Source organism: Psychrobacillus sp. Z3-81 (assembly GCF_056620325.1).
The window spans coordinates 1-57,431 of the sequence record NZ_JBWQPU010000008.1; the positions used below are offsets into that span (position 1 = coordinate 1).

Here is a 57,431-nt window from a genome sequence, read left to right on the forward strand (position 1 = left end):
AAGATGGCAAAAGAAATGAGACAGCTAAGTGGGAGATCAACTGTCCCTAAAAGCCCGATTGGTTCAACTAATGATTGATGGGGATGAAAGAAAACCCCCATCAATCAAAGTTTCACTTTATAGTAGAATAACTTCTTCTGTGTTAGAATTTCATCTGATATGAAAAAAATAGAGAAGAAAGAATAAATTTGAATGTACGTAAGAATAAAGGTTTGGGAGAAAAGTTAAGTCTATTTCATTTAATAAGCTTTCTGTTGGAAACAGGAAGAACATTAAATATAGTAATCATAAATTCTTTGCGAGCTACAGGAGATGCTAGTTTCCCAGTAGCAATGGGTGCGTTGTCCATGGTTATGATGAGTCTACCTTTAGGCTATTTCTTTGTCTTCGTGCTGTATATGGGTCTTATAGGGATATGGGCTCGCGGAATTATCATGTTCTTCCGGTGGAGGAGCAGAAAGTGGGAACGATACTCATTAATTGAAAATCAAACCGAAAAAATAGGTCAAATAGAGAGCCGGACGCTATAAGTCTAGGCTCTTTTTTCTATTTCCAATACTAGGGCATTATGTTTAAATTAAATCATAGACAAGCAGGGGGTGAAAGGATGAATGAATCTCCTAATTTACCATTTATGCAGATATTAATGGAAGGAATTCAGGATATGGTATTTGTTGTCCAAATGGATGACGATAACCAATTTCGCTATCAATTTATGAATAGTGCTGTTCTCTCCCGTTTTCATTCACAAGTAAATCCTATCAATAAAACCTTTCGTGAATTATTCTCACAAGAACTTTCCGAGGAATTAGAAAGACAATATAAAAAAGCCTTTATACAAAAAGAAATAATTTCATTTCAGTCTGTTATTTATGATTCAAAGGGCAAAAAGCATCAATATACAGAAACAAGATTGACACCTATTATAGAACAAGATGGAAGCTGTAGGTATGTAGTCGGAATAGCGAAGGATATTACAGAAGAAAAAAAGACACATAAACTGTTGGAGGAAAAACATCTTCAACAACTTTCCTTGTATGAGAATAATCCGGATGCCATTTTTACTATAGATTTAGCTGGTTTTATTCAGAATGTAAATGAGATGGCAAGTCAGCTATCTGGTTATATGAAGAAAAATCTGCTCGGTTCTTTCTTTTTTAATTACATAGACAAAGAAGATAGAGAGGATGCATATTCGTTTTTCAAGGATACCTTTCATAAACCAACCAAGAGCTTTCGATTTAATTTTGTGAATTCCAGGAATGAAAAAATTGGGTCACTTATACAATTTGTGCCTATTAAAAGTTCCAATAGAATACTTGGCTTTTTTGTGATGGTAAAAGATATGCGTGAAATGGACAAGCTAGCAGACCAATACATCGAAGTAGAGAAGAACTTTCGAGTAATAGCAGAAAATGTTCAAGAGGTAATTGTGTTAATGAACGACCAAAAGGAATGTCTATATATCTCTCCATCTAGTAAAAAAATGTTAGATTTGACTGAAGATGAAATAAGAAATAGGTATCTCCCTATTAATGTTCATCCTCAGTATAAAGAGAAGGTAGAAACTGAATTTGCATCCTCCATTAAAGATGGGAAGCCATATAGCATGCAGCTACAGTTGAAACATAGGGACAAAGGGTGGATTTGGACTGAATTGACAGGAACTCCTGTGTTCAATGAGCAACATATATTTCGACATATGGTCCTTGTAATCCGTGACATCACCTCTCAAAAGAAAAATGAAGATCAGTTGCAGTATTTTGCCTATCATGACTCGTTGACAGGTCTAGCAAATAGAAGATACTTGCAGGATAAATTAACGGAAATGATTGGAAGAAAAGAAAAAGAGGGAATCAATTATGCTGTCATCTTGTTAGATATCGATGACTTTAAATCTATTAATGATACATATGGGCATGAGGCTGGTGATTCTGTCATCTTAGAATTTGGGAAAAGACTTAAAGAAATCGCACCAGAACGAGGACTAGTTGCAAGACTTGGCGGCGATGAATTTATTATATGTGTTGAGCAAATGGAGAGAGCGGAGCTAGAGGATTTAGTGGAACAGATTGTGAGTTCCATCGGTGCTCCTTGGGAAATAGGTGGAGACACACATACGATCACTACGAGCATAGGCATTGCCGTAGCAGAGGAAGAAAATCTTTCGTCCACCGAGATATTAAAAATGGCAGACGAGGCTATGTACGAAGCTAAAAATGCAGGGAAAAATGTGTATCAAATTTATTATGCATAATAAATATGCTATATGGAGGCATTCCGCTCGAACGAATAGTAACAAACAAAGGGGGTGTCCTATAAGTGAAAGCTTATGGGACACCCCTTCCTTCTTTAATAGATATCTACTATGTATTATTCCTCCTGTGGCGATCGTATCAAAGTGCCACCATCCTCGTTGCGAAAGTGCCGTCTCAGAATGACTTTTCAGACGACCCCATTGTCTGTAAAGCTGTGGTTTGTTGAATTAGATCTCACTTTACTTAAAGACTTAGAGAGTCAGCTCTTCGAGAAAGAGGTTAAATCGGTGAAAGCTCTGTATCTCTAATTTGAAGCTTACTTAGCTGTTCCAAAGCTTTTTGAAGTATTGGAATATCTTGAACTAATGCTATTCGTACATGTCCTTCACCAGCAGAACCGAATACAGTCCCAGGAACCAGAACAACACCTGCTTGTTTAATTACCTCGAAAGCAAAATCTTTATCGTTTAGAGAGTAAGGATACTTAGCCCAAACGAACATGCCGCCTTCTGAAGGTGCAACTGTCCAGCCTAAGTCTCTCAAGCCGGTCATCAGCACATGATGCCTAGCTGCAAAGGTTTCTCTTAGTTTATCGGTAATAGCCTCTGCATTATTCAATGCAACAATCCCAGCTTCTTGTATAGGTGCGTATATACCGAAATCTAGGTTAGATTTCAGCTGCTTCATAATACTGATCATTTCTGCATTCCCGGCAATATAAGCGATTCTTGCGCCTGCTAAACTAAAGCTTTTAGAAAGGGAGTTAATCTCCATCCCTACTTCCATTGCTCCCGGCGTAGAGAGAAAGCTGAAAGGGCCGTCTCCGTTAAAATAAAATTCAGAGTATGCCGCATCATGTAACACAATAATATTATATGTCTTTGCAAAGGCTACTACTTGCTCAAAAAACTCTCGATTCGGCATTGCAGGAACCGGATTTCCCGGAAGATTTAAGATCAAAAGCTTTGCTTTCAAGGCGATCTCTTCTGGGATAGCCGCTAGGTCTGGTAAATAACCATTTTCTTCAACTAGATTCATAAAATAAGGAGTGGCTCCGGCTAGCTTTATCCCAGCATCGTACGCTACATAGCCGGGGTTGGTAGTGAGAATAATGTCTCCTTCATCACAAAAGGCTATTGGAAGATGTACTAAGCCTTCCTGTGAGCCCATCGTTTGAACGATTTCTGTTTGTGGATTAAGTTCAATTTGATAGCATCGTTTATAGTAATTGGCAACTGCCTCATAAAATCTACTTGTTCCAGATAGTGTGTAGCCATAGGATGTTTCTAAATAGCTCTGTTCGGAAAGCACCTTTCTTATTTCCTCTGTGGGTGGTATATCTGGACTTCCTAAGCTTAAATCATATATATCATATCCAGCAGCTTTTTTCCTGGCAGCTGCAGCTTTTAAATCTCCAAAGATAGCAGGCTCAAATCGACTCATTTTAAGGGAAGGCTTAATAATCAACCTAGTCACTCCTATTCCAACCGAATTTTTATGTACCATATTAGCATAAAAACTATCAATTTTGTGATAAATATATTAAAAGAATAAAAAAATGACCTGCCATCTACTTTATATTGGCAGGTCATCATATTATTGGGTGGCTAGAGGGTCCTCTTTTTCAATTTTCTTCTTTGTTTCTTCTTTTAAGACTCCATCTCTCATGACAAATACTTTGTCGCAAAAGTCGATGAGTCGAGTATCATGCGTAACGACAATAGTTGTAGTTTGGTTATTTTCTGTTTCTTTTTTTAGTAGCTTCATAACCTCATATGCTCTTTCCGAATCAAGAGAGGCTGTTGGCTCATCCGCTAACAGGATGGAAGGCTTGCTATATAATGCCTTTGCAATGGCCACCCTTTGACGCTCTCCCCCGGATAAATCAGAAGGGTACTTCTTTCTTAGCTCAGTAATTCCAAGGTTATCGTAAAGCTTTTTTAATTCGCTCTTATTCATATTCTCATTCTTCACACGATCTAAAAGCTTCATCTGGTTATCAACAGTAAGGAATGGAACCAAGTTGGAGGCTTGTAGAATAAAGCCGATTTCCTTAAGCCGAATTTTCGACCGCTTCTTTTCATTTAACTGTGATAAGTTATGACCGTTTATAATGATTTCCCCCTCCGAAGGAGTTTGAAGCCCTCCTGCTATGGTGAGAAAGGTACTCTTGCCAGAACCAGAGGGCCCAATTACGGCAATGAGCTCCCCTTTATTTGCGGTAAAATGAGTCTCCTTCAATGCCTCTACTTTTTTGTGACCGGTGCCAAAGGTTTTTTGGACACCCTCTAATTTTAAAATTGCCATGCTGTTAACCTCCTATCGCTTTTAAGGGATCTACTTTCACAATGGTTAATACAGAAAATACAGCTCCAAGAATTGCAACAATAACTAATACCACTCCATATAAGATCATTGTTCCGAAGTCAAAAGAAACTGGGACTTCGTTTGGAAGGAATTTTCCTGTCAAAATAGTTAAGCCAAACCCAATTGTCACTCCGATGAAGGCTAGTAAAAACGTTTGTGCTATGACAGAGATGGATAGGTAAGTATTCGATATCCCTTGTGCCTTCATAACACCGAACATACTAATTTTTTGTACGGTAAGTACGTACAAAAAGATGGCAACAATAATGGAGGAAATCGCAAATAAAAAGTAAATCATAAAATTCAAAGTGAGAGACTGTTCTGTATAACCGGGAAGACTTTCGATAAAGCTTTCAATCTCGATAATTTTTAATTCCTCATTAGGGGTAGAAACAGTCGAGAAGCTTTCATCTGACACAACAATGCCATTAATCATATCCTTGTTTGCATCAGCTCCTTCACCAAACTTAACCTTTTGCAGCGTAACTAAATCTGTATACAAAACAGGTGCAGCATTGAAACGAGAGCTGTCTGTAAAACCGACTATGGTTAATACTTCGTCCGAGGTTGCTAACTCTAATTCATCACCAATAGAAAATCCTTCATCCTTTAAGGAGTCACTTGCTATTACTTCGTTCTCCTTAGTGAACTCTTCTCCATCTGTAACGTTAGGCATAATAAATTCTTCCTTGTCTATTCCGAAAATAGCTACATTCTGTTTGGAATCCCCATTGGAGGCAATGGCGTTTATCTGCCCGAGCACAGCTAATTCATTTGCTTCTACATTAGCTGTTTCTTCTTTGGAGAAAGAGGATTGCGGTAGACTCTTATCGGATTCTTCTGTAAGAATAATAGCGGTGGCATTCCATTTATCCACGGCTTCTCGATTCAAATTTGCTAAACCGGTGGCTAGACCGGACAAGAAAAAGACTAAGTAGGCTACTAGCATTAGGACTCCAATAATTAAAATAAATCGTAACTTGTTCTTCTTGATTTCATTCCATGCTAAAAACATAAAGGCTCACATCCATATAATTTATTTAAAGCTGAATGGCAGTTTGATACAGCTCATCAGCAGTAAAAGCCACATTATTCGTATCTGTTGAAATGCTATTGATGACTTGAACAAGCTCTGTGATTTTTCCTTCTATCTCATCTATATAGGTATTATTTTCTTCTATAGAGCTGAAAATTTGATTGAATCTTTTATTTGTTTCTTTTGAGCTTTCTAGCCCGACTTCTACACTCCTCTTCATAAAAGTAATAGTGGTTCCGGCATCATTGGTTAGTTTTGTGGAATTATGAACTAAGTTGGTAATTTGACTAACAGAGCTTTTAGACTGTTCTGCTAGCTTTCTTACCTCTTGGGCTACTACAGCAAAGCCTTTTCCATGTTCACCTGCCCTAGCAGCCTCTATAGAAGCGTTTAAGGCTAATAGATTTGTTTGCTCTGCTATTTGCTTTACAAGGCTAATAATTTGAGAAATCTCCTGAGAGGATTGCTGAAGGTCGCCAATCATATCAACCATCGAATCAGTGTTGGATGAAACTGCCTCCATTTGAAGCTGTAAGTGTTCAATTAACTTAGTACCGTCAGTGGCATCAGCCTGAATTCCTTTACCTCTTAAAAGATTTTGTTTAACTGTTTCTCTAATGGTAGAAGCATTTATCTCTACTTGCTTGATAGTAGTCGTTGTTTCTTCTGTAAGGCTTGCAAGGTTTTCGCATATAGCAGAGATATTGCTTTTCAGCTCTGCTTTTACTAGATCATATTGCTGCTTCCTAAGCTTTTCATTTTCCTTTTCGTATTCTTCTAATACTATTTGCATTTCAAAGTTAATGAGCTTGGAGACAGTTTGGATTGTCTTCTCCTTCAAACGAAAGCTGGTAACTTCTTTGTTAATTAAAGAAATAATTATATGTTGGATTTGGTGGAAGGTTCCCATATACCACTTAGGCTCTAGCCCAATTTTAAAATGCATTTGGGCAATCTTTCTTTTTTTCTCAATAGTTTGTTCTGTGACATTTCCACTAAACATGTCAATCATATAGGCACCGACAGTTTGTTTTAAACGCTCAATTTTGGTTCTTTCCTCAATGATTCTTTTTAAAGAGGGGACAGCTAATACTCTTTCGTAGAAAACAGACACAATGTCGTCGATACCCTTTTCCACATATGGCTGAAACGTTTGAATGTAGTGGAAATCCTCTTTCGTTAGACCAATCAGGCTCATTTGTAATTGGAGCTCAGGATATTTGCTAAGTTCAATAACCGGTTCCTTATCATTCTTGTTTGTTTGCAGTTCGTTTTCTTCTTGCATCCATCTTCTGAATAAAAGCGACACTTTCCATTCCCCTTTTGTTAAAAAATTTATATTCTTCTTTATATTATTAGCATGGTGTAGAATTATTGTCAAATGTTTGTATAAAGTTAAAATAGATTGTTTGTATATCCTTTTAGGGAAGGCAAGGGAGCGGTAAATAAAATGGTGAATATACAGCCAGGGGAGAGGGCTTGGATATCAAGGATAAAGGAAAGAAAGAGTAATTTTACATATTGGATTAATAAGTGCTACAAGAAATATTCGGGTAAAAAGTTAAGTTATATGTAGTAGTTATACTTGAATAAGTCAGTTTTTCTTTCTATAATTGTCAAATAGTTGTATAATGTTTTGGAGAATGATTCATTTTGGAATATACACCTAGTTGGTGCTGAAAGGATGGGCATTTATGCAAGCGGGCTCAAGTGGCAATTATAATATACAGCAGGTGTCTAACGTTACAGGCTTGTCCAAGCAGGTAATACGGAAATGGGAAGAACGCTATAATCTTGTTCATCCTAAGAGGCTGGAAAATGGTTATAGAATATATAGCGAAGAAGATATCCGAAAGCTTTTAAAGGTAAAGGCTTTATCAGAACAGGGCTATTCGCTGAAGCAAGCTGCCATGCTTGTGGAGGAGGAACCTCCTGAAAGGGACGTGCAAGCTGAAACTGTTTCTGCTAAGTCGTTGCCAGACTTTAATGACTATGTTCTTCGTCTTCTAGAAAAGGGAACTACCTGCAATGAAATAGAATTAAATTATATTCTGCAACAGGCTTATCATCGATATGGCTTAGAGGATTTTTTAGCTCAGGTAGTACAGCCATTTCTCATCGAAGTGGGAAATAGGTGGGAAAAGGATGAATGGGATGAATACCAAGAGGCTGTATCCAGTATGGTGGTCCGGGATTATTTAGTGCAGATTAGACGCAATTTTAAATATCGAGATGATGCTCCCATAGTGATTGGTAGCTGCCTACCACATGAGGAGCATGAGGTTCCCATTCATATCCTATTGCTACAATTTATGATGAAGGGCTGGAAATCGATTCTAATTGGAGCGTCTCCTGCTCCTGGTTCTATAGAATCGATGGTAGAAAAAATCAAGCCTCAGCTTGTCCTTCTATCTGCAACTACTACTATTCCATTCGAAAGGAATCCCAAGCTGTTAGCTGGTTTGGATCAGTTTGCAGAACAGCACCCGCATATTGAATTTTATATTGGTGGGGCTGGAGCCATACAATACTTTGCTTGTAAGAATTTGAAGCATATCCGTTTGGCCAACTCTATGGAGGAAGTATTAGAGAATAGAAAGAAATATTTATGAGCTAAGGGCCGTTCTGAAAAGTCATTTTTAGAGGGACCTTTGCGACTCCTGCGGGAGCAAGGTGGTAGGCAAGACAGTACGACAACACGCGTAAGGGTTGGGTGCTGGCTTATTTTAGGGAGGGAAAACTAAGAACGTTACTTCGTGTGACAACGTTTTCCTGACCAACATCCTGTTGGCAAAAGCGTCAAATGGAAAAGAGAACCTGAGTCTCCAGAATAGATTAGCACTTATGATAGCATCGTAAGTGCTAATTTTTATTTATCGCAACTACTTTTTATTATCTATGGTATTACATCTCTAGATCAATTGAATACTGACTTACGGAGAATGAGTAATCCGGTTATTTCCTCTATGTATGTTAAAGCGGCTATTGATACCTGTACAGTTCTTAGTGGGGGTAAAAAGATAGTAGAATATTAGAAAAAATGTGGTATGATTAAATTAGTAACAGGTGCTAATAACAGGTATGAAAATAGGGGGATTCATGATGAAGGATCTTATTCAGTTAAAGGATAAAAATATAGTGGTGATGGGTGTAGCAAACGAGCGCAGCCTTGCATGGGGAGTCGCGAAATCTCTTGTTGGGGTTGGGGCAAACGTTATTTTTACATACCGTAAAGAAAGATCTCTGGGAAAAATAGAAAAGCTAGTGAAGGATCACGAGCTTGGAGATGTCTTAGTGGTTGAGTGTGATGTGAATAGTGATGAAAGTATGAAAGCTGCCTTTGAAAAAATTGGGGCAGAAGTTGGGGTCATCCACGGAGTTGTTCATTCTGTTGCCTTTGCCCATGCAGAGGATTTAAAGGGAGACTTTGTACAAACGAGCAGAGAAGGCTATGCGTTTGCTCAAGATACAAGTGCTTATTCTTTAATAGCAACAGCACGAGAGGCGGCACCGTTCATGACAGAGGGTGGCTCCATTGTTACAATGAGCTACCTTGGAGCAGAAAGAGTACTAGAAGGCTATAATGTAATGGGAGTGGCTAAAGCCGCATTAGAATCAGCGGTAAAATATTTAGCTTTTGACTTGGGTAAGCAGAATATCCGAGTGAATGCTATTTCTGCTGGTGCTGTTAGAACATTGGCTGCTAAAGGAGTTCCTTCGTTTAATACAATTCTGAAGAAGATTGAAGAAACCTCTCCATTAAAAAGAAATGTTACACAAGAAGAAGTTGGAGACATGACAGTTGGTCTGCTCGGACATTTATCACGAGGAGTCACTGGAGAAATTGTGTATGTAGATTCTGGATATCATATTATGGGTTAAAGTATTGGCTGTCCTCTATTGCTTAGAGGATGGCTTTTTCTATTTAAGAGAGCTATTTCTTGGAATTATGATAAAAAAAGTTTTAGGAGTACGGAGGAGGGTATTTGAACAACAAATGATTCTGTAGGAGGTATATATAGTGGACAAGCATGTAAATGAAAATAGCAAAAATGAACAGTTAGAGAAATTTAGAGTCGTTGATAAGGATCAGGCGATGACAACGAACCAAGGATTGAAGGTTTCAGAGGATGAATTCTCCTTGAAGGCTGGGGAGCGAGGTCCAACCTTGATGGAGGATTTTCATTTTCGTGAAAAAATGACGCACTTCGACCATGAGCGTATACCTGAGAGAATCGTTCATGCAAGAGGCTTTGCAGCTCATGGAGTATTCGAGGTTTATGAGTCGATGAAGCCATATACGAAAGCAAAGTTCTTGCAAAATCCAGGTTCTAAAACGCCAGTTTTCGTTAGATTTTCCACGGTAGCTGGATCTAGAGGCTCAGGAGAGCTGGCACGCGATGCTCGTGGCTTTGCAACAAAGTTTTACACGGAGGAAGGGAACTATGACTTAGTAGGAAATAACATACCGGTTTTCTTTATACAAGACGCTATCAAGTTTCCAGATTTAATTCATGCCCTTAAACCAGAGCCGCATAACGAAATACCACAGGCTGCATCCGCGCATGATACATTCTGGGATTTTGTGGCCAATAATCAGGAAACAGCGCATATGATTATGTGGGCGATGTCAGACCGTGCAATCCCTCGTAGCTTCCGTATGATGGAGGGCTTTGGTGTGAACACCTTCCGTTTTGTAAATGAAGAAGGAAAGTCTCACTTTGTGAAATTCCATTGGAAGCCTCTCTTAGGAACACATTCTGTTGTTTGGGATGAAGCACAGAAGATAAACGGAAAGGATCCTGACTTCCATAGACGAGATCTATATGAATCGATTGAGAATGGAGACTTTCCAGAATATGAATTAGGTGTACAGCTAATCGCAGAAGAGGACGAGTTCGCATTTGATTTCGATCTTCTAGACCCTACGAAAATATGGCCGGAGGAAGATGTGCCGGTGAAAATTATTGGGAAAATGACATTAAATCGAAATGTGGACAATGTGTTCGCAGAAACGGAGCAAGTAGCATTTCATCCAGGGCACGTAGTACCTGGTATTGATTTTACTAACGATCCGCTACTGCAAGGTAGATTGTTCTCTTACACAGATACACAGCTTCTCCGTCTTGGGGGCCCTAACTTCCATGAAATCCCGATTAACCGTCCGGTTTGTCCTTTCCATAACAACCAAAGAGACGGATTTGGTAGACAGACGATTAATGTAGGACGAGTAAGCTACCATAAAAACTCCCTAGCAGGGAATACGCCTACACCAGTAAGTGCTGAAGAGGGCGGTTACACACACTACCAAGAAAAAATAGATGCTCGCAAGGTAAGGGCAAGAAGCGAAAGCTTTAAAGATCATTTCTCCCAAGCGACTTTGTTCTGGAATAGTATGAGTAAGCCGGAGAAAGAGCATATCATAGAGGCATTTAGCTTCGAGCTAGGAAAGTGTAAGGAAAAGTCTATAAGAGTTCAAGTAATTGAAATGATTGCAAATATAGACTTTGATCTTGCTAGTAAGGTGGCAGAAAATTTAGGTCTTGTGGTACAAGGCACTGTTGAAAAATCCAATACGAAAACCTCTCCAGCATTAAGTCAGTTAAATACTGTGATGAAGCCAGATACTAGAAAAATAGCAGTCTTAGTAGGGGATGGATTCGATGAAGGGTTATTGGAGGTATTAGACGGACTCAAAGCAAAAGGAACAATGCCAGAGGTAGTAAGTGATCATGCTGGTACAGTTAAAGGTGTGGGTGGCTCTACACTAGAAGTTGACCATACTTTCCTTACGGCAGATTCTGTGTTGTTTGATGCTGTCTATATCGTTAGTGATAAGGGAATGACCCCGATGTTTAAGAAGCAAGCCATGCTATTCATTCAAGAGGCGTATACTCACTACAAGCCGATAGGCTCCTCCTTTAGCGGAGATCAAGTCATAACAGATCTTCATTTAGATGGACAAGTGGGTGTATTTACGAGCGAAAAAGGAATTACCTTTGTAGATACTTTTATCCAAGCGATAGCGAAGCACCGCTTCTGGGATAGAGCGGTATAGAAAGAAATAGATTGCTAAACAAAGAGATAGGAATAGGGTGTCCAAAGTTATTACTTTTGGGCACCCTTTTGGGTTAGGCGAGGTGTTCAAGTATATTCATTTTAACAATGGGAGAATAATGAATAAGGAATGGGGGTAATCATGTGCGATATGTAATTATTGGTGGGGATGCAGCAGGAATGAGTGCGGCAATGGAAATTGTCCGTAATGATCCTACGGCGGAAATTACTACACTTGAAAGAGGCCAAATCTATTCTTATGGACAGTGTGGTCTACCATACGTAGTAGGTGGTCTTATTCCAGATACCGGGGACTTAATTGCCAGAACGGTAGAAACTTTTCGAGAGAAATATGGAATAGATGCAAGGGTTAGACATAAGGTGACAGGCGTAAATCCTGATAAGAAGACCGTTGAAGGGACAAATTTACTTACAGGAGAGAGCTTTGAATACTCTTATGATCGATTGTTAATTGCAACAGGGGCAAGGCCAGTAATTCCCCATTGGAGTGGCTACCAGCTTGAGGGTGTACATACGATTAAAACAATCCCGAGTGCGGAAGCCATTATAAAGGATTTAGAATTAGTAAAGCAGGTTACCATTATTGGTGGTGGATATGTAGGATTAGAAATGGCAGAGAACTTTGTGAGCGCAGGGAAAAAGGTCCGCATTATACAGCGTGGAGACCAGCTTGCGGATATCTTTGATTCTGATATGGCAGAGTTTGTTTATCAAGAGGCTATCAAGAATAAAATAGAGGTTATATTAGAGGAAGAAGTAGAAGCCTTTCAAGGAAATAAAAGAGTGGAAAAGGTAGTAACGGACAAAGGGGAATACGATACAGACATGGTGCTGGTAGCCGTTGGAGTAAAGCCTAACACAGGCTTTTTAAAGGATACAGGCATTACGCTACATTCGAATGGAGCAATTATTGTTAATCCATTCTTGGAAACAAATATTACCGATATATTTGCTGCTGGAGACTGTGCTACTCATTACCACAGAATCAAGCATTTAAATGACTATATACCACTAGGCACTACCGCTAATAAGCAAGGAAGACTAGCAGGGTTGAATATGATAGGAGTAAGTAAGGAGTTTAAGGGAGTGCTTGGTACATCCATTATGAAATTTTGTGATTTAAACCTGGGAAGAACGGGATTATCTGAAAAAGAGGCAGAACGAATAGGTATTGCTTACGAAGTGTATACCTTACAAGCAAATGACATAGCTGGTTATTATCCTGGGAAGGAATTGATGCAAATCAAGCTACTCTGTCAGAAGGAATCTAAGCTCCTACTGGGAGGGCAAATCATTGGCGGTAATGGTGTTGATAAAAGGACAGACGTGCTAGCAATGGCTTTATTTCATGAAATGTCCTTGTACGATTTAGTTGATATGGACCTTTCTTATTCTCCGCCTTTCAATGGTGTTTGGGACCCCCTTCAGCAATTGGCTAGAAAGGAATCAAAAAATTTAAGTATTGACTAAATTTAACATAATGGCATATACTATAAAAAATTTAATTGGACATAATCAGCAAGGAAAAGGACAAGAATCATTTCTTCGCTTTCTGGAAAGAGAACAGGGTCATCGGCTGAAAGCCCTTCAGAAATAAGAGTGATTTACCACCTTGGAGCTATTACGGGAAAATGATAACCGTAATCGGGAAACCGTTATCTTATTTGAGTGCAGCTACTTTACGCTGCGAAATTAGGGTGGAACCACGACCACATTCGTCCCTTATATGGGATGGGTGTGGTCTTTTTTTATGTAAATATGAAATGCAACGATAAGGATATGAGTAAATCATACTTTTCTTTACAGAGACCAGGGACACAGGCTGAAATCCCTGAGGAAAGTAGACTAACTTACCACCTTGGAGCAGTTGCAGGGAAAGCTTACTGGCGATTATCTGTAACCGGGAAACCGTTATCTTACTTGAGTGCAGCCTTCATTATGCTGCAAAATTAGGGTGGAACCACGACCACATTCGTCCCTTGTACGGGATGAGTGTGGTCTTTTATTATTCATAAATCGGGAGGAATTAACAATGTCAGTAAAAGCAGAGGAAAGGCTAAGTCATCAAAAGCTAGGCCAACAATTAGAATTATTTATGTCTATGGAAGAGGCACCAGGAATGCCGTTTTATCTTCCAAATGGGATGGTTTTGCGAAATCAATTAGAGAGTTTTTGGAAAGAAAAGCATAGGAAAGCGGGCTACCAGGAGATAAAAACACCGATTATGATGAAACAGGAGTTGTGGGAGAAATCAGGGCATTGGGATCATTACCATAAAAATATGTACTTTTCAGATGTGGATGACCAAAAGTATGCGATCAAACCTATGAATTGCCCTGGTGCAGTGCTGATTTTTAACAGTAAGCGAAGAGGTTATCGTGAGTTGCCACTTCGTTATGCAGAGCTTGGTCTGGTTCACCGCCATGAGCTGTCCGGGTCATTGAATGGATTGCTGAGAGTCCGTGCTTTTACTCAGGATGATGCACATCTCTTTGTACTAGAGAGTCAAATAGAAGAGGAAATCGCAAAGGTACTAGAGTTAGTGGATGAGTTCTATTCAGCATTTGGTTTTAGCTACAAAGTTGAGTTGTCTACACGACCTGAAGATTACATGGGATCATTAGATAATTGGAATCAAGCAGAGCAGGCATTAGAAAACGTTTTGCAACAACGACATGTGGAGTATCAAGTAAATGAAGGAGATGGAGCCTTTTATGGACCGAAGATTGACTTTCATATCTACGACTCGGTGGGAAGAAGCTGGCAATGTGGAACAATACAGCTAGATTTTCAAATGCCAGAAAAGTTTGACTGTAAGTACGTAGATGAGCATAATGAATTAAAACAGCCAATCATGATTCATAGGGCAATTTACGGCTCTATTGAACGGTTCATGGCGATTCTTTTAGAGCATTATCAAGGAAGCTTTCCACTTTGGCTCGCTCCTGTACAGGTAAAACTACTACCGATTTCAGACCACCAAATCAACTATGCTAGAGAGATTAAGCAGCAGCTGGAGGATAAAGGTTATCGTGTAGAAATGGATGATCGTGTAGAAAAAATTGGACTGAAAATAAGGGAGGCAGCTCTTCAAAAGCACCCGTATATGCTGATTATTGGGGACCAAGAAGTAGAAAAGAATGTGGTTTCTGTGCGAAAGCATAAGGAGGGGAGTATAGGAGAGATGGGGTTACATGAATTTCTTCTACTTTTAAAGGATGAATTATAGGTAAAAAGATAGGGAGCTTATGAAACACAAGCTCCCTTACCTCAATAACGTACCCAGCTAAGTCCTATAGTTCCTTCTCCGGCATGAACGCCGACACAAGCGCTTAGGGGTATGACAATTACGTTTAGCTCTGGAAGCTCAGCTTGCAATTCTTCTTTCCAAGCTTGAGCATCTTTTAAGTTGTTGCAGTTAATCACAGCCACCTCAGGTACTTTGGCTATTTCCATGTCTTTTCTAAGTAGATCCGTTACATAGTTTTTCGCTCGTTTGGTTGAACGGACCTTTTCCTTCATGACAACCTTTCCGTTATCAAAGGAGATGACAAGCTTGATATTTAGTAGATTACTTAGAAAAGCAGCTGTTCCTGAAACACGACCACTTTTATGGAGCTGTGAAAGGCTGGATGGAATAAAGGAAAGCTCTGAGTTACGTGTCATACCCTCCAATGTAGAGAGCACTTCCTCCATAGAGCTTCCCTTTTCTATCATGCTTTGACCAGTCTCTAGCATTTTCACCATAGGATAAGAGCCTATCTTCGAATCTATAGCATATACCGGGAAGTTTGCTAGTTTAGATGCTGTTTGGGAACTATGAAATGTTCCTGATAGATCACTAGATACGTGAATTGCTATTGCGCAATCATAGCCTTGTGCCTTTAAATCCTCGTAAAGCTTCACCATCTCTCCGATGGGTGGCTGGGAGGTTTTAGGGTGAACTTTGGCAGTTCTCAATTTATGATAAAACTCATCACTAGTAAGGTCGATTGTTTCGCGATAAGCTTTTTCTTCAAAAATAATATTTAAGGGTAAGACATGAATTTGGTGTTTAGTGATGAACTCTTCGTCTAATAATGCTGCAGTATCAGTGATCCAAGCAATTTTTTTGGCATTAGTTGTCATTATGTCACCTCGGTGTAGAATAGTCTTATCCGCAATGTATAACAGAAATGTTCGAAGTCATAGTGTTACTTGTCATGTTTTGTCGAAATTTCGGAGTCTGAAACATAATTTGAACATAATTTGAACAAATTTTGGAGGGATTGACCATGAAGATACGGTTATTAGAAGTGCAAGATGCAGCGACATATTGGGAATTAAGGCTGGAAGCACTACAACAGAATCCGGAAGCATTTGGAAGCAGCTATGAGGAGGCTATTCAGCAAAAAGAACCAATTGAGAGAGTAAAAGTTAAATTTCAGACCGAAGGTAACTATAATTTCGGGGCATTTATAGATGATAGGCTAATAGGCAATGTGACGCTTGTTCAAGAATCCTTCCAGAAGATGAAGCATCGAGCCAATATATTTGCTATGTATGTAACGCCTTCCGCCCGTGGAACGGGTGCAGGAAAGGCTCTTTTGTTAAGAGCGATAGAGCATGCGAAGGAGAATGAAGAAATTGAACAAATTAATTTATCAGTCGTCACAAGCAATGAAATAGCAAAGAATCTCTATAAAAGTCTAGGATTTGAGGTTTTTGGAGAAGAAAAAAGAGCGCTGAAGGTAGGAAATCAATATTACGATGAACAGCATATGGTGTTGAGAATCAGATAACCTAAGTGGCGAGGATGCTTGCAAAATGACTAGAGACAGAATCATAAATTTGTGATTCTGTTTTTTACATAGGAATGATTTTGTGTATTTTGCAACCAATCTTGTTCTACATTCGACTTTAATACATAACAGAAAGGGGAGTAGAAATGGATGTAGTAAAATTAGTACATAAAGCAAAGAAGGGAAATGACGAAGCATTCGAAGAGTTGATTAGTTCGGTTCGTGAAAAGCTGTACAGAACAGCTTATTCTTATGTGAAAAATGAACAGGATGCTTTAGATGTCTATCAGGAAACGATCTATACAGCCTATATTTCTATTAAAAAATTGAAGAAGGCAGAAAGCTTTTCAAGCTGGATTACGAAAATGATTGTTTTTAAGTCCATTGATTTTATTCGAAAAGAATCTCGACATTTTACAACAGAGGATGAGGAGATGTTTGCTCGATTAATTGCGCCAGAGAAAAACGATGCAATCACAACTTCAATGGATGTTTCAGAAGCCCTCAAAACTTTAAATCCATCAGCGAAGACCATTATATTGTTGAGATATTATCATTATTTATCTATTAAGGAAATTGCCGAGATCATGAATTACCCTGAAGGAACTGTTAAATCTCACTTAAATAGAGCTAAGAAAGAGCTTAGACCCATTTTAAAGGAGGACTATATGCTATGAGCGGTCAAACTAACGAAAATATCATCATCCCTATAGATCAGTTAAAGGCAAGAGAAAAAAAGGCAATGTTGCAGGCGAAGAAAAAAAGAAAGACACGAAATACCATTAAGCGTTCCTTCTTAGTGGCATGTGGTCTATGTCTTTCGCTGCTTGGCTCAGGCTTCGTCTCTACAGGTATGGCGGAAGCTTTGAACAATATTCCACTCATCGGCTCTATTTACAAAGATTTTAGAGATATTGCCTCGGAAAAGGTGGAACGAGATAATTTAGCTACCTTGATTAATAAAAGTGACAGTCAAAACGGGATAACGATGACAGTAAAAGAGGCAGCCTATGACGGTTCTCGCCTAATGGTCTCTGTCATCTATACAGGGGATAAGGAGCTTGATATGAGTGGAGTAAATAGCTTTGGATATGTCACGATCAATGGCCAGCCTGTTCAAGTAGCAAGTGGGCAAGGAGGACAAGATGATATAGACTCACATACCGTTATTGAGCATCGTCAATTGACGTTTGCTAACTATGACCAATATGGTGATGAAATAGAAGTAACAGTTCATGGTGAGGATTTATTTGGATATGAGACTAATTTAGAAGTATCCTTTGACCTCCAAAAAGTATCTGCAGAGGTTTCTGCTTTTTATCCAGAGGTATCTGCTACGACAGATGATGGACTATATACGTTGAAAACTGAAAAGGTGATATTTACACCTCTAGCTACAAGGATAGATTTGAGTGCAGATTATCCGTTGGAGTTGAATGAAAATGATAAATGGCCAGCATTTGAATATTATGTGCAGGATTCAGAAGGGCGAAGATATGACGGTCTGACTTTACAGCAGGGCATGGTTCCAGGAAACTATGGTCATCAAATCGTTCTTACATTGCCGCCTTTTGATGTAATCCCAACTTCATTGACTTTTGTTCCCCTGCGTACGAATAAGGAAGGGGAAAGAGAGGAAATGACAGAATTAAAACTAGTAGTACCGTTACTGGAAAATGAATAATCACTGAATAGTCTAAGGTGATAAAATGAACGTATATTTTAAGTATACGTTCATTTTGTCTATTCTTTTTCAATTTTAGTTTGTTTTTTTCTCCAACTGATAAAGAAAATGATCAGCATAGCTGTTGCGGCTCCACTGGTATCCAGCAATACATCCTGCATACTAGCAGTTCTCCCTGGAGTCATAGATTGACGGAATTCATCTGCTATGGCCAAAAAGAATAAGATGATGATAGTGATTCCTTTGCGATATTTCCATTTAGGTAAAGCATAATATACAGCCAAGCTGAGAATACCGAAGAAAACAAAGTGAGTCCCTTTTCGAATTAAAAATTCTACAAAGGCATAATAGCCTCTTTCTTCTATAGATACTTGAGTACCCCAATAGGGAATGGAGAAATGAGAAAGAAATCCAGCAAGCGGCTTATCTGGAAGCCCTTTTTGCAAAAGCATCTCCAAAGACTGCTGCTCAGCCGATTGACCAGAAGAAATAAAAACAATGATTAATAAACAGATAAGTGGTATTAGTCTTTTCATATATCTAATAATACAGCTTTGTTTCGCATAAATGTAGGGATAAATAAGTATCGGTATGTATCTCTAGTGTGAGCAACCAGTTTCTTCATGCGCAAGTAAATAAAAGGCAATCGCAAGTTATCTGGGTCAAACGGGAAGTGAATCGCTGGATATTAAAAATATTTCCTTTTTATTTCCACTAAACAATTCCTCCACCACAAACGAATATCTGAATAATTTAAATATTTTTTATCTAGTACCTTGCATAATACAATAGCGTTATGCTATTGTATATTAAACAGTACCGTGTAAAAAAGGAGAGTTGAAGATGAGTGTAGAGTTATACTTGCAACAGTTAGAAAAAGCGTTATCTAGACTTAACGCCCCTGAAAGGAACCGTGTAATGAGAGATTTTCATCATTATTTTTTCGCAGGTAGAAAAGAGGGGAAAAATGACCAAGAAATAATGGATTCATTAGGTCCTGCAGAGTATATTGCTGAAGAATTGTTGAAGGCATATAGCGAGGAAGAAATGATTCAGCCTGAAGCATCTCCTCTTCATATACACATGACGATTAATGAACATGATCTGACGAATAAAATCACTTCAGCTGTTGAAAAAGTAACAATGGCAGCTTTGGAACGAGCATTCCGATGGAGCTGACATAAAAGGAGATGTTCTCTGTATCTGGAACATCTCCTTTAACTTTTGTTATTTAAGGAGAATCAAATCTCCAAGTGATAAGCATTCAAACTGTCTATTAATACTCAGCTTGTACAGTTTTCCATTATGATTTTTACTAATTCCTTTGGTCGGAGATCGTAATTAGAAATGTCTGAAATAGATATCCACATTGGTTCATAGGTTCCTTTATCTAATGTCGGATTTAGATATTCTTCTCCCTTACCAGTCCCAAATTCTCCTGCTTTCATAGTGGCAAGGAAATAATATTGAAAGCCGTTATAGGGAAAGGTATGTAAGAGGCTATCGATTTCCACAGTAACCCCAAGCTCCTCTTGTGTCTCACGAATAGCTGCTTCTTCTGGCGTTTCATTCTCCTCTATTCCTCCTCCTGGGAAGACATAGTACACTTTTCCGGACCTTGTTCTTTTAATTACTGCAACTTTTCCATCTTGCAATATGATCGTACCGCTTCGATCTCGCATTACTCTCCACCTTTTTTCCCTATAGTATAGCAATAAAAGACTCAATAAAACATATGTTAGGGTTGAGCCTGGTGGCATGGCTTCTGAACAACAGGATGTTGGTCAGGAAAAGCTATCAAACGATGTGACGTTTTTGTTTTCCTTCCTTTACGAGACCTCGAAACAATTGGATTTTGGTATGAGGTACTTCTCTTATGCTGCTATCGTTGAAAAAAATGCTGATTCTCAAGGAGTCACAAGCTGTCACTCCAACCAACTCGTTCTATCAAGGTCATCCTTGGCTTTTTGGTGAAAGTCCAATAAATGAAGAACATGGATATTGGATGTAAAGAATTCTTTACATAACTAGAGTAGTCTCCTATAATTATATGTAAAGATATATTTACATCCCGGAGGTTCAAATGACCAAGGTTATCAATCATATTAAGAAAATTCGAATGCAAAAAGGTATAACACAAGTGAAAATGGCAGAAGATCTCCAAATTACAAGACAAACTATTACAGCTATCGAAAATCACAAATATAATCCAAGCTTAGAGCTTGCTCTAAAGCTTGTGAAATACTTTGAAGTGGATATAGGGGAATTATTTTACTTGGAGGAGAAAGAATGAAAAAAACAGTCTATGGATTTATCGTTGCTTGTATAATTGGGGGAGCATTACTTGGAAGCTACTACACGGGAGAATCTCAACTGCTTATTCCTATTTCCATTGGTGCACTTGTAGGGTTTTTAATATTTGTCCTATACTCAAACCGAAAAACTAGAAATATACCAGAGGCTGATGAGAGGACTGTGCATCTATTGCAAAAGTATTTTACTTGGGTGCTGTATGCCCTTCTGCTTGGAAGTGGAGTCGTCTTATTAGTCTTATATATAATGGAAATTAAAGCGATAGCAGTAGAAATTCTTATCGTATATATGATGCTTCTCTATTTTGTAGTAGCTATGGGAGCTGTCATCACTAAAAGGGTGTAATGAAATTATTTTAAAGGAAGGTAATATACATGATAAATGTGTTATTTGTATGCCTAGGGAACATTTGTCGTTCTCCAATGGCTGAAGCTGTTTTAAAGGACATGATTCAAAAGGAAGGTTTGCTAGATTCAATATCTGTTGACTCCGCAGCCACTAGCGCTTGGCACATTGGCGATCCGCCGCATAAGGGGACGACTTCAAAGCTGATGGAGTATAATATCTCTACCAAAGGGTTGAAGGGACGTCAGCTTCAAGCAGAGGACTTTGAACAATTCGATTATATAGTTGGAATGGATAAAAGCAATATTCGGGATATACGTCAAATGCTCGGGCAGCCGGATCATCCCAAAATTCTTCGTTTTTTAGATTTGACTCATCATAAAAAAGATGTTCCGGATCCGTATTACACAGGTGATTTTCAGGAAACGTATGATTTAGTTGTGGAGGGTTGTAAAGCATTATTAGATAAAATAAAAAGAGAACATTTATAAGGTGGGGATTTTGTGATTGAGTACAGCTATTTTCAAGGTTTGCCAGATTCGGAAACGCTAAAAGGTATTCTAGCTCTTCATAAACATGTATTTGATGCATCCGAGCTACCTGTTCAAAAGCTTCAAGCTAAGGACCAGCTACTAGTCTTTGTAGCGAAGTCTGGAGAGGAAGTAGTAGGCTTTAAAATAGGCTATCCGTACTCAAGGGATATATTCTACAGTTGGTTAGGCGGGGTTCATACTGCTTACCGTGGACAAGGTATTGCAAAAGAATTGATGGCCCGACAGCATGAATTAATTAAAGAACTGGGGTATCAAAAGGTGAGAACTATTTCACGAAACGTGCGTAGAGAAATGCTACTATTAAATATTAAGACAGGATTTGATGTAGTTGAAACCTTTGTGAGTGACAAAGGCAAGCATAAAATCGTTTTGGAAAAAGCGCTTTAATTGTCTATGAAATAATGGAAGTTACTGTATTTACTTTGCCTCCACCTATACCTGTAATGTATAATAGCACAGTATGAAAACAATGAACCAAAACTTAGTCGAAAGAGAGTGGGACTTTTATGGGTCGTAAATGGAATAATATTAAGGAAAAGAAAGCCTCTAAAGACGCAAATACTAGTCGTATCTATGCAAAATTTGGGCGTGAAATATATGTAGCTGCAAAGCAAGGAGAACCTGATCCAGTTTCCAACCAAGCGTTAAAGGTTGTATTAGAAAGAGCAAAGACTTACAGTGTGCCACGTCACATTATCGATAAAGCAATTGAAAAAGCGAAGGGCGGAACAGAAGAGAATTACGACGAGCTACGCTATGAGGGCTTTGGTCCAAGTGGTTCCATGGTAATCGTAGACGCTCTTACCAATAACGTAAATCGTACGGCATCTGATGTTCGTGCTGCCTTTGGGAAAAATGGCGGTAACATGGGAGTAAGTGGATCTGTTTCTTATATGTTTGATGCTACTGCAGTAATCGGGTTAGAGGGTAAAACTGCGGATGAAGTATTAGAGATTTTGATGGAAGCAGACGTAGATGCTCGTGACATCCTAGAGGAAGATGATTCTGTCATTGTATATGCAGAGCCAGATCAATTCCATCTTGTACAGGAAGCACTAAGAGGAGCAGGAGTGGAAGACTTTACAGTAGCAGAACTCACAATGCTTGCTCAAAACGATATTACGTTAGATGAAGCTGCTCAAGCACAGTTTGAAAAAATGATTGATGCCTTGGAAGATTTAGAGGACGTACAACAGGTATATCATAACGTTGATCTAGGAGAATAAGTTTTAGAAACCTCGGGTAATTTATCCGAGGTTTTTTGTGTTTTATTAGGTTAAATTTGCTATAATGATATGATATTTAGTCTGAATATTTAGATATAAAGTTAGGGGGAAAAGGATGTTCAAAAAAATAGCTGGTTCATTTGCAATATGGATCATTGCTTTTGGGGCGTTGGTAACGATATTGCTTTTGCCAACAGAAACGCAGTTTGAAGTCGGTCAAGGAGGAAGTTTTCAAGGAGCGACGTACGACTATAGCATAGAGGCACATATACATAACTTTCAAATGTTGTGGAATCATCTTCGTGAACAAGGGGGGCTTGGACTAGATCAATATAATCGGCCCATAATAGGCAATTTGATGGAGTTATTCGGAAGAAGTATGAAAATAGTGCTGCCAGCTATCATTCTTGGTTTCTTTTTAGGTATCGCCAAAGGTGTTATTGATTTTCGGTTAAGGGGGTCAAAGGGAAAGGTATTCGGACATTCCTCTACAATAGGGCTATTATCTATCCCGGATTTTTCAATGATTGTACTTATTCAAGTTGGACTACTTACATTGATGAGCAAAGGCTGGCTTTTTCATATCGACCTATTTGGCTATGAGAAGCCCGAAAATGTCTTGATGAATATACTCTTTCTAACTATTTATCCAACAATCTATATTTCCAATATCACTTATCAAGCGCTAGCTTCAGAAGAGGGGGCAGATTACATCCGAACTGCTAGATCGAAGGGAATAAATAAGCTAGCTATTTTATATAAACATATACTGAAGAATAGTATTCCGCGAATTTTATCGCATTTTAATACGATGATTCTTTATATATTATCAAATCTTTTCTTAATAGAGGTTTTTACACAATATAAAGGAGCAGCTTACTATATGTATGAAACGCTAGGAAGCTCGACTAGTTTTTTTGTAGGAACAATCTTTTCTGCGGAGATCATTTCTTTAATTGGCTTTGTATTTTTATTTACGGTCATTATGCTGATTGCCAATATGGTTACTAGTATCTCAAAGGCTTTCTTAATAACAAAGAAGGGGGAGGCCTTTGAATGAATAAAACACTTTTGGCTGGTATTTGTATGACGCTAGTCCTTGCAATCGTAGTTATTTTTGGACCTTTTTTCCCAAAGGTAGATCCTAACTTAGAAGCTACTGTGGTATATCGTGATGCTGAAGGAAAGCTGATGGCTCCTCCTTACCCACCATCATCTGATTTTTTATTAGGGTCGGATAGGAAGGGGCAGGATTTGTATTCAAAAATTATTATAGGAGCAAGGGAAACCTTTTTAATACTTGGTGTAATCCTATTGATTAGAATTGTTGTATCTTTGTTATTAGCAGTGTTTTCGTTTTATATAAAACCTATAAGGCGATTCATGTTTTTTTGGAATGCACTTTTCTCTTTTATTCCACCTATATTTTTCATTCTTATTCTATTAGCAGTACCTGCGATTATGTTTTCTGGGACGAGATCACTTTGGGCTATACTAATCATTTCCTTGCTTGATGTAGGTAGGCTTTCTAAGATTTTTTACGATTTATTAAGAGACGAAACTCAAAAGCTTTACATAGAAGCAGCTATCGCGAGCGGCTGCAGCAAGTGGAAGCTATTTAAAAATCATTATTGGAAAGTGATGCAGACAGAGTTATTTATTACGACCTCTGGAGAAGCTGCGAAGGTCATGTTCCTTTTGGCACAGCTTGGGGTTATAGGGGTTTTTATCAATCAAGAATTTATGTCTCAGCTGACAAGAGGACTGTATCAAGCAGTGAACACCTCTCTTTACTGGCCAGTTCTTCTCGAATCTATTAGAGGTGATATATATACATATCATTGGATTCCATTCTCCGTATTAGGGGTAATCACCTTTACGATGATTGCTTTTTATTTACTTGGAGAAGGTCTTCGCAAACGGCAAAACAGCAAATTGAGAAGGTCCGTAACCTAAGAAACCAGCCTAAAGGGCTGGTTTTTATTTTACAATTGATTTTTGCTTACGACGATATTGCCACTGCTGAAACTGGAAACGCATAAAACAACCGATACAAAAGCCCATGAGAGCAATGGATGCTGCAAGCCCTACCATAGTGGTTGCTGCATTAAATAAGAGAGTCCAGTTCAGTAAATCACTAATACAGCCTATTATTAAGAAACTAACAGCCAACCATTGGTTAAAGCGGAGCTGTCCGTAGTCCTCTTGAATATATTGAGACATTGGCTTTCTTAAGAAAAACCTTTTTATAAGAAACAAAATAGGATGGAATCTAAATAGTAAACTAGATAGATTGGCTAGTAAAGGAATGAAAAGAATCCATGCTGATTGTGTAATTAAGGCAATCACGACAGCTAATACAATGGTCCACTGATTAGCTATCACTAATGGTTTTGCTATTGTTTTCAATTGGAAAACCTACTTTTCTTATTGGTTATTATGTATTATATTACACTATTTCATAGAGTATGCCAAAAAGAACGGTTTAAAAAACAGGAGCACGAGTGCTCCTGTTTTATACTAATAGAGTGGCTGACTGGATGCTCCTAAATTGGCATCTTCTTCTGGTCTTTTTTTCTGAATAAACCAGATAAGGGTTACTACAACCAAACCAATGAGACTGCTCAGTATCTCCGGAACAATTAAGAGAAGTCCTGCTAGAAACAGCACAATTCTTTCCCACATCTTTGAATTTTTAATTAGAAATCCAATTAGAGAGCTACTTACAGCAGCCATTCCTAATAATGCGCCTAGCACAGAAATGACCATGGAAACAGGTTCAACATCTACCATTACGAGAATGGGGTTATAAACAAAGACATATGGAACGATGAAGGCGGCGACCGCCAATTTCACTGCATTCATTCCTGTCTTAAAAGGATTTGCACCGGCTATACCTGCACCAGCATATGCGGCTAAACAAACTGGAGGAGTAATATCAGCAGCAATACCAAAATAGAACACAAACATATGGGCAGCTATCGGTGCAACACCAAATTCGTTAATTAATATAGGAGCAGCAATTGTTGCCGTCACTACATAGTTAGCTGTAGTTGGCAGCCCCATACCTAATACTAAACAAGCAATCATCGTAAAGAATAAAGCTAGGATTAAATGGCCGTTAGATAGAGAGATAACTCCAGCAGCAAACTTCCCGCCTAGTCCTGTCATACTTACTACCCCTGCAATGATACCTGCTGTTGCCACCGCGGCTATTACAGGTACAGCAACTCTCGTTCCTTGTTCAAGCACATATAAAACTTTTTTGAAAGACATTCTGGTTTCTTTTCGAATGAAGCTAATCAGAAAAGCGGAAAGTATACCAAAGAGAGCAGCACGCTGTGGTGTGAACCCTATCATTATCGTCACTATAATTACAACTAACGGAAGCAGCATGAACCAATTTTTCTTCAAAAGCTTCGGAAAGGATGGTAGCTGTGATTTTGGCAGTCCATGAATTTTTAACTTTTTAGCCTCAAAATGAGTGCCTATAAAGATACCTGTAAAATATAAAATAGCTGGGATAATGGCAGCTAGCATAATGACGCCATAAGAAACCCCTAAGTATTCCATCATGATAAAGGCTGCAGCACCCATCATTGGAGGCATTAGTTGCCCTCCCGTAGAAGCCGCGGCTTCAGTTGCTCCTGCAAACTCAGGCTTGAATCCTGCTTTTTTCATCATTGGAATCGTAAAGGACCCTGTGGCTACTGTATTTCCAACTGAGCTTCCAGAAACTGTGCCCTGAAGAGCGCTTGCCACGACAGCTGTTTTTGCCGTTCCTCCGGTAAAACGCCCGGTCAAGGAGAAGGCCAAATCATTAAAGAATTTCCCGATATTCGTTTGTACTAGCATGACACCGAAAAACAAAAAGAGGAATATAAACTTTGCAGATATTTGGACAGGTGTTCCGAAAATACCTCTCTCCTGAAACCAAAGATTATTAGTGGTTCGATCAATGGAAAAGCCAGGGTGAGATAAAATTTGTGTAGGGATATACTTACCAAATACAGCGTAAAGAATCGCTACACTAGCTACGATTACTATCGGAAGTCCAACAGTTCTTCTAGTAGCTTCTAGTACGAGTAGAATTCCTAAAATAGAAATGATTGTATCAAAGGTGCTATAACCTGAAATTCTACTTTGTAGGATAGACTCGTAGAAAAATATTTTGTGATAGGCAACGTACATGGCAGTAAAAGCTAGTAAAATATCATACCAAGGAACTCTCTTCTGAGTCTTTAACATTCCTTTTTTGAAAGGATACAGTAGGAAGATAACACCCACTGCTGTGCCGACATGAACAGCCCCTTGAATCTGTGATGGCAATATCCCAAAGTAGGCAGTATATAAGTGAAAAACGGTAAGAGCGATACCTAAAAAAGCTACTACATATGCCCATCTGCCGAGGGATGTTCGAAATTGATTTTCTTTATCATATTTCTCTAGTATTTCCTGTGCATCAATCGGTTTTTGCTCATTCATTTTTTCACCTCTGTAATTCCTATTTTATGTCTTCAAAGCTAGTAATCTCCGTTGTTTCTCTCGTAACTATTTGGATTACCTCTGGATAAATATGTCCTATAAAAGCAGCATTAGATACTCCATGACCATCAAACGGTCCACTTCCTTCAACAGCTTGTATAGCTGGTACGTGAACAGTCATTCCTAGATCCATGTTGCCATCTCGAATGCTTGATAGGTTCTCTACAGAAGCACTTGTTTCTGTATTTGTTAAGTTAAAATTATCTATATACTTATTCCAAATACTTGTCATCTCACCGCCTAGAGGATAATAAGTTCCTCCTTGGCTTCCTGTCCCTAGGATAAACTCACTTTTCTCTTCCTCTACAGAAACCTCTGCTACAGGATTATCCACGGTAAGTCCTTGTTCTTCATAGTATCTTTTTGCCCCAGGGTGAATAGGCAATCCATCAGAGCCCCTTAGAGCATTTTCAAGAATCATTTCCCTTGCTTGGGCATGTGTATTTTCGCTTGCCTTTTCAATCATTACTTTTGTTATTTCGTAGCCTAGTTCCTCGCTTATCGTGTTGGTATTCGCCATTAATATTGCATAAGCAGTAACAGTATTAATGTCAGACTCTAAAAATTCATAAGTATCCTTAGGAATAACATGCTTCTTATAATTACTATGCTCTTCGATGTATGCTATCGCCTCATTGGACAGGTCAAGCATAACAATATCTCCTACGGATGCTTGTAAATTCTCGATGCTTGCCGCCGGAAGTCCCAATATTCCTATTGATACATCGATGTTTCCATCCTGTACTCCATCTGCAGCATCCCCAAAACCTTCTTTATAAGCCTTGTAATCACCCTCTTTAATTCCGTATGCCTCTAAGATTAATGTAGAAATTGCATTCGTTTCACTTGCTGGTGGTCCAATAGCTATATTTGTCCCTCCGCCGCTACAAGCTGCTAAGAAAATCACAGCGATCAAAAGATATACCCAGCTTACAAATTTCCTCTTTTTCCCCTTTTGCACATAAACATCCCCTTTTTTGTATTCCTCTATTTGTTAGCGCTTACATTTTAGAATATTTAAAATAAAACAAAAATAGAGGTTATCAATATTATACTTTTTCTGTTAATTATTACAATGTTAATAGAGATATTTCTGATAATTTTTTTGTGGAGAAGCAGGAAATCCAGAAATATTTAACCATTCCTGGTTAACTGTTCATTTCTTTATTTGTTTAATTGAATTAGTAAGTTGCATAAAAGTATAAAAGTAATCTATACGTCGCTTTAACATACAGACTAGTAAAAGTATTCGAAACTTAACAATAAGTAAGTGATTTTTTATAGAAATTCCTGTACAATTATACATATTTTGAGGAGGTTAGAGGAATGAAGCAATTAGACGCTTACGAAATTATTTCGTATATTCAGCATGCAAAAAAATCCACTCAGGTTAAGGTTTACATAAAGGGAAAGGGCATTGACAAGCTTTCTTTTGGGGAAAATACTAAGGTTTTCGGAGAAGGAAGCTCTTTCATTCTTTTTGGTGAATGGGCAGAGATTGAGCCTACACTCAACACATTTAAAGATCAAATTGAAGATGTGGTAGTTGAAAATGCAAGCAGAAACTCCGCTATTCCATTGTTGGATTTAAAAGGGATTAATGCTCGAATTGAACCGGGTGCAATAATACGTGACCAAGTGAGCATTGGAGACAATGCTGTTATTATGCTTGGCGCTGTCATCAATATTGGAGCTGTCATTGGAAAGGGAACGATGATCGATATGGGAGCGATTCTTGGTGGTCGTGCTACAGTAGGAGACAACTGTCATATTGGAGCAGGAGCAGTGCTTGCAGGCGTTATTGAGCCACCTTCCGCTACGCCAGTAATTATCGAGGACGACGTATTAATTGGTGCGAACGCTGTAGTTTTAGAAGGATGCCGTGTAGGAAAAGGCTCTGTAGTAGCTGCTGGTGCAGTAGTTACGAAGGATGTTCCACCGTATACAGTAGTGGCGGGAACACCGGCTAAGGTTATAAAAGAAATTGATGACCAAACTCGTTCTAAAACGGAAATTATGCAAGAGCTGCGCCAGCTTTAAGAGGACAAATCATTGAAAACGTTGATTGATATTCGTCGAGATCTTCATCGTATCCCAGAGCTTGGCTTTGCAGAGCATAAGACACAAGCCTATTTACTAGAGCAAATTAAATCGTTGTCACAGGAACGATTAGAAATCTACACCTGGAAAACAGGGATTGTGGTTAAAGTATACGGGTTAGCTCCTATAAAAACGATTGGATGGAGAACAGACATAGATGGACTGCCAATTGTAGAAGCAACAGAGTTATCCTTTGCTTCCAATCATCCTGGTAAGATGCATGCTTGTGGGCATGACATTCATATGACAGTCGCTTTGGGGCTTCTGAAAAGCTTAGTTGAAAATCCGATAAATGATGATGTCGTGATACTATTTCAGCCGGCAGAGGAGAATCCAGGTGGGGCACTTCCGATGAGAGAGTGGTTAAAAGCTGAGCATCCAGACTTATTGCCTGATCAGATATATGCCTTTCATGTGGCTCCAGAATATCCAGTAAGCACAGTAGCAACTCGTCCAGGTCTTTTATTTGCTAATACCTCCGAGTTATATATTGACTTATACGGGAAGGAGGGGCATGCTGCCTTTCCTCATAATGCTTCTGATATGTCAGTGGCTGCAGCAACGCTACTGTTGCAGCTACAAACCATTGTAAGTCGTTCCGTCAATCCAATGAAACCAGCCGTCGTAACTATTGGAAAAATGACATCTGGGAGCGTCCAAAATATTATATCTGGTCATGCCCGTCTAGAGGGGACGATACGTACGATGGATGCCGAGACAATGGTACTAATAAAACAGAAGATAGAAACCTTCTGTCGAGCAATGGAAACTGGTTTTGATTGTAGATTGGAGATAGATTACGGTTCCTCCTACTATCAGGTTTATAACACAGAGAATATTACAGAGGAATTTCTGGCCTTTACGGAGGGGCAGGAGGGAGCACATGCCATAAGATGTGATGCCGCTATGACAGGAGAGGACTTCGGATATTTTCTAGAGGAGATACCCGGGATGCTATTCTGGGCAGGTGTGAACTCTCCATATGGACTTCATCATGCAAAGCTTAATCCAGATGAGGGTGTAATCAATTTTCTTGTGCCATTTGTAGATGCCTATTTTCGAAAAATAAGTAAGTAAAGAGTCGCTTAGGCGACTCTTTTTCTATGGAAGGGAGGATGTTCGAAAACTTCTGCTAAATTAAGAACTGCTGAGACATACTCTCGTTCAGGGTAAGTTTACTCTCGGATAGGAAGGGTTTACTCTCGTATAGCAAGACTTTACTCTCGTTTAGATGGAATACTCTCGTATAGGTTACATTTACTCTCACATAGCCAGCTATTGCTCCCAGTCAAGCTTGTCTTAGCCAAAAATAAGAAGGGATGATCCCTTCTTGTTAGTCGACCAACTGAACCTGATAATCCTTAAACCAAATATGCATTTGCGCCAAATAGGCAAGAAGCTGCGGACCGGTCATTAGCTGGCCATACCATGGAACTTTGAAGGCTTCTCCGTTGGAATTGATTAAATCATCTAGCTTCGAAGGCTGGAAAAGTTCATGAAGGATGGAATGTTTGTCGAGTAGCATTTCCTTCAACATTAACTGCATTTTTGCAGAGTATACCGGGTTATGAGTTTTTGGATAGGGACTTTTCTTTCTATATAGCACCTCATTTGGGAGAACGCCCTCTAATGCTTTACGAAGGATTCCTTTTTCTTGATTGCCATACATTTTATATTCCCATGGAATATTCCAAGCGTACTCTACGATGCGATGATCGGCAAAAGGAACGCGCACCTCTAGACTAGCACCCATACTCATGCGATCCTTCCGGTCTAATAGAGTAGTCATGAACCAGGTCATGTTCATATAAAAAAGTTCACGTCTTTTTGCTTCCTCGCTGCTTTCACCAAATAACAACGGAGTTTCTGCTGCCGTTGTATCATATGCCTGTAAGATATAATCTTGGATATCTAACTTCTGTTGCCAGCTATCATTTAATAGAGAATTTCGTTCATCCTTGGAACGTATCCAAGGAAATGCCCTGTCTGCATTACCTATATTGTGAAACCAAGGGTATCCCCCGAAAATCTCATCTGCACATTCTCCGGAAAGACCCACTGTAAAGTCTTTTTTGATTTCTTCACAGAACCAGAGAAGAGAGGAGTCGATATCAGCCATTCCTGGAAGATCCCGAGCGTGTACTGCTGCTGTTAAATATTCTGCTAATGTATCCTGAGAAATGATAGAGAAATGGTGAGTTGTATTTAAATGCTTAGATACCATTTGAATGAAGGGGAAATCCTCCGTAGGCTGAAAGGTGTTTCCTTGAAAGTGTTGGTTATTATTTTCGTAATCAATGGAGTAAGTATGGAGGGGGCTTTTGCCGTCTCTTTTATAAGCACTAGCCGCAATGGCAGAAATTGCGCTTGAGTCAATGCCTCCTGATAAAAATGTACAAAGCGGTACATCGGAAACCAGCTGTCTTTCTATGGCATCTGTTACAAGAAAACGAACCTGCTCAATCGTATTTTCTAAGGAATCGGTATGCTCCTTACTTTCTACATTCCAATATCTCCAAACATGTAACCCATCCTTTGTAAAGGTAAGTGCATGCCCTGGACGTAGCTCATCAATGCCTCGATACACGCCATTCCCTGGCGTTCTAGATGGCCCAAGACCTATAATTTCTGAAAGACCCTGACGATTAATCTCGATAGGTACTTCGGGATGCTTTAGGATAGCTTTTAATTCAGAGCCAAAAATGAATCCATCATTTCTAACGGTATAGAATAAAGGCTTTACCCCTAGTCGATCTCTTGCCATAAATAGCTTTTGTTCTTCCTCGTCCCAGATAGCAAAAGCGTATATGCCATTAAAGTAATCAATACAATTCTCTTTCCATTCTATATAAGAAGTCAATAACACTTCTGTATCTGAATGTCCTGTGAATGTATGACCTAGCTTTAATAATTCCTTTCGTAAATCCTCTGTGTTATAAAGCTCCCCATTATAGCAAAGTGTATATTGCTTTGAATTAAAGCTCTTCACCATAGGCTGCTTACCGCCAATTGGGTCTACTACTGTCAGTCGACGATGACCAAAAAGAACGTGAGGAGAAGACCAAACATTATGGTCATCGGGGCCCCTTTTCTTTAATGTCTCTGTCATTTGTTGAACAACTGCCATATCTTCTCTTAAATCTCTTTTAAAATGTATCCATCCGGTTATCCCGCACATGTATGCATCCCCTCTTTCACCAATTAGTATATGCAAAAAAGTGCAGATTTGGTGACACATGCCTAGGATACGGACAATTAGAAAACGTGAAGGATTGCACCTTCACGTTCAACTACTCTATTAAGTTGTCATTTTCAATACAGTCTTAATTTTTTCGATTAACCCACCAGAGCTATAAGTTAATACACTTCGCTTGTAGAAGGAGAAGCTAACTGCAAAGGAAACTAGAATGGTCGCAACTAAGATGATGACAGAGAGCATTGGTTCCCAGCCTGCAATGTCAGTTGCTCCAATACGTAAAGGCATGACCATTCCCGATGTGAACGGGATATAAGAAAATACTTTAATTAGCATTGTATCAGGACTGGACATCCCGAAAAGTAGAACATAAAAACCTGCAAGTCCTAAAAACATCATTGGCATGATAGCCTGCCCAGCTTCCTCCACCTTAGACACAAGAGAACCTAGAAGAGCCCCGATAATTAAGTAAAGTATAATGGATAAAAAGAGGTAAAGGACAGCATAGATTAAATAGGAAGCAGACACTTCCTGTAAAATCTCTTGAACCATCTCTAGCTTAGAGCCGCCATCTAGCGTGCTAAACAAAATACCTAATGCCACAAAAAGTATTCCCATTTGAATAAATGCCAGCAGGAAAGTACCTGTTAGCTTTGCAAGATAATGAGTGGATGGTTTTACACTAGCCAGTAATACTTCTAATACTCGAGATCCTTTTTCAGAGGCTACATCTGTTGTAATCATGGATAGAAAAGTCATAAGAAAGCTGTAAATCAAACCTCCTACTAACAGTGAAATTCCTATTCCGGCTGCTTTTTCTCCCTCGCTCTTTCCGAGCTCAGACTGCTCATTTAAATTCTTCATTGTTATTAATGGTTCTGCCTGTAAAATTTTCTCTGCTTGTTCTGTAGTTAAATTCATTTGCTGTACTTCATAAAGCTTCCCAGCATATTGCAAGGCCGAAGATATGCTCGTCTGGTCATTAAATGTTAATGGTTCAAAGGTTGCTATTTCAGCAGTTAAAGATTGATCTAAATCTTTGATAAAAATGGCTGCTGCAAAATCTCCATCGATAACCTGCTTTTCAATTTCCTTTGCATCTTCCTTAGGGAACAAGTACTCAATTTCCTCGTTGGATTTAAATAACTCTTCCATTTCTAAATTAGTTTCATTTATAAGTGCAACTTTTATAGCTTCACTTTCAAAAAATGCAGCCTTGATATTTGGCCAAAACACAATAGCTGTTATAACAAGAAGATAAAGGCCTAGTGAAGTCCAAAATGATTTTGCACGAATTTTTTGGTCCAATACTTGTTTAACGAGAACCCAAAATTTAGACATTCTTTCCACCAACCTTATCCTTAAATATTTCATCAAGAGATAAGTAGTCTAAGCTAAATTTCTCTATATATTTTCCTTGTGAAATAAGTTCAAAAATAGCTTGAGCATAGGATTCGTCTTCTAAGGTTAATGTATATTGCTCTTTCCCGATTAATACTTCTCTTACTCCTGGAAGCTCTTTTAGTGTTTCCACTGGAATATCTGTACGTAAGGAAAGCTTTGTTTTCCCGTACTGTTTTTTCAAATCTAGTAAGCTACCTGCAAACAAAGATACTCCTCGCTTCAATAGACATAGATGGTCACAAAGCTCTTCTACGTTTTCCATTTGATGACTAGAGAAAAGAATAGTCGTTCCTTTTTCTTTTAACTCCCAGATAGCGCTTTTTAAAAGATCTTTGTTTACTGGATCCAGTCCACTGAATGGCTCATCCAGGATAAGAAACTCTGGTTGATGAATAAAGCTGGCAATCAGCTGTACTTTTTGCTGGTTTCCCTTAGAAAGTGTTTCAGCCTTTGCTTTTCTCTTATCCTCTAACTCAAAGCGATTAATCCAATAATCAACTTCCTTCTGTAAATCTTTTTTGTCCTTCCCGCGCAACTCTCCGAAGAAGTAGAGCTGCTTCTCTACTGTCATAGTTGGAAAAATTCCGCGTTCTTCCGGTAAATACCCAATAAGGTCACGATTAAGTGAATTGATAGGAATACCATTCCAAGTGATGGTTCCTTTAGTGGTCTCCTGTAAGTCCAATATCATCCGAAAGGTTGTTGTTTTACCTGCACCATTTTGGCCAATCAGGCCGAAAATTTCTCCCTTTTCAATCGTAAAGGACAAATTGTCTACGGCAACAAAGTCTTGATATCTCTTTGTCACTTGATCAATAACTAACGTCATATGTATCCCCCATCTTCTTTTATCTGTATAATATACGGTCTTATTTACCAAAAGTTCCGAAAAATAATGTACTATTTATCACATATTTCAAGAAGTTGTAACATTTTGTTTGTCTTCTCGTCCAATCCATTGAATGGTAAAAAAGGAAAGGATGGGAGAAAAATGAAAAAAATATTTTCACTAGTTACTGCTCTACTTATGATGTGCTTTTTGTTTCCTTCTTTATTAGCGGGGGCTGAAGGAGAGAGGTCTAGCGTAAGTGAAAAAACTAAATTTTCTCGTTTTTCAGGGGTAATAAAAGAGGTAAAGAAAACAAAGGGCCAAGTCAATATAACTGTAGAAACAGAAGGGAAAGATCCGCTGGTTTCCGTTTTCATACTTACCGATGAGCCAAAGTTCTTTAACAGCAATGGAGAAGCAATTAAGAAAGACGCTCTTACGGCTGGAAAAAAAGTAGACGTGTTCTATGATGGTGGCGTCCCAAGAATAGCGATTTATCCAGTGCAAATTGTTCCTGAGGCAGTAGTATTGCGCGACGAGAAGCAGTCAGGACGGGTGTATGCTGGAGTATTTAATGAAGCACTACAAAGTTTGGATGGTACGCTAAAATTAAATATATCGAACACCACAGCTGTAGTGAACAAAAAAGGGGAAAAGGTAAGCTTACATGCTGAAGGGGAAAAACACCTTCTGGTATTTTATCAAAACACAACAAGAAGTATACCGGCACATACAACTCCTATAAAGGTAGTTGTATGGTCAGAAGCAGTCCCTAGTACCGATGCTTCTAACTATCTAAGGGTATCTGGTAAGATTCAATCCATTGAAAAGAAAAACGATATAACAACAGTTACTTTAGAAACTGGCGAAGTATTGAGGTTAAACAAAGAATCTAGGTTGTTTAACAGTGGGAATACGAAGGAAATAAAGGCTAGTAGTCTCCAAAAAGGACAACAGGTGGACGCATACTACGATAAGAATAGACCAATGATTCTTATCTATCCTCCACAAATAACTCCAGATTTTGTTGTACTAAATGACGATAAGAACATTGGCTTCGTAAAAATAGGAAAATTTGATGACAAGCTGGTTAGTCAGGATGGACAGCTAAAGCTTTCATTGGCTAAAAAGACGATGATTGTGAATGAAAATGGCAAAAAGATTAAGACAGAGAACTTAAAGGGCAAGGAGCTAATCGTTTTTTATAACTTTACAGCTAGAAATAAAAACGGTTATCCAGAGCAAACTACGCCAACAAAAATTATTGCAATTTCTTATTTGTCACCTGAAATGAAAGAGCTTGAAAAAATAATCGGAAAAGATTTTATAACGGTAGATGGTGTAAGAATGGTTCCACTTCGTAAGGTAGCAGAATATTTAGGGTTTGAGGTCATCTCTCTTCCAAAGCAAAAGGCAGTGCTACTGAAGAAAGGAAATAGCTCTGTCATTATTACTCGTGGAGAGCTGATGTATAGCTACAATAAGAGTTTGCGGAAACTTGGCGCTAAGCCTAGATTAAAAGGAAATACAACCTATATTTCAGAAGACTTCTTAGAAGAGTTCCTGAACAAATAACGTGGTTGGGACATAAACCTATAGCTTTCTTAATGAACTATATCCTTTTGGGATTTGTTTATTTTTAGTAGGCACACTATTGGTTCGGAGTAGGATGAGAGCTTGCCTTGGGGAAGTGTGTTACAACGTTTTCCTGACCAACCTCCTGTTGGCCCGCCGAAAGCAGCCATTAATAATCGTTACTAGCAAAGCGTCCAATGTGCGGAAAGTGTTGAGAACCTGAGACCTAAAAATAAGAAAGCAGTTATGATTCTAATCGTAATATAGAATCATAACTGCTTCTCATTTGATTTGTACCTCCCACGTTTTGCTAAGATTTAAAAAGGAGAGATAGCATGGACATAGTGAAAATAGAGGACAATTATCCTATGGAATTATTACTATTAGCAGATCCATCTGAAAGGCTGGTAAAGGCTTATCTTCAAAAAGGACTGTGCTACATATTGGAAGAAGATGATCAAATAATTGGTGTCTATGTACTGCTGCCATTAAACGATCAGGCTGTAGAAATTATCAACATTGCTGTCCATGGAGCACACCAAGGGAAAGGGAAAGGAAAAGTAATGTTGTTAGACGCCATTGAACGAGCTAGAAAACAAGGATACCAAAGGATGGAGATAGGGACTGGTAACTCAAGTATAGGCCAGCTCGCTCTTTATCAAAAATGTGGCTTTCGTATTTCAGAGATTCGTAAGGATTTCTTTGCTCTTCACTACGAGGAAGAAATAATAGAGAATGGTATCCCTTGCTTGGATATGATTCGTTTAACAAGAGAGCTTTAATGGAGTAGGTGAAGTATCTCTCTTAACTCTCCAGCCGGAATTTGACCTGGTGCTGATATTTGTAAGCCCGCCCCGAAGGTAGCAGCTGAACCAAACACTTCTCCTGCAAGGCGACTAATAATTCCATCCTTGCTCATGGACATGGTGATAATTGGTCGGTCTGCGTGCTTCGCAGACATGATATAGGTTGCTTCTAATAACGCTAGTACGTCTAATGGGCTCTGTGGCATTACTGCTATTTTGGGAATACTCGCTCCAAGCTCTTGCATTTTAAGAAGACGCTCTATTATTACTTCTTTAGAAGGAGTTCCTTCAAAATCATGGTTAGACATAACTATTGGGATCCCTTTCTTTTGAGCTGCTTCTACAATCCTACTAACGCAGGAGGAAAATAGCTCGACATCTAGGAGGTCAACATAGTTACTTTTTATTGCTTCATTCAGTAATTCCTCATAATAACTATCCTCGATTATTTTATTTCCCCCTTCGCGGTGAGTCCGAAAGGTAAATAGTAATGGGATAGACGAAAGCTCTTTGGTAATAAAGGAAAGGGCTTTTTTCATTTCCTCGATATCCTCTATTCCTTCTAGCATATCAGCCCGCCATTCCACGATGTCAGGATTGGCTTTTTTTACTTCAGATATTTCCTTTATTAGTTGTTCGATGTTTTCTCCCACAAGAGGAATAATGATTTTAGGTAAGCCTTCCCCTATCTTTATATTTTTAATAGAAATAATTTTCATAAAAAACACTCCCATCGAACTAGTTATATGTTATATTATCATATAAAAATCAAAAGGGGATGTAAGGGTGGAATTTAAACGTTATGAAAGGGCAGAGGAATTTGCACAAGTGGTAACACCATTTTTGTTAGAAAACGAAGATAAGTTCAGTTTGTTTTTCGGGGTATTAGAAAGAATAAAAGAGGGCTTTTATCAAAATCCATACATGGCAACTATTGAAGAGGACGGAGAGCTACTAGCTTTATTTCAAATGACACCTCCTCATCCGTTAAATATCATTTTCACTTTAGAGAACAAGCTAGATGAATGCATCGAGTTGAGTATCAAAGAGTTACTCAAAGAAAATATACATATCGAGTCTATTATTAGTGTGAAGGAATGGGCAACGCGCTTTGCAGAAAAGTGGAAGGAAAAAACAGGAGAAGGAACAACGTTGTTAATGGACCAAGGACTTTACCGTTTAGATATGATTGATAAAACGCTAGAGCACAGTCCAGGCTCATGGAGATACGCTACCCATACGGACGCTCCACTCATAGAAAAATGGTATGCAGAATTCGAGGGAGATACCGGATTAGAGAAAACAGAATCAGTTGAGATAGCAAAGCGTGTAAAGCTCATGCTTGATCAACAGGAGGCATTCCTTTGGGAAGATAAAGGGAAAGTAGTATCCATGATGAAAAAGGCAAGGCCCACGACAAACGGGGTGACCGTATCCCTTGTTTATACACCAAGGGAGGAGCGCAGAAAGGGTTATGCAAGAACACTAGTGGCTGCTGTCAGTAAAGAGCTGCTCAAGAATTTTCGCTTCTGTGTACTTTATACAGATATGTTGAATCCGACGTCGAATAAAATATATCAGGAGATTGGATACTATAAGCTAACTGACTCCATCCACTTACAATTTAATAAATAAGAGGACTTTCTCTATTGACAAAATTTAGTGCAATTATTAATATAATGAAAATAACAAAAATTCGATGAAAAAGAGAGTAGCCTACTACAAAAGGAAAGCGAGTCAGGGATGGTGTAAGCCTGATGCTGGAGTAGAAGGGGAAACGCACTTTGGAGAAGCTTTTTGAACGTGAGTAGAAAAGATCGGGGAAGGCACCTCGTTAACAACAGAAAGAGGTCACAGTTAGTGGCAACTAGAGTGGTACCACGGGAATTTATGCTCTCGTCTCTTCATAGAGACGAGGGCTTTTTTATTTATAAATGGAGGGGTCATTGTATGTTTACAGAAATAGCAGAGGAAATCAAAAAGGCACTTTCTCACCAGTTAGAGTTAGAGGAGATTGAGAAATTGTTAGAAAAGCCGAAGTACGCAGATATGGGTGATATCTCTTTTCCGTGCTTTACACTAGCAAAGAAATTTAGAAAATCCCCACAAATCATTGCGGAGGAGCTAGCTGGTAACATAAGCAATGCAAGTGTTAAAAAGGTAGAGGTAGTAGGGGCATATGTGAATATCTTTTTAAATCAACAGTCTGTAGCTGCTAACGTGTTAGAGAAAATTATAGATATGCAGGAATCGTACGGTCAATATTCGAAGAGAGAAGAAACAATCGTCATTGATCTCTCTTCCCCTAATATTGCAAAGCCTTTTCATATGGGGCATTTACGTTCTACGGTCATAGGAAATGCCCTCGCGAATATAGCGGAAAAGAATGGATATGAGGTTGTCCGTATTAATCATTTGGGTGATTGGGGAACACAGTTTGGAAAGTTAATAGTCGCGTACAAGCGATGGGGAAACAAAGAAAAAATAGAAGCATCCCCGATTCAAGAGCTGTTAAAAATTTATGTTCATTTTCATGAAGCAGCAGAGCAGGATGACACATTACTTGAAGAGGCAAGAGCTGCCTTTAAGCGACTAGAGGAGGGGGATGAGGAGGCACTTTCCCTATGGAAATGGTTTCGAGAGGTTTCCTTGCACGAATTCCAACAAATATACGATTTACTTGGTATCTCCTTTGATTCATTGAATGGCGAGGCATTTTATAACGATAAAATGGGAGTAGTAGATGAGCTTCAGCAGAAGGGTTTACTAGTTGAGTCTGAAGGAGCGATGGTGGTAGAGCTAAAGAACATGCCGCCGTGTCTAGTGACTAAGACAGACGGCTCCACTCTTTACGCAACACGTGACTTGGCAGCAGCACTTTATCGTCAGCAGGAGTATGCTTTCAGCAAGGCGTTCTATGTGGTGGGAAATGAACAAAGTCTACATTTTAAACAGCTTTTCTCCGTTCTAGAGAAGATGGGATATGATTGGGCAAAGGAAATGAAGCACGTTCCCTTTGGATTAATTTTAAAGGATGGTAAAAAGCTATCTACACGTAAAGGGAAGATTATTTTTCTCAAGGATGTGTTAGAAGAAGCTATCCAAGCAGCCAAGCAAAATATAGAAGCGAAGAACCCTAGCCTTTTAAATAAGCATGAAGTGGCAAAAGCAGTAGGTGTGGGAGCAGTTATATTCCATGACTTAAAAAATGACCGAATGAATGACGTGGAGTTTTCTCTGGAGCAGATGCTGAGCTTTGAAGGGGAAACAGGACCTTATTTACAATATACACATGCTCGTATTTGTTCGTTGCTTAAAAAGGGGAGCTTTGATATTTCTCAGCCATCTGTAAATGGCTTAGAGGAGGAGGCATGGGAAACAGTAAAGGCACTTCAGGAGTTTCAAACGGTCGTAGGGAAGGCTTTTGACCATGCAGATCCCTCGCAAATTGCAAAGTATGCGTTAGGGCTAGCTCGTCATTTTAATAAATTTTACGCAAACACGAAGGTGTTAGTGGAGGATGGATTTAAAAATGCAAAGTTGACGCTATGCCATGCTGTTGCTGTAGTACTGAAGGAATGCTTGCGGTTATTAGGAATGGAGGCACCAGTGGAAATGTAAGGTCTTTAAGAAGAAAGAACAGCATGGAAGAATCCTTGCTGTTCTAATATCTAGTATGTGATTATTTTAATTTAACATCAACTGTATCCATTTCAAATTCTTTGTATGTTTCCCCTGTTGATTTATTGCTCAATACAACGAAAAGTTTCATTGTTAACTCACTAGCAGAGGGATGTAGCTTTTCTAGCACAGAGCTCCAGTTAGTCTCCCAGGTAGAGGAACCATATCCAACTCCATCGGTAGTCGCATACTTATTCCCTAAGTCGTCTGTCACTTCCATAGAGACTATTACATGAAGTGGTATTGCTTTCAGCTCTTGAGAAACCGTATGCGAATAGTTAACTAAAAAAGAATTAGGAGCAATAGTAATTTTATCAACTGAAACGGTAACACCTTCCTTTGTGACCTGCTGTCCTACAGGGAGGACTTCAATAGCTTCTGTTTTATCCAATGAAAAAGCAAAGTTCCAATTACCTCTAGTGCTTTCTTCCGTTGTTAGGTTAGGGATGATAGATTTTATGTTCCACTCTACATTTATTGATTCGGCAGGCAAATCGATTGGTGTAGTTGCAATCCCGATGTATTTGTTCCCTTCTGTTCGAACAATTTTATGACTTCCGTTATTTTCGTTATTTTCAATACTAGGAACCGAAGCGATAAATAGTGATTCCCCCATATATTTATTAGTTTCAATTGTGTAGGTAACGGAAAGAGCATCTCCATCATACACGGCGTCGTCAACAGTTACTTTAATTCCATTACTTTCGATTGTTTGCTGGATACTATTTAGACTTTCTTCATATTCTAAATAAAAATTGTTGTTCGTAAAATCTTGGAAATACCGATAAATGCCACCAATCCAAGGTAGCTCTGTTGCATTGGCTGTAAAGGAAAGACCTACTAAAGCAGAAGTAGCTAATCCAGCAGCCATTGCTGATGCTAAAAGAGGCTTTTTCCACATTTTTGACTTAGATGGACTGATATTCGACAGAATAGATTGTTTTAGTTTAACTTTCTCAAATTCTGATACTTCCATTTCTTCAAACTCGTCCATATCCACTTCTATTTTATTGAAATGCTTATAGAGATTTTTCATATCAAATTCCCTCCCATTTTATAAAGCTGTAACTTTCCATTCAATTTTTTTCGAGCTCGGTAAATCCTGTTATCAATAGATGCCTTTGTTTTGCCAAGCTTTTTGGCGATGGCTTCTGTATCCTCGTCTAGAAAGAATCGAAGGATAAAGATTTGTTGATCAATCGGGTCGAGCTTATTAATTAAGCGTAAGAGCTCAGAGTGAGACTCTCTTCTTACATAGTCCTCCTCAGGAGTTGAAGAGGTTGCTAGCTCCATATAATCAGATGAGATTTCCAGATTGTTTGTGACCTTCCTGTAGTAATCTATTGCTTTAAATTTTGCTACAACACAGAGCCACTTGGGAAAGTCTGGAGCATCACCTTGAAAATCTTTAGCATGACTCCAGATGGATAGAAAAACGTCGTTGATACATTCCTCAATCATGCTTTCTTTGTTGAGTGGAGAAAGTATTTTATAAACAATCCCTTTCACAAGGGGTAAGTATTGATCAATAACATATTCAAGAGCATCCTCTTTACCTGATTGAAGACGTCGAACAAAATTACTAGAAGTTGTTTTCATGAGTTTTCTCCTTCGGTCTTTTGTAAAAGCTTTTACACTTTATATAACGAAGTAAGTTTGCGATTTTCTCAATTTTTAAATTTTATGTAATCTTTCTTCATATTTTAAAGGAAATAAATAAAAAAGGTAGAAATAATTGTAAAGAAAAAAGAGAGAGGGGTTTGCATTATCCGTAAACACATTGAGGAAGTTCTGATTTTCTTTTTAGTCTTCTTTACTATTTGGACTGTGAAAGAGCTATGGTTGGCCTCGTATTTAGATATATTAGCACCGCAAAATAAGGCATTTTTATCTGGACTAATTAAAACCGTTATTTGGGTTATACCTGTTTTTGTATTGGTTCGTCGAATAGAAAAGCAACCGGTACTTTCCTTTCTGGGGCTTCGAGATGACGTTAGGAGAGGCTTTAAATGGGCTTTTATCATTATTGGCATTATGGGTGCATATTTTTATTTGGTCCACATTGTAATGATGAATAAGGATATTCATGTGAGCTTAAGCCTTCATACATTGTTAAATACCGTGATTTTAGCAGGGCTGTTAGAGGAAATTGTTTTTAGAGGATATATTTTAAACAAATGGATCAATGGGCTATCCTCCCATACAACTGATAAGTCTGATAGCTTTTGGTCTGCTAATATGTATACATCTATCTTTTTCGTGCTCATTCACTTTCCTATTTGGCTGCGTACAGGACAAATGGTGTTTCCGAGTGTGATAGGAAGTATGGCAAATATATTCTTGCTTAGTCTTTTATTTGGCTATTTGTATAAGAAAACAAACTCACTTTGGACAGTCATTATTATCCATGCGGCCTATAACTTATTTGTAGTGATGTTTAGCTAAATAAAAAAATTCCGTCTGTTGAGGACGGAACCATTCTCTACTATTAGATAGATACGCCAGTTTTTCTAGCTACAGTAATTCTACCGTTATCAGTAGTAAGGTGAACTTTATTTTGTCCTTCTCCAAAAACTGTTCTAGAGTTATTTTCGCCAAAAACATCTATTTTGCCCAAGTCAGTTTTCGTGTGGATGGAAACGTTTTGTGGTGCTCTTTCTGTTTCCACTTGGATACTCCCATTATCCGTTTCTAAATCAATCATGCAATCTAGGGAAGAGGTAAGAAGAATGATTCTGCCGTTGTCAGTTTTCCCTTTAATTTTTCCATTTACATATTCCATTATTATACGACCATTATCGGTTTCCGCCTCTACGTCTGCAGCATCAATATTACGGAGCTCAATACGACCATTGTCCGTTAGAGCAGTCAGCCTTTCCGTTTCGACCTTGTCTATTTCGATTCGACCATTATCTGTTTCTGCTTTTAGTGTAGTTGTAGCAAGCTCTTTTAAATTTACGGCACCATTTTCGGAAATTACTTGAACGTCTTTTCCTAGAAGCTTTTCTGCTCGTATTCTACCGTTATCGCTTTTCAGAACAATAGATTGATAAAGCTTTTTAGGAAGAGCAACATTTACCTTTAGCTCTTTGATCATAAAGATAAAGGAGAAGAAGCCAAGCTTTTTCATCTTTAATCGAACATGTAATGTATCGTGAATTACTTCCGCAGTCAGCACCATCTTATCATTTTCTCCGACAAGCTCTATATATGTTTCATCGTTAGAGGAAGGGTACACATTTAAAGCTCCATGATCGATATCCATACTCACATGGGAAAAATTTGCGTGTGGAATATGAATAAGCTGATTATTTGATTGGGCTCTACTAGGCACTGGTACATAGTTCTCTAATAAGTCTTTAGCGATATCCTGTGGAGAGCCTAGAGATGCTGCAATTTCACTATCGGTTTTCCCATCCTCACGACCGCTTATGAAATATTCTCTAATATCAGCTAAAATATCATCTCTTTCTTCAGAAGACATTTGATTTAACTCGTTTTCTAATTCACGTATAAATTGCTGTTCAGTCATTCTTTACACCCTCTTCAATTAGATTGTTCACACCATCCGTGAAGCTCTTCCATTCCCTTAATTGCTCGTGTAAATAAGTACGTCCTAAATCTGTTAACTTATAATATTTTCTCGGTGGCCCCTCAGAAGACTCTTGCAAGTAGGTGGTAAAATACCCTTCCTTTGTTAGTCTTCTAAGAAGTGGATAGACAGAACCCTCGGAGATAGCTATCTGATCTGATATCTTCTGAACGAGCTCATATCCATATCGGTCTTGTTTATCTAATAAAACAAGCACACAAAGATTGAGAACCCCTTTTTTAAATTGTATATTCATATTGCTTTCACTCCCTTCGCTACTATTCAATAAATAGTACCGTAAAAATAATATATCACAAGGTATTATACATTGCAAGGTACTATAAAAAACTTTATATTGTTATTTGCCGTTTGCGATATAATAAATTTTAAAAAAGGTGGAAAATGAATGTTTAGCTGGAAAGGCGCAGCCGGAATATGTGTGAATGATAAAAAAGAAGTTCTAATGGTGCTTCAAGGAGCACCTGGAGAAGAGAGAAAGTGGACAGTGCCATCAGGTACATTAGAGGAAGGTGAAACATTTGAAGGTTGCTGTGAGAGGGAGTTTTTTGAAGAGACTGGCTACAAAGTAAAAGCTAGAAAACGTTGCCATGTCAAAAATAGTTACCTAAATGACTATGGAATATCCGTTTACGTAGAGTACTTTCTTGTAGATATTATAGAAGGGAACGTTTCTTTGCAGGATCCTGATGAGCTTATCCATGAAATAAGCTGGAAGACACTAGAGGAAATAAAAGAATTACCTCTTGCTTATATCGATGATGTAGAAATTATGGAACAAATAATGGAGAGGACATCCATCAAGTAACTACGATGGATGCCTCTTTTACAATATCCGTCTAGCTTGTATACACGAGGATAGCATCTCGTAAAAATTCTGCGGCTCCGTTACCGGCTCTTGAATCATAATAGTTAGTGAAGCGTTCATCGGTTACATACATATGTGCTACTCCTACATGTGCTTCTTTTGAGTAGCTGTTCCAATAGAAGCTGATCCATTCCTTGTGAAGAGCAGCAGCTTTTTGTCCTGCCTCACAAGCCGGATCTCCTGCTTCTATGGCTGTTTTTAGCTGTTTAATAATAGCCTCTTCTAGTTTTGTTATCTCTTCGTATTGTTCCTTGCTCATATTTTTTAACTTAGCATTGGAAGCATTTACTTCTTGGTCACTATACTTTTCTCTTATTTCTTCCCCGTACTGCTTTTCATTTTCTTCAATAAGCTTCTCTTTGAACCCTTCAAATTTTTCTTTATCACTCATTGGAATTCCCCTTTCTACCTTTAATATAGTTCTCTCTACATTGTTTATAAGCTTGTCAATTTGCGCTCTCTTCTCCAGGAGTCTCTGATGATGCTCTTTCAGTGCAACAGTACTGTCAAAGTCCGTAGAATCCAGTATATTTTTTATAGAATCCAGACTAACACCTAGCTCTCGGTAAAAAAGTATCTGTTGAAGTCTGTTTACTTCTTTGCTCCCATATATTCGATAGCCAGACGTAGTAAAGTAAGCAGGCTTCAATAAGTCAATTTCATCATAATAACGTAATGTTCTCGTGCTCACTCCTGCTATTTCCCCTAGCTTCTGAATGGTATATTCCATGTCTCCACCTCCACATAAGCATACTTTAAACGTTTCCGTTGCGTTAAGGTCAAGTGTTTTAATTAAATATTAAAAAATTCTTGGAAAAAATTTTGAATAAGCTTACTCTTATTAGAGAGACAGGTAAAGGAGAGGGAGAAATGACTACATTTGTATTTGTCAGACATGGCGTAACTGAATGGAACAAAATTGGTCGAGCGCAGGGGAAAATTGACGTTCCGTTAGATGAAGAAGGAATAGAAATGGCTAGGCTTGTTAGTGATAGACTAGAAAAAGAGAACTGGGATGTTATTTATACAAGCCCTCTAATCCGCGCAAAGCGTACAGCTGAAATTATTGCAGAAAATCAAAAGGAATTACCATTTATCATCGATGGAAGACTTGGAGAAATAGGTGGAGGTCTAGTAGAAGGAACTACGGAGGAAGAGAGAGTGGAGAGGTGGGGAGTTGATTGGAGAAGCTTAGACATGGGTTTCGAGTCAGCGGAAGACATTATCTCACGTGGGCTAGGCTTTATTGAGGACGTGAAAAAAGAATATCCAGATAAGCGTGTGTTGGTAGTAAGTCACGGAGGTTTCATTAGTCGATTACTAGGGGCTTTAATACCTGAAGAAGATTTTTCTAAGGATATTGGCAATACTTCTCTTACGATCGTGGAGATAAAGGAACAACAAAGCAAGTGCACCCTCTTTAATTGTATGAACCATTTGAAGCTAGAGAAAGTAGATTAAGCAAAGCAATCTGTAATACCTAATTATAATTTAAAGATAATATTTCTATATAATAGAAAAGTTTTTCATCTAAATATTTTATTGGGAACCGTTGTGTGGAGTGCAAGGGGCGGGAAAGTGAGAAAGTGCTTGTGATTTTATCATATAAAATCGTAAGTGCTTTTTTCGTCTAAAGATAAGAAAGTATATAAATAGTAATACCATAAACCCGCCTTGCCCCTCGGGGTCAAATGGGAGACGAATGTGGTGGTCAAGCGCCTCCTCGCCTTCCCCATTTGCTTGTCGGGGCAGAACAGGCGCTTACACTTTTCTTAAGGTTTTTGAATTTTTATTAGTGAATTTTCAGGAAATTGTCTATTTATAGTCATAGTGGCTATACTTGTAGAAATAGAATAAGTAATCAGAGTTGTTCGGGGGCCTTAAAAATGATTAAAAAAGTTGGATTGTTATTATTTATACTTCTAGCTTTAGGGGTCGCAGAGGTTTTTTTTACAATGCAGACAGAAGAACCTGAAAGGAATACAGTAATAGAAGATGAAAATCAAGAAGCTGAAATTCAATCATTAGTTTCTTTGCTCTTTGAAACTGCTGAAAAAGGACAAGTCGTAAATATCCCTTTTACAGTGAGAGAAACAGATATTCAACAGCTTTACGAGCAATGGGGAGAATCGGATAATAAAAGCAATCATTCATCGGATATTTATGAGACGTATGAGAAGAGAAATGCTACCATTGGTCATCGTTTAGGAACCATTTTTGATATTAGATCAGACGCTTCTTTTATACAGGACATTCGCTTGAATGATATAAAAAGCATAGGTGGGGAGCCTGATTACGTTAGAAGTTATAAAGATGAAAAAGTAGATCAAACTATTTTAGTTTACGATGTGGCGCAAAACTTTCAGCTTAAATGGATTCTACCTGTACCTACCCCTACGGAACCAAATCCGTTTGTTCATCATATTTCTGTCTACACGGATTTCAAAGAGGTCGGTGGAGAGGTTGATCCCTTGTCAGAAATGACGTTAGAAGAAAAGGTAGGACAAATGATTATCTCGGGGATAGAAGGAGATAGTTATTCAACGGAGATAGAGCAGCTTATTTCTCAGGAAAAAGTAGGAGGTATCATCTTCTTTAAGGAAAACTTACTTAATCCCCAACGCTCGGTGGCGCTTGTAAATGCGATTAAGGAACAAAGTAATTTAGAAAGATATCCTTTGTTTTTGAGTGTAGACCAAGAAGGAGGTAGAGTGACTAGACTTCCTGGTTTATTAAAGCAACCTACTAACTTGGAGATTGGCTTAAAGAATGATGAGGTACTCGCTTTTGGGATTGGTGCACTGCTTGCCAAGCAAGTAAAGGCTTTTGGTATGAATGTAGATTATGCTCCAGTTTTAGATGTGAATAATAATCCTGATAATCCTGTAATAGGTGATAGGGCTTTTGGTGACGATGTTCAAATAGTTAGCAGCCTTGGTGTCGAAACTATGCAAGGAATACAAAGTGAAAATATTATCTCCGTCATTAAACATTTTCCCGGTCATGGAGATACGGATGTAGATTCCCATATGGAATTACCAGTGATATATAAAACGATAGAAGATTTAGAACAAGTAGAGCTAATTCCTTTTGAAGATGCAATAACAAATGGAGCCGATGTTGTGATGGTTGCCCATATTTTGATGCCTAATATAGACAATCATTATCCAAGCTCCCTGTCAGAGGAAATAATTACTGGTATTCTGAGAAATAGGCTTGGCTTTGAAGGAGTAATTGTGACAGATGATATGACGATGGATGCCATTGAGGATAATTATGAAATGGGCGAGGCGGCGGTTCAGGCAATAATAGCTGGAAACGATATTTTATTGATTGCTCATGAATACAATAATATCCAAAGAGCGATAGAAGCAGTGATCCAAGCGGTAAAGGATGGAAAAATAACGGTAGAGCGCATTAATGAAAGTGTTGAACGGATTATAAGCTTAAAAGAGAAGTACAAGCTAAATAATGAGCTAATAGAAAACGTGGAAACAGCTACCCTAAACCAGTCTATCCAGCTTTTAAAAAACAAGTTAAATTAAACATAGTGCAAAAGTAATCACTATGTTTAATTTACTTCTTCTTTTAAATAAAGAAATAGTGAGCCGTTTGACTGGACTTGTGCATAATATACTTCTGTAGGTGACTGAACATGTTGTTTCCGTAGCTTCTTCATTAACCACTCCTCATCTAGGTAAAGGTCTTCTAGGTTTTTGTGTATTATATCTCCATTAAAAATAACTTCAGTTGGGATAAATTTCGGAGGAGTTGCATTTGCTTTTACATCTTGCTTTGTAGCACTCTGCTGTTCGGTTTTTTTGATTACACTCAATTGACCATTAGTTTCTAGTATAGCAAAATAGACATCCGCTAAAGCGAAGATAGACTGCTCTCGTAGTAACATTTGTAAATCATCCATGTTTAATCGAGCTTTTTTCAAGGCTTTTTCTGAAAGAATTCCATCTTTAATTAAAATAGTTGGTTTATCGTCAATCCATACTCTTATTTTTGGGGATTTTAAGGAAATATAACTCATAATGAGGGTGAGGAATGTCCACCACACAAGAGAAATTAATCCATCGACGAACGGCGTTTCCTTTTGGGAAGCTAGTTCAGCTGCTATAGAACCAACAGTTATACCAGTTATATAATGGAAGAAGGTCAATTGACTGACCTGCTTTTTCCCCATAATCCTTGCTAAAATAAGAAGAATGATAAAGGAAAGAGTAGTCCGGAGAATCATCTCCCAAAAATTCATTTCTCCATTAAAAATCTCCATTGGAATGACCCCTTTTTGTTCGCTCTCAGGTCTATTATTCCCAAATTCACTAGGTCTATGTAAGATTTTTTATGATAATAGTTTGAAGTGGGCTATAATGGTGCGTTTGTACTTGTTCCACTAGGGCAAAGAGGAGTTGCATTGTTTTTGATTGTTGCTGCCATAGGGATTATCTTGCTTTCTAGGATATCAACTTGGTATAAAAAACAACTGATTTTAAATGCTGCTAATACGAAGAAAAAATCATTAAATCCTCTTTTCTAAGACTTACGAAAAAGCAGTTGGGAATGGCACTAGGGTTATTAATGGCTGTCATTTTTGTGCGATCTTTCTATGTGACCAACGTCATTGGGGTTTTTAGTACGATGATTGTTATGTCTTACTTACCTATTCTAAGTGTTGTTGCATTTTGGCTTCCGAAGGATCGTTGCACAAAGCTCTGTCTGAAAATGTATCCATCTAATTATTTTATATCGAAGTGGCTCGTATAAGTCGAGAAACTAGGTTTAAAAACCAAGAAAGCACTTACGATTCTTGTCGAGATTTAGAATCATAAGTGCTTCATTTGTTTTGCTACTGATGTAAAGACAGAGTGATTATTGTCCGTTTAGCTTACATTCCACAGGTATTTGGGATGGGTCTGTAACTAAATTATCCTGTATATGAACCTGGTGCATTTTATTATTGTACATGAATTTGAATATCCCATTATCGAAATCCGTGCCGATTTCTTTAAAGAAAATCCCTTCTTGGCATATGTTTTTGGAACAAGTAAAGGAAACTTTAAAAGTATCCCCTTCTGAGACAAGATAAGCTCTTACTCCTTTTTCAAACATCCCATCTTCTTCGTCTTTTACTACACGCTCTACTGATACCACGTGGAAGTCAACGAAAGGAATTTCTTTTAGTAGTACATTCATAAAGGAACCTTTTGTGATTTCTTCCCATCTACTTTGAGCAGTTTGTCCGATGATTATCTGTGTGATATTTAACTGATGTGCAACTTCTTTTATTACCTTTGGAGAAGGGCGTTTTTCATTGTCTTTTATGATAAAATCCTCAATTTCTAACTCTTCCGCCAAAGACTTCCATTGCTCAATGTATCTAGATTTTTCAGCATCGAATGCATCGTATGGTAGAGGGTCCACTGTAAGAATATATAAAGGGCAATCCAACATGCTTGCCATCTTATGCCCTCTTCTAATTAATCTTTCTCCATTGGGACCATAGTATACACATACCAGTATACTTTCATCCATCCTACCCTTTGCGTGTTTCACGATCCTTTACACCTCATTTATCTTATTTTCTTCTATAGTAATGGTTCATTTATTGCATGCGTATGCTACACAAGTGCGGTGTATAGTAATTTAGTGTATACTTAATGTAGTATATTCATTCGTTTAACACGGTTAGACGTAAGTATAACCTATAAAGTTACGTTTATAGTGGCGAACATAAACACCCCATGTCTATATAACCCCATATGGAATCCTATTATGCAACTACTCAATGGGATAGTCAAGTCCCCAATATAAAATCACATAAAAACGTTTACAGATAGGAGGTAGCCCCTTGTTTGCAATCTTATTTCCATTCATAATAGCAGCTTTTGTCCCTTTGCTCTATAGATGGCTGAAAAACTTACATATTGGCTGGGTAGTGCTTTTAGTACCTTTTAGTCTATTCATCTATTTTTCAAGCTTTATTCCCTCGGTTGCTAAGGGTAAAACATTTACTAACACCTACAATTGGATTTCCACTTATAACATCGATTTCACCACTTATTTAGATGGGCTAAGTCTTATTCTGGGTCTCTTGATTACTGGAGTAGGTACTTTAGTCATTTTATATTCAATATTTTATCTTTCTAAAAAAGAGGCGCTCCATCAATTTTATTGCTACTTACTTATCTTTATGGGAGCCATGCTAGGAGTAGTGTTATCAGATAACCTAGTAGTCCTTTATGTTTTTTGGGAACTTACCAGTGTTTCATCTTTTCTGCTTATTGCATTCTGGAGTCATCGTAATGCTTCTAGACAAGGTGCAAAGAAAGCGATGCTTATTACGGTAAGTGGTGGAATCGCTATGTTAATCGGTTTTATCATGCTCCATTCCATGACTGGCTCCCTTAGTATCCGACAAATTCTTTCAGATGGGTTAGAGCTAACGGAGGAAACCCTATTTATACCGGCAATGATTTTAATTCTGCTCGGCGCATTTACGAAATCTGCTCAATTCCCATTTCATATATGGCTTCCAGACGCCATGGAAGCCCCTACTCCTGTAAGTGCCTATCTACACTCTGCAACGATGGTCAAGGCGGGAATTTATCTTGTGGCTCGTATGACCCCAATCTTTGGAGTAGATCAAGTATGGTTCTGGACGGTTAGTAGTGTGGGAATGGTAACTTTATTCTGGGGATCCTTCAATGCAGTAAAACAGACAGACTTGAAAGCATTGTTAGCATTTTCAACTATTAGTCAACTCGGCTTGATTATGAGTTTGCTAGGTTTAGGGTCTGTTGCTTTGCAGTATGGCTATTCGGAAGAGACAGTCATCTTTACTCAAGCAACCTTTGCTGCGTTATTCCACCTTATTAATCATTCTACCTTCAAAGGAGCCTTGTTCATGGTAGTGGGTATATTAGACCACGAGCTAGGTACAAGGGATATTAGAAGGTTAGGTGGCTTAATGACATTTATGCCGGCTACATTTACAGTTGCCACTATCGGCAGTCTTTCTATGGCTGGGTTACCACCTTTCAACGGATTCTTGAGTAAGGAAATGTTCTTTACTGCAACTCTAAAAATTATGGAGGCCGATGTGTTTTCACTCCAGAGCTTAGGGGTAATTTTCCCTGTTGTTGCTTGGGTAGGCAGTGTCTTTACCTTTGTGTATTGTATGATTTTTATATATAAAACCTTTCTTGGAAGACCTCAGCCAGAAAAGCTTGATAAGCCTATACATGAAGCACCGATTGGTATGCTTGTTTCTCCTATCATTCTAGGAGCTCTGGTTGTAGGAATATTCTTTTTCCCGAACTTGCTAGGACAATATATTTTAAAGCCAGCGATGGCAAGTGTCTATCCAAGCTTTGGAGACCCGGGAAAGCTAACTCCAAATATAAAGGCGTGGCATGGCTTTCTTCCCGAGCTTTGGATGACTGTTGGAGTGGTCGTTATAGGGTTTCTCCTCTTTAGAACGATTAAGGCATGGAGACCTATTTATGGACTTTTCTCCCCGAAATATTCTTTTAATTCATACTATACTCGTTTTCTAGAATGGTCAGAGGAGATAGCCGGAAAAGTTACTAGACTTTATATGACGGGTTTTCTGAGAGATTATCTAGCTTATTTATATGCCTTTTTTATAGTTGCTGTTGGAGGATTTTTGTTTGTTTTAGGTGCGTTTTCCTTTAATCCTTCCACCAATGCTACGTTTAGACTTTTTGAAGTAATCCTCGTGTTAGTAATGGCGGTAGCAAGCATAGCGATGTTATTTGCAAAATCAAGGATAACGGCAACCTTATTAAATGGGGTGTTGGGCTATTCCGTAGCTATTTTCTTTGTAGTGTTTCGAGCACCAGATTTAGCTCTTACTCAGCTTGTTATAGAGTCAGTAACAACAGCATTGTTTTTACTTGCGTTTTCTCATCTCCCTGAATGGACGCCCGAGAAAGTGTCAAATAGAACGAAGTGGACTAATGCCATCATTTCTATCTTAACAGGGACAGTTGTAACCTTAGTTGGTCTAGCAGTCTTGAACTATCAGCATTTCCCAACTATCTCCGGGTACTTTGAGGATTCTTATAATCTGACTGGTGGAAAGAATATTGTGAATGCTATTCTGGGTGATTTCCGCGCCTTTGATACGATGTTAGAAGTGGTTGTACTATTTATAGCTGGTCTAGGAGTTTACTCGATGATTAAGCTAAGGACAAAAAAGGAGGATACGGACATTGAAAATTAACGATGTAATCCTTCGTACGGCAACAAAGATTGTTGTATTTATAGTTTTTACGTTTGGGGTGTATTTATTTTTCTCGGGTCACAATAGTCCGGGAGGAGGATTTATAGGCGGTCTGGTACTTGCGTCAGCATTCGTTCTTCTCTATTTATCGAATGGTATAGAAAGGGTTCAGAAGAGTTTGCCTTTGGATTACAAGCTTGTTGCTGCCATCGGAGTCCTGCTGGCCACAGGAACCGGATTTGGGTCTTTATTCTTTGGGGAGCCTTTTATCTCCCAGACCTTTGCTTATTTTGATCTTCCGTTGCTAGGAAAGAGGGAATTGACGACAGTTACTATATTTGAAGCTGGGGTTGCTTTAGCTGTCATTGGAGTTGTCGTTACGATTATCTTAAGTATAAGTGAGGATGAGTAGACCGTGGAAACTTTAATTATCATATTAATAGGGATACTAGTCTCTGTGGCTACCTATTTAGTCCTTTCGCGTAATATAATCCGTGTTATTTTAGGGACTGCAGTGCTATCTCATGCAGTACATTTGCTTATATTGACTATGGGATATTTGAAGGAAGGAAACGTACCTTTACTGGTTGATTCGGAAGGTCCCTATACGGATGCATTGCCACAAGCATTAATATTGACTGCAATCGTTATTAGCTTTGCAGTTACTGCATTTATATTAGTGCTTGCTTACAGATCTTATAAAGAAAATAAGACAGACGATCTTCATGCATTGCGAGGAACAAATGATGAATAATATTATTGTTTTACCTTTAATTATTCCTATCCTAGTAGGAGTTGTCCTTGTATTTCTTAGGTCCTATTTGCGCATACAGCGAATATTGAGCTTCTTAACGATGATAGGTATAGCTGGCTTAAGTGTCTATACGTTATTGCAGATACAAGCCGAGGGGATTATTAGGTTGGATTTCGGAGGTTGGAAGCCTCCATTTGGCATTCTTTTTGTTGCAGATTCCTTTGCAATGCTTTTAGTGTTGACAGCTAGTATCGTAACAGCAGTTTGTCTTCTTTATGCATTTTACTCTATTGGAACAGCTCACGAAAAAATGTATTTTTACCCGATGGTATTATTTTTAGTCGCTGGGGTAAATGGTTCCTTTTTGACAGGTGATATGTTCAACTTGTTTGTTTGTTTTGAGGTAATGCTACTAGCATCCTATGTTTTACTAACTTTAGGTGGAACAAAACGACAGCTGAGGGAATCTATTACGTATGTTGTAATCAATATTGTGGCATCCTGGTTTTTCTTGGTAGGACTTGCTTATTTATATGGTTCACTTGGTACGTTAAATATGGCGCATCTGTCAGAGCGAGTTGCTGAAGTGGGGCAAGATCCGCTACTAACTGTTGTTAGTATCCTGTTTCTGCTTGTGTTTGCTATCAAGGCAGGCTTACTACTATTCTTTTGGCTGCCTGGTTCGTATAGCGTAGCTCCTACTGCTGTTGCCGCATTATTTGGTGCGCTGTTAACAAAGGTTGGGATTTATGCTCTTTTCCGTACATTTACTCTGATTTTCTACCATAATCCTGCGATAACTCATAATCTAATAGGAATCATGGCTGGAATTACGCTCATATTGGGCTGTATGGGTGCTATTGCATACAAGGATATTCGGTTAATTGTTTGCTACAATGTTGTAATTACAATTGGTTTTATGCTTGTGGGATTATCTGTTGGCTCTGATATAGCAATTGAAGGGTCCATTTATTATATAATCCATGACATGCTTGCTAAGGCTATGCTCTTTTTATTGGCAGGGACAATTATCACCTTAACTGGAAAGACGAAAATTGATGAGATGAGTGGGTTAATTAAAAACTATCCGCTGCTTGGCTGGATGTTCTTTATTGTCACTTGCTCATTAGCCGGTATTCCGCCATTGAGTGGCTTTATAGGGAAATTGCTTGTTGGTATGGGAGCGCTTGATTCTGGCTCCTATGTGCTAATGGCATTGGCGTTTCTATCCAGTATAGTTGTTCTCTATTCCTTATTAAAAATTTTCCTACAAGCTATTTTTGGAGAAACTATTATTAGCTTAGAAGATGAAACTCCTTTACGTGTAGGTCTGAGCATTCCGATTTTCCTTCTGGGAATGGGGACAATTGCTCTTGGATTAGGAACTGAAGTTATAGCTGATTTTGTGAAAGATGCAGCACTTACTCTATCTAATCCCTCTATCTATATAGAAGCAATTCTAGGTGATAATAAATAATGGGAGAGGTGAGGACAATGCCAGCACAATTTTTGCTGAATCTATTTATAGCATTTTTATGGACCTTGTTAAATGATGAAGACGAATTAAGAATTTCTACCTTTTTCGCTGGATTTCTAGTCGGAATAGGCATTGTCTTTATGATGCACCGGTTTTTTGGCACCCAGTTTTATCTACGAAGATTATTTTCTATCATAAAGCTTATTTTTATATTTATCAGAGAGCTTGCAACTTCTAGTATTCTCATTAGTAAACAAATATTAAGCCCCAAGCTAGGGATTAAGCCTGGAATTTTTACATATAGAACAGAGCTAAGAGGAGACTGGGAGATAACGACCCTTGCTTTATTACTAACGTTAACTCCGGGATCAGTAGTAATGGAAGTTAATCCGGAAGGGGATACTTTTTTCATACATGCCATGGATATTGAGGTCTCCAAGGCTGAAATATTAAGGTCGTTATCAAAGTTCGAAAAAGCAATTATGGAGGTGACTAGGTAATGGTTCAAATAATCTTATTGATCTCCCTTGCGTTATTCACCATCTCCATTGCTATTGCTCTCCTTCGGATGATTAAAGGACCGACAGCTCCTGATAGAGCGGTAGCATTGGATATGGTCGGAGTTAATTTAATTTCCATTATAGCCGTCGTTTCTATTGTGTTAAAAACAAAAGCGTTTCTAGAGGCTATTCTAATCTTGGGAATACTTGCCTTTATTAGTACCATTGCAGTTGCGAGGTATATAGAAAGGGGAGTTATCATTGAACGTAAGTCAGATACTTGAATTGATAGCTGCGTTAATTGTACTGTTAGGTGGGATTATGAGCGTAATAAGCGCCATAGGTATTATAAGGCTTCCCGATGTTTATACACGCTCTCATGCAGGAGCTAAGAGCGCTACGGTTGCAGTATTACTCTCTCTGATAGGCGCCTTCATTTATTTTTGGGTACATGAGGCTTATATTAGTATTCGACTAATATTGGGTATACTTTTTGTATTTCTAACAGCGCCTGTGGCAGGTCATTTACTGACAAGAGCTGCATACAGGTCAAATGTTCCGCTTGCCGATAACTCCTCCAATGATTCTTTGCGAGAGCTTCTTCAAAAAGATAATGAGAAAAATGATAGCTAAGATACCAAAGAGATGGTACTGAGCTATCATTTTTTTTGGAAAGATAAAGGAATTGATAAATAAAATATAATATTCAATAAATTTAACTAATATATTGCATTCTGCATAGATACATAGTATTATCAAACTTATCACTTATAGGATTAACTGAAAATTCGACAAAAGCTAATTCTAAAACAACTAGAGAAAATGAAAAGGTCATCTTTTCTTTATACAGGAGGAAGTTATGAATCAGAAGCTGCCGTTTTCAAATTATTTAGTCATTGGTGTTATGTTGTTTGCTCTATTCTTTGGAGCAGGTAACTTAATATTCCCAGCCAGCTTAGGTCAGAATGCTGGAAGTAATTTATGGATTGCTATGCTAGGTTTCTTACTTACAGGTATTGGTCTACCGTTTCTTGGAACGCTAGCGATGGGTTTTTCAGGAAGCAGAAATTTACAAGATCTTTCTAGTAGAGTGCACCCAGTTTTCGCTATCATTTTCACGTCACTTTTATACTTAACAATTGGTCCTTTCTTTGCACTCCCACGAACTGGAGCTGTTTCTTATGATATTG

At 38.4% G+C, this 57,431-nt stretch carries 58 protein-coding genes, 1 pseudogene and 2 other annotated features (1 of these 61 running past the window's edge); of the genes and pseudogenes, 38 read left to right on the forward strand and 21 right to left on the reverse strand.

Translation table 11 applies throughout. The features are described 5' to 3' along the window. Window positions 1-239: 239 nt before the first annotated feature. Window positions 240-530 (forward strand): annotated as a pseudogene (locus AC1ECF_RS10040) (MATE family efflux transporter); the annotation flags it as partial. Between the two features lie 77 nt (window positions 531-607). Further along, on the forward strand, window positions 608-2,257 hold the full coding sequence (locus tag AC1ECF_RS10045; RefSeq protein WP_480389280.1) for a diguanylate cyclase domain-containing protein: 1,650 nt from the start codon (window positions 608-610) through the stop codon (window positions 2,255-2,257). 280 nt (window positions 2,258-2,537) lie between these two features. On the opposite strand, the gene AC1ECF_RS10050 is transcribed toward AC1ECF_RS10045, so the two are convergent. From AC1ECF_RS10050 to AC1ECF_RS10065, 4 genes are all read right to left on the reverse strand, one after another. Continuing rightward, entirely contained in the window at window positions 2,538-3,701 is a 1,164-nt protein-coding gene (locus AC1ECF_RS10050) for an aminotransferase class I/II-fold pyridoxal phosphate-dependent enzyme (protein WP_480389447.1), read from the reverse strand. 153 nt (window positions 3,702-3,854) lie between these two features. Continuing rightward, a complete protein-coding gene (locus tag AC1ECF_RS10055) occupies window positions 3,855-4,565 on the reverse strand; it encodes an ABC transporter ATP-binding protein (protein WP_480389281.1) in 711 nt (236 codons plus the stop codon). A gap of 4 nt (window positions 4,566-4,569) precedes the next feature. Further along, window positions 4,570-5,640, reverse strand: a complete 1,071-nt coding sequence (locus tag AC1ECF_RS10060) for an ABC transporter permease (RefSeq protein WP_480389282.1) — start codon at window positions 5,638-5,640, stop codon at window positions 4,570-4,572. 25 nt (window positions 5,641-5,665) lie between these two features. Further along, window positions 5,666-6,970, reverse strand: a complete 1,305-nt coding sequence (locus tag AC1ECF_RS10065; protein WP_480389283.1) for a globin-coupled sensor protein — start codon at window positions 6,968-6,970, stop codon at window positions 5,666-5,668. Window positions 6,971-7,355: 385 nt separating this feature from the next. Here AC1ECF_RS10065 and AC1ECF_RS10070 point away from each other — a divergent pair, with 385 nt between their 5' ends. From AC1ECF_RS10070 to thrS, 5 genes are all read left to right on the forward strand, one after another. Further along, entirely contained in the window at window positions 7,356-8,273 is a 918-nt protein-coding gene (locus AC1ECF_RS10070) for a MerR family transcriptional regulator (RefSeq protein ID WP_480389284.1), read from the forward strand. A gap of 490 nt (window positions 8,274-8,763) precedes the next feature. Continuing rightward, window positions 8,764-9,543, forward strand: a complete 780-nt coding sequence (gene fabI / locus AC1ECF_RS10075; RefSeq protein ID WP_480389285.1) for an enoyl-ACP reductase FabI — start codon at window positions 8,764-8,766, stop codon at window positions 9,541-9,543. Window positions 9,544-9,679: 136 nt separating this feature from the next. Further along, window positions 9,680-11,719: a catalase gene (locus AC1ECF_RS10080; RefSeq protein ID WP_480389448.1), complete on the forward strand. Its 2,040-nt coding sequence runs from the start codon at window positions 9,680-9,682 to the stop codon at window positions 11,717-11,719. 143 nt (window positions 11,720-11,862) lie between these two features. Further along, a complete protein-coding gene (locus AC1ECF_RS10085; protein WP_480389286.1) occupies window positions 11,863-13,209 on the forward strand; it encodes a CoA-disulfide reductase in 1,347 nt (448 codons plus the stop codon). Between the two features lie 289 nt (window positions 13,210-13,498). Further along, window positions 13,499-13,722: a binding site (T-box leader), on the forward strand. A 49-nt stretch (window positions 13,723-13,771) separates the two neighbouring features. Continuing rightward, window positions 13,772-14,968: a threonine--tRNA ligase gene (gene thrS, locus AC1ECF_RS10090; RefSeq protein ID WP_480389287.1), complete on the forward strand. Its 1,197-nt coding sequence runs from the start codon at window positions 13,772-13,774 to the stop codon at window positions 14,966-14,968. A 41-nt stretch (window positions 14,969-15,009) separates the two neighbouring features. On the opposite strand, the gene AC1ECF_RS10095 is transcribed toward thrS, so the two are convergent. Then, window positions 15,010-15,867, reverse strand: coding sequence for a DegV family protein (locus AC1ECF_RS10095; RefSeq protein ID WP_480389288.1), 858 nt, complete (start codon window positions 15,865-15,867; stop codon window positions 15,010-15,012). A gap of 146 nt (window positions 15,868-16,013) precedes the next feature. Between AC1ECF_RS10095 and AC1ECF_RS10100 the strand changes: the two genes are divergently transcribed. The 3 genes from AC1ECF_RS10100 (at window position 16,014) to AC1ECF_RS10110 (ending at window position 18,204) form a co-directional block, all read left to right on the forward strand. Continuing rightward, complete coding sequence (locus tag AC1ECF_RS10100) at window positions 16,014-16,520, forward strand: GNAT family N-acetyltransferase (protein ID WP_480389289.1); 507 nt, start codon at window positions 16,014-16,016, stop codon at window positions 16,518-16,520. A 146-nt stretch (window positions 16,521-16,666) separates the two neighbouring features. Then, window positions 16,667-17,197 carry a sigma-70 family RNA polymerase sigma factor gene (locus tag AC1ECF_RS10105; RefSeq protein WP_480389290.1) on the forward strand — a complete coding sequence of 177 codons (531 nt, stop codon included), beginning with the start codon at window positions 16,667-16,669 and terminating at the stop codon, window positions 17,195-17,197. Then, the gene (locus AC1ECF_RS10110; RefSeq protein ID WP_480389291.1) at window positions 17,194-18,204 is read left to right on the forward strand and encodes a DUF4179 domain-containing protein; all 1,011 of its coding nucleotides are present in this window, start codon (window positions 17,194-17,196) and stop codon (window positions 18,202-18,204) included. The genes AC1ECF_RS10105 and AC1ECF_RS10110 overlap by 4 nt, the downstream gene beginning before the upstream one ends. Window positions 18,205-18,263: 59 nt before the next feature. Here AC1ECF_RS10110 and AC1ECF_RS10115 read toward each other — a convergent pair whose 3' ends face one another. Beyond that, window positions 18,264-18,740, reverse strand: a complete 477-nt coding sequence (locus AC1ECF_RS10115) for a VanZ family protein (RefSeq protein ID WP_480389292.1) — start codon at window positions 18,738-18,740, stop codon at window positions 18,264-18,266. A 307-nt stretch (window positions 18,741-19,047) separates the two neighbouring features. Here AC1ECF_RS10115 and AC1ECF_RS10120 point away from each other — a divergent pair, with 307 nt between their 5' ends. Beyond that, window positions 19,048-19,383 (forward strand): HAAS signaling domain-containing protein, encoded by a 336-nt coding sequence (locus tag AC1ECF_RS10120; RefSeq protein WP_480389293.1) that lies wholly within the window; start codon window positions 19,048-19,050, stop codon window positions 19,381-19,383. A gap of 104 nt (window positions 19,384-19,487) precedes the next feature. Here AC1ECF_RS10120 and AC1ECF_RS10125 read toward each other — a convergent pair whose 3' ends face one another. Continuing rightward, window positions 19,488-19,886, reverse strand: a complete 399-nt coding sequence (locus tag AC1ECF_RS10125) for an NUDIX hydrolase (protein ID WP_480389294.1) — start codon at window positions 19,884-19,886, stop codon at window positions 19,488-19,490. 76 nt (window positions 19,887-19,962) lie between these two features. Here AC1ECF_RS10125 and AC1ECF_RS10130 point away from each other — a divergent pair, with 76 nt between their 5' ends. From AC1ECF_RS10130 to AC1ECF_RS10165, 8 genes are all read left to right on the forward strand, one after another. Beyond that, entirely contained in the window at window positions 19,963-20,178 is a 216-nt protein-coding gene (locus AC1ECF_RS10130; RefSeq protein WP_480389295.1) for a hypothetical protein, read from the forward strand. 109 nt (window positions 20,179-20,287) lie between these two features. Next, window positions 20,288-20,497 (forward strand): helix-turn-helix transcriptional regulator, encoded by a 210-nt coding sequence (locus tag AC1ECF_RS10135; protein ID WP_480389296.1) that lies wholly within the window; start codon window positions 20,288-20,290, stop codon window positions 20,495-20,497. Then, entirely contained in the window at window positions 20,494-20,862 is a 369-nt protein-coding gene (locus AC1ECF_RS10140; RefSeq protein WP_480389297.1) for a hypothetical protein, read from the forward strand. The genes AC1ECF_RS10135 and AC1ECF_RS10140 overlap by 4 nt, the downstream gene beginning before the upstream one ends. 29 nt (window positions 20,863-20,891) lie before the next feature. Then, the gene (locus AC1ECF_RS10145; protein ID WP_480389298.1) at window positions 20,892-21,353 is read left to right on the forward strand and encodes a low molecular weight protein-tyrosine-phosphatase; all 462 of its coding nucleotides are present in this window, start codon (window positions 20,892-20,894) and stop codon (window positions 21,351-21,353) included. Window positions 21,354-21,365: 12 nt separating this feature from the next. Next, the gene (locus tag AC1ECF_RS10150) at window positions 21,366-21,803 is read left to right on the forward strand and encodes a GNAT family N-acetyltransferase (protein ID WP_480389299.1); all 438 of its coding nucleotides are present in this window, start codon (window positions 21,366-21,368) and stop codon (window positions 21,801-21,803) included. Between the two features lie 119 nt (window positions 21,804-21,922). After that, entirely contained in the window at window positions 21,923-22,642 is a 720-nt protein-coding gene (locus AC1ECF_RS10155) for a YebC/PmpR family DNA-binding transcriptional regulator (RefSeq protein WP_480389300.1), read from the forward strand. A 115-nt stretch (window positions 22,643-22,757) separates the two neighbouring features. Beyond that, window positions 22,758-23,702, forward strand: coding sequence for an ABC transporter permease subunit (locus tag AC1ECF_RS10160; protein ID WP_480389301.1), 945 nt, complete (start codon window positions 22,758-22,760; stop codon window positions 23,700-23,702). Further along, on the forward strand, window positions 23,699-24,598 hold the full coding sequence (locus AC1ECF_RS10165; RefSeq protein WP_480389302.1) for a hypothetical protein: 900 nt from the start codon (window positions 23,699-23,701) through the stop codon (window positions 24,596-24,598). Before AC1ECF_RS10160 ends, AC1ECF_RS10165 begins: the two co-directional genes overlap by 4 nt. A 24-nt stretch (window positions 24,599-24,622) precedes the next feature. On the opposite strand, the gene AC1ECF_RS10170 is transcribed toward AC1ECF_RS10165, so the two are convergent. The 3 genes from AC1ECF_RS10170 to AC1ECF_RS10180 form a co-directional block, all read right to left on the reverse strand. Then, window positions 24,623-25,051 (reverse strand): DUF4395 domain-containing protein, encoded by a 429-nt coding sequence (locus AC1ECF_RS10170; RefSeq protein WP_480389303.1) that lies wholly within the window; start codon window positions 25,049-25,051, stop codon window positions 24,623-24,625. A gap of 111 nt (window positions 25,052-25,162) precedes the next feature. Further along, on the reverse strand, window positions 25,163-27,127 hold the full coding sequence (locus AC1ECF_RS10175; RefSeq protein WP_480389304.1) for a TRAP transporter permease: 1,965 nt from the start codon (window positions 27,125-27,127) through the stop codon (window positions 25,163-25,165). Window positions 27,128-27,146: 19 nt separating this feature from the next. Further along, window positions 27,147-28,148, reverse strand: coding sequence for a TAXI family TRAP transporter solute-binding subunit (locus AC1ECF_RS10180; RefSeq protein WP_480389305.1), 1,002 nt, complete (start codon window positions 28,146-28,148; stop codon window positions 27,147-27,149). A 365-nt stretch (window positions 28,149-28,513) separates the two neighbouring features. Between AC1ECF_RS10180 and dapD the strand changes: the two genes are divergently transcribed. Together dapD and AC1ECF_RS10190 are read left to right on the forward strand one after the other, a co-directional pair. Then, window positions 28,514-29,227 carry a 2,3,4,5-tetrahydropyridine-2,6-dicarboxylate N-acetyltransferase gene (gene dapD / locus AC1ECF_RS10185; protein ID WP_480389306.1) on the forward strand — a complete coding sequence of 238 codons (714 nt, stop codon included), beginning with the start codon at window positions 28,514-28,516 and terminating at the stop codon, window positions 29,225-29,227. A 12-nt stretch (window positions 29,228-29,239) separates the two neighbouring features. After that, complete coding sequence (locus tag AC1ECF_RS10190; RefSeq protein ID WP_480389307.1) at window positions 29,240-30,364, forward strand: N-acetyldiaminopimelate deacetylase; 1,125 nt, start codon at window positions 29,240-29,242, stop codon at window positions 30,362-30,364. 256 nt (window positions 30,365-30,620) lie between these two features. Here the strand turns inward: AC1ECF_RS10190 and asnB are convergent, their stop codons facing one another. From asnB to AC1ECF_RS10205, 3 genes are all read right to left on the reverse strand, one after another. Next, window positions 30,621-32,465, reverse strand: coding sequence for an asparagine synthase (glutamine-hydrolyzing) (gene asnB, locus AC1ECF_RS10195; protein WP_480389308.1), 1,845 nt, complete (start codon window positions 32,463-32,465; stop codon window positions 30,621-30,623). 120 nt (window positions 32,466-32,585) lie between these two features. Further along, window positions 32,586-33,824: an ABC transporter permease gene (locus tag AC1ECF_RS10200; RefSeq protein ID WP_480389309.1), complete on the reverse strand. Its 1,239-nt coding sequence runs from the start codon at window positions 33,822-33,824 to the stop codon at window positions 32,586-32,588. Next, entirely contained in the window at window positions 33,817-34,716 is a 900-nt protein-coding gene (locus AC1ECF_RS10205) for an ABC transporter ATP-binding protein (RefSeq protein ID WP_480389310.1), read from the reverse strand. Before AC1ECF_RS10205 ends, AC1ECF_RS10200 begins: the two co-directional genes overlap by 8 nt. A 162-nt stretch (window positions 34,717-34,878) precedes the next feature. Here AC1ECF_RS10205 and AC1ECF_RS10210 point away from each other — a divergent pair, with 162 nt between their 5' ends. Further along, entirely contained in the window at window positions 34,879-36,291 is a 1,413-nt protein-coding gene (locus AC1ECF_RS10210; protein WP_480389311.1) for a copper amine oxidase N-terminal domain-containing protein, read from the forward strand. A 335-nt stretch (window positions 36,292-36,626) separates the two neighbouring features. Beyond that, a complete protein-coding gene (locus AC1ECF_RS10215) occupies window positions 36,627-37,073 on the forward strand; it encodes an N-acetyltransferase family protein (RefSeq protein ID WP_480389312.1) in 447 nt (148 codons plus the stop codon). Here the strand turns inward: AC1ECF_RS10215 and aroD are convergent. After that, entirely contained in the window at window positions 37,070-37,816 is a 747-nt protein-coding gene (aroD, locus tag AC1ECF_RS10220; protein WP_480389313.1) for a type I 3-dehydroquinate dehydratase, read from the reverse strand. The two genes, AC1ECF_RS10215 and aroD, sit on opposite strands and share 4 nt — an antisense overlap. A gap of 67 nt (window positions 37,817-37,883) precedes the next feature. Here aroD and AC1ECF_RS10225 point away from each other — a divergent pair, with 67 nt between their 5' ends. Together AC1ECF_RS10225 and argS are read left to right on the forward strand one after the other, a co-directional pair. Continuing rightward, window positions 37,884-38,732 (forward strand): GNAT family N-acetyltransferase, encoded by an 849-nt coding sequence (locus AC1ECF_RS10225; RefSeq protein WP_480389314.1) that lies wholly within the window; start codon window positions 37,884-37,886, stop codon window positions 38,730-38,732. Window positions 38,733-38,787: 55 nt separating this feature from the next. Further along, window positions 38,788-39,004 (forward strand) — a binding site (T-box leader). A gap of 43 nt (window positions 39,005-39,047) precedes the next feature. After that, window positions 39,048-40,718, forward strand: coding sequence for an arginine--tRNA ligase (gene argS, locus AC1ECF_RS10230; protein ID WP_480389315.1), 1,671 nt, complete (start codon window positions 39,048-39,050; stop codon window positions 40,716-40,718). Window positions 40,719-40,779: 61 nt separating this feature from the next. Here argS and AC1ECF_RS10235 read toward each other — a convergent pair whose 3' ends face one another. Then, on the reverse strand, window positions 40,780-41,814 hold the full coding sequence (locus AC1ECF_RS10235) for a DUF4179 domain-containing protein (RefSeq protein ID WP_480389316.1): 1,035 nt from the start codon (window positions 41,812-41,814) through the stop codon (window positions 40,780-40,782). Continuing rightward, window positions 41,811-42,377, reverse strand: coding sequence for a sigma-70 family RNA polymerase sigma factor (locus tag AC1ECF_RS10240; protein WP_480389317.1), 567 nt, complete (start codon window positions 42,375-42,377; stop codon window positions 41,811-41,813). Before AC1ECF_RS10240 ends, AC1ECF_RS10235 begins: the two co-directional genes overlap by 4 nt. Before the next feature lie 243 nt (window positions 42,378-42,620). Here AC1ECF_RS10240 and AC1ECF_RS10245 point away from each other — a divergent pair, with 243 nt between their 5' ends. Continuing rightward, window positions 42,621-43,223: a CPBP family intramembrane glutamic endopeptidase gene (locus AC1ECF_RS10245; RefSeq protein WP_480389318.1), complete on the forward strand. Its 603-nt coding sequence runs from the start codon at window positions 42,621-42,623 to the stop codon at window positions 43,221-43,223. A 43-nt stretch (window positions 43,224-43,266) separates the two neighbouring features. On the opposite strand, the gene AC1ECF_RS10250 is transcribed toward AC1ECF_RS10245, so the two are convergent. After that, complete coding sequence (locus AC1ECF_RS10250) at window positions 43,267-44,310, reverse strand: DUF4097 family beta strand repeat-containing protein (RefSeq protein ID WP_480389319.1); 1,044 nt, start codon at window positions 44,308-44,310, stop codon at window positions 43,267-43,269. After that, the gene (locus tag AC1ECF_RS10255) at window positions 44,303-44,626 is read right to left on the reverse strand and encodes a PadR family transcriptional regulator (RefSeq protein ID WP_480389320.1); all 324 of its coding nucleotides are present in this window, start codon (window positions 44,624-44,626) and stop codon (window positions 44,303-44,305) included. The genes AC1ECF_RS10250 and AC1ECF_RS10255 overlap by 8 nt, the downstream gene beginning before the upstream one ends. A gap of 150 nt (window positions 44,627-44,776) precedes the next feature. Here AC1ECF_RS10255 and AC1ECF_RS10260 point away from each other — a divergent pair, with 150 nt between their 5' ends. Beyond that, complete coding sequence (locus AC1ECF_RS10260) at window positions 44,777-45,196, forward strand: NUDIX hydrolase (RefSeq protein WP_480389321.1); 420 nt, start codon at window positions 44,777-44,779, stop codon at window positions 45,194-45,196. Window positions 45,197-45,227: 31 nt separating this feature from the next. Here the strand turns inward: AC1ECF_RS10260 and AC1ECF_RS10265 are convergent, their stop codons facing one another. Further along, window positions 45,228-45,986: a MerR family transcriptional regulator gene (locus AC1ECF_RS10265; protein ID WP_480389322.1), complete on the reverse strand. Its 759-nt coding sequence runs from the start codon at window positions 45,984-45,986 to the stop codon at window positions 45,228-45,230. Window positions 45,987-46,126: 140 nt separating this feature from the next. Between AC1ECF_RS10265 and AC1ECF_RS10270 the strand changes: the two genes are divergently transcribed. Both AC1ECF_RS10270 and nagZ read left to right on the forward strand, forming a co-directional pair. Continuing rightward, window positions 46,127-46,717 carry a histidine phosphatase family protein gene (locus AC1ECF_RS10270; RefSeq protein ID WP_480389323.1) on the forward strand — a complete coding sequence of 197 codons (591 nt, stop codon included), beginning with the start codon at window positions 46,127-46,129 and terminating at the stop codon, window positions 46,715-46,717. A gap of 425 nt (window positions 46,718-47,142) precedes the next feature. Next, complete coding sequence (gene nagZ, locus AC1ECF_RS10275) at window positions 47,143-48,801, forward strand: beta-N-acetylhexosaminidase (protein WP_480389324.1); 1,659 nt, start codon at window positions 47,143-47,145, stop codon at window positions 48,799-48,801. A 26-nt stretch (window positions 48,802-48,827) separates the two neighbouring features. Here the strand turns inward: nagZ and AC1ECF_RS10280 are convergent, their stop codons facing one another. Next, window positions 48,828-49,538 carry a DUF421 domain-containing protein gene (locus tag AC1ECF_RS10280; RefSeq protein WP_480389325.1) on the reverse strand — a complete coding sequence of 237 codons (711 nt, stop codon included), beginning with the start codon at window positions 49,536-49,538 and terminating at the stop codon, window positions 48,828-48,830. Between the two features lie 287 nt (window positions 49,539-49,825). On the opposite strand from AC1ECF_RS10280, the gene AC1ECF_RS10285 reads away from it, so the two are divergent. Then, window positions 49,826-50,029, forward strand: a complete 204-nt coding sequence (locus tag AC1ECF_RS10285; protein WP_480389326.1) for a hypothetical protein — start codon at window positions 49,826-49,828, stop codon at window positions 50,027-50,029. 105 nt (window positions 50,030-50,134) lie between these two features. Here AC1ECF_RS10285 and AC1ECF_RS10290 read toward each other — a convergent pair whose 3' ends face one another. Continuing rightward, the gene (locus AC1ECF_RS10290) at window positions 50,135-50,818 is read right to left on the reverse strand and encodes a histidine kinase (RefSeq protein WP_480389327.1); all 684 of its coding nucleotides are present in this window, start codon (window positions 50,816-50,818) and stop codon (window positions 50,135-50,137) included. A gap of 295 nt (window positions 50,819-51,113) precedes the next feature. Between AC1ECF_RS10290 and AC1ECF_RS10295 the strand changes: the two genes are divergently transcribed. The 8 genes from AC1ECF_RS10295 to brnQ form a co-directional block, all read left to right on the forward strand. Then, complete coding sequence (locus AC1ECF_RS10295) at window positions 51,114-53,510, forward strand: Na+/H+ antiporter subunit A (protein WP_480389328.1); 2,397 nt, start codon at window positions 51,114-51,116, stop codon at window positions 53,508-53,510. Further along, on the forward strand, window positions 53,500-53,922 hold the full coding sequence (locus AC1ECF_RS10300) for a Na(+)/H(+) antiporter subunit B (RefSeq protein ID WP_480389329.1): 423 nt from the start codon (window positions 53,500-53,502) through the stop codon (window positions 53,920-53,922). Before AC1ECF_RS10295 ends, AC1ECF_RS10300 begins: the two co-directional genes overlap by 11 nt. Before the next feature lie 3 nt (window positions 53,923-53,925). Continuing rightward, window positions 53,926-54,264, forward strand: coding sequence for a Na(+)/H(+) antiporter subunit C (locus tag AC1ECF_RS10305; protein WP_480389330.1), 339 nt, complete (start codon window positions 53,926-53,928; stop codon window positions 54,262-54,264). Next, the gene (locus tag AC1ECF_RS10310; RefSeq protein ID WP_480389331.1) at window positions 54,257-55,741 is read left to right on the forward strand and encodes a Na+/H+ antiporter subunit D; all 1,485 of its coding nucleotides are present in this window, start codon (window positions 54,257-54,259) and stop codon (window positions 55,739-55,741) included. Before AC1ECF_RS10305 ends, AC1ECF_RS10310 begins: the two co-directional genes overlap by 8 nt. A gap of 17 nt (window positions 55,742-55,758) precedes the next feature. After that, a complete protein-coding gene (locus tag AC1ECF_RS10315; RefSeq protein ID WP_480389332.1) occupies window positions 55,759-56,241 on the forward strand; it encodes a Na+/H+ antiporter subunit E in 483 nt (160 codons plus the stop codon). Continuing rightward, on the forward strand, window positions 56,241-56,525 hold the full coding sequence (locus AC1ECF_RS10320) for a Na(+)/H(+) antiporter subunit F1 (protein WP_480389333.1): 285 nt from the start codon (window positions 56,241-56,243) through the stop codon (window positions 56,523-56,525). Before AC1ECF_RS10315 ends, AC1ECF_RS10320 begins: the two co-directional genes overlap by 1 nt. After that, window positions 56,503-56,874, forward strand: a complete 372-nt coding sequence (locus tag AC1ECF_RS10325; RefSeq protein WP_480389334.1) for a Na+/H+ antiporter subunit G — start codon at window positions 56,503-56,505, stop codon at window positions 56,872-56,874. The genes AC1ECF_RS10320 and AC1ECF_RS10325 overlap by 23 nt, the downstream gene beginning before the upstream one ends. A gap of 226 nt (window positions 56,875-57,100) precedes the next feature. After that, on the forward strand, window positions 57,101-57,431 hold the 5' end (the start) of the coding sequence (gene brnQ, locus AC1ECF_RS10330; RefSeq protein ID WP_480389335.1) for a branched-chain amino acid transport system II carrier protein. It continues 1,007 nt past the right edge of the window; the window shows 331 of its 1,338 coding nt (coding positions 1-331); it begins with the start codon at window positions 57,101-57,103; its stop codon lies beyond the right edge, outside the window.

What these genes read in the sequence shown, in the direction of transcription:
- AC1ECF_RS10250 (WP_480389319.1), bottom strand. Translation starts at nt 44,310, where the DNA reads ATGACTGAACAGCAATTTATACGTGAATTAGAAAACGAGTTAAATCAA.
- AC1ECF_RS10320 (WP_480389333.1), top strand. Translation starts at nt 56,241, where the DNA reads ATGGTTCAAATAATCTTATTGATCTCCCTTGCGTTATTCACCATCTCC.
- asnB (WP_480389308.1), bottom strand. Translation starts at nt 32,465, where the DNA reads ATGTGCGGGATAACCGGATGGATACATTTTAAAAGAGATTTAAGAGAA.
- AC1ECF_RS10060 (WP_480389282.1), bottom strand. Translation starts at nt 5,640, where the DNA reads ATGTTTTTAGCATGGAATGAAATCAAGAAGAACAAGTTACGATTTATT.
- AC1ECF_RS10135 (WP_480389296.1), top strand. Translation starts at nt 20,288, where the DNA reads ATGACCAAGGTTATCAATCATATTAAGAAAATTCGAATGCAAAAAGGT.
- AC1ECF_RS10120 (WP_480389293.1), top strand. Translation starts at nt 19,048, where the DNA reads ATGAGTGTAGAGTTATACTTGCAACAGTTAGAAAAAGCGTTATCTAGA.
- AC1ECF_RS10240 (WP_480389317.1), bottom strand. Translation starts at nt 42,377, where the DNA reads ATGAAAACAACTTCTAGTAATTTTGTTCGACGTCTTCAATCAGGTAAA.
- AC1ECF_RS10285 (WP_480389326.1), top strand. Translation starts at nt 49,826, where the DNA reads ATGGCACTAGGGTTATTAATGGCTGTCATTTTTGTGCGATCTTTCTAT.
- AC1ECF_RS10145 (WP_480389298.1), top strand. Translation starts at nt 20,892, where the DNA reads ATGATAAATGTGTTATTTGTATGCCTAGGGAACATTTGTCGTTCTCCA.
- AC1ECF_RS10205 (WP_480389310.1), bottom strand. Translation starts at nt 34,716, where the DNA reads ATGACGTTAGTTATTGATCAAGTGACAAAGAGATATCAAGACTTTGTT.
- AC1ECF_RS10235 (WP_480389316.1), bottom strand. Translation starts at nt 41,814, where the DNA reads ATGAAAAATCTCTATAAGCATTTCAATAAAATAGAAGTGGATATGGAC.
- AC1ECF_RS10095 (WP_480389288.1), bottom strand. Translation starts at nt 15,867, where the DNA reads ATGACAACTAATGCCAAAAAAATTGCTTGGATCACTGATACTGCAGCA.
- aroD (WP_480389313.1), bottom strand. Translation starts at nt 37,816, where the DNA reads ATGAAAATTATTTCTATTAAAAATATAAAGATAGGGGAAGGCTTACCT.
- AC1ECF_RS10115 (WP_480389292.1), bottom strand. Translation starts at nt 18,740, where the DNA reads ATGAAAAGACTAATACCACTTATCTGTTTATTAATCATTGTTTTTATT.
- AC1ECF_RS10315 (WP_480389332.1), top strand. Translation starts at nt 55,759, where the DNA reads ATGCCAGCACAATTTTTGCTGAATCTATTTATAGCATTTTTATGGACC.
- AC1ECF_RS10215 (WP_480389312.1), top strand. Translation starts at nt 36,627, where the DNA reads ATGGACATAGTGAAAATAGAGGACAATTATCCTATGGAATTATTACTA.
- AC1ECF_RS10210 (WP_480389311.1), top strand. Translation starts at nt 34,879, where the DNA reads ATGAAAAAAATATTTTCACTAGTTACTGCTCTACTTATGATGTGCTTT.
- AC1ECF_RS10200 (WP_480389309.1), bottom strand. Translation starts at nt 33,824, where the DNA reads ATGTCTAAATTTTGGGTTCTCGTTAAACAAGTATTGGACCAAAAAATT.
- AC1ECF_RS10255 (WP_480389320.1), bottom strand. Translation starts at nt 44,626, where the DNA reads ATGAATATACAATTTAAAAAAGGGGTTCTCAATCTTTGTGTGCTTGTT.
- AC1ECF_RS10140 (WP_480389297.1), top strand. Translation starts at nt 20,494, where the DNA reads ATGAAAAAAACAGTCTATGGATTTATCGTTGCTTGTATAATTGGGGGA.
- AC1ECF_RS10050 (WP_480389447.1), bottom strand. Translation starts at nt 3,701, where the DNA reads ATGAGTCGATTTGAGCCTGCTATCTTTGGAGATTTAAAAGCTGCAGCT.
- thrS (WP_480389287.1), top strand. Translation starts at nt 13,772, where the DNA reads ATGTCAGTAAAAGCAGAGGAAAGGCTAAGTCATCAAAAGCTAGGCCAA.
- AC1ECF_RS10270 (WP_480389323.1), top strand. Translation starts at nt 46,127, where the DNA reads ATGACTACATTTGTATTTGTCAGACATGGCGTAACTGAATGGAACAAA.
- AC1ECF_RS10055 (WP_480389281.1), bottom strand. Translation starts at nt 4,565, where the DNA reads ATGGCAATTTTAAAATTAGAGGGTGTCCAAAAAACCTTTGGCACCGGT.
- dapD (WP_480389306.1), top strand. Translation starts at nt 28,514, where the DNA reads ATGAAGCAATTAGACGCTTACGAAATTATTTCGTATATTCAGCATGCA.
- AC1ECF_RS10280 (WP_480389325.1), bottom strand. Translation starts at nt 49,538, where the DNA reads ATGGAGATTTTTAATGGAGAAATGAATTTTTGGGAGATGATTCTCCGG.
- AC1ECF_RS10165 (WP_480389302.1), top strand. Translation starts at nt 23,699, where the DNA reads ATGAATAAAACACTTTTGGCTGGTATTTGTATGACGCTAGTCCTTGCA.
- AC1ECF_RS10160 (WP_480389301.1), top strand. Translation starts at nt 22,758, where the DNA reads ATGTTCAAAAAAATAGCTGGTTCATTTGCAATATGGATCATTGCTTTT.
- AC1ECF_RS10310 (WP_480389331.1), top strand. Translation starts at nt 54,257, where the DNA reads ATGAATAATATTATTGTTTTACCTTTAATTATTCCTATCCTAGTAGGA.
- fabI (WP_480389285.1), top strand. Translation starts at nt 8,764, where the DNA reads ATGAAGGATCTTATTCAGTTAAAGGATAAAAATATAGTGGTGATGGGT.
- AC1ECF_RS10125 (WP_480389294.1), bottom strand. Translation starts at nt 19,886, where the DNA reads ATGCGAGATCGAAGCGGTACGATCATATTGCAAGATGGAAAAGTTGCA.
- AC1ECF_RS10175 (WP_480389304.1), bottom strand. Translation starts at nt 27,127, where the DNA reads ATGAATGAGCAAAAACCGATTGATGCACAGGAAATACTAGAGAAATAT.
- AC1ECF_RS10265 (WP_480389322.1), bottom strand. Translation starts at nt 45,986, where the DNA reads ATGGAATATACCATTCAGAAGCTAGGGGAAATAGCAGGAGTGAGCACG.
- argS (WP_480389315.1), top strand. Translation starts at nt 39,048, where the DNA reads ATGTTTACAGAAATAGCAGAGGAAATCAAAAAGGCACTTTCTCACCAG.
- AC1ECF_RS10100 (WP_480389289.1), top strand. Translation starts at nt 16,014, where the DNA reads ATGAAGATACGGTTATTAGAAGTGCAAGATGCAGCGACATATTGGGAA.
- nagZ (WP_480389324.1), top strand. Translation starts at nt 47,143, where the DNA reads ATGATTAAAAAAGTTGGATTGTTATTATTTATACTTCTAGCTTTAGGG.
- AC1ECF_RS10105 (WP_480389290.1), top strand. Translation starts at nt 16,667, where the DNA reads ATGGATGTAGTAAAATTAGTACATAAAGCAAAGAAGGGAAATGACGAA.
- AC1ECF_RS10260 (WP_480389321.1), top strand. Translation starts at nt 44,777, where the DNA reads ATGTTTAGCTGGAAAGGCGCAGCCGGAATATGTGTGAATGATAAAAAA.
- AC1ECF_RS10110 (WP_480389291.1), top strand. Translation starts at nt 17,194, where the DNA reads ATGAGCGGTCAAACTAACGAAAATATCATCATCCCTATAGATCAGTTA.
- AC1ECF_RS10045 (WP_480389280.1), top strand. Translation starts at nt 608, where the DNA reads ATGAATGAATCTCCTAATTTACCATTTATGCAGATATTAATGGAAGGA.
- AC1ECF_RS10130 (WP_480389295.1), top strand. Translation starts at nt 19,963, where the DNA reads ATGGCTTCTGAACAACAGGATGTTGGTCAGGAAAAGCTATCAAACGAT.
- AC1ECF_RS10070 (WP_480389284.1), top strand. Translation starts at nt 7,356, where the DNA reads ATGCAAGCGGGCTCAAGTGGCAATTATAATATACAGCAGGTGTCTAAC.
- AC1ECF_RS10155 (WP_480389300.1), top strand. Translation starts at nt 21,923, where the DNA reads ATGGGTCGTAAATGGAATAATATTAAGGAAAAGAAAGCCTCTAAAGAC.